The organism is Sulfuriferula thiophila (assembly GCF_003864975.1).
In the GTDB taxonomy this organism is placed as follows: domain Bacteria; phylum Pseudomonadota; class Gammaproteobacteria; order Burkholderiales; family Sulfuriferulaceae; genus Sulfuriferula; species Sulfuriferula thiophila.
On sequence record NZ_BHGL01000028.1, the window covers coordinates 1 to 57,368 of the forward strand.

60 protein-coding genes and 1 other RNA gene (1 of these 61 running past the window's edge) are annotated in these 57,368 nt (G+C 52.3%); 28 read left to right on the forward strand and 33 right to left on the reverse strand.

Annotated features, from left to right (window positions below; translation table 11 throughout):
• Nucleotides 1-147: 147 nt before the first annotated feature.
• Nucleotides 148-465, forward strand: coding sequence for a hypothetical protein (locus tag EJE49_RS08850; RefSeq protein WP_124950089.1), 318 nt, complete (start codon nt 148-150; stop codon nt 463-465).
• Nucleotides 466-539: 74 nt separating this feature from the next.
• Here EJE49_RS08850 and EJE49_RS08855 read toward each other — a convergent pair whose 3' ends face one another.
• From EJE49_RS08855 to EJE49_RS08875, 5 genes are all read right to left on the reverse strand, one after another.
• Entirely contained in the window at nt 540-965 is a 426-nt protein-coding gene (locus EJE49_RS08855; RefSeq protein ID WP_370685823.1) for a protein YgfX, read from the reverse strand.
• Nucleotides 962-1,354, reverse strand: coding sequence for a hypothetical protein (locus EJE49_RS08860; RefSeq protein ID WP_124950091.1), 393 nt, complete (start codon nt 1,352-1,354; stop codon nt 962-964). The genes EJE49_RS08855 and EJE49_RS08860 overlap by 4 nt, the downstream gene beginning before the upstream one ends.
• A 16-nt stretch (nt 1,355-1,370) precedes the next feature.
• Nucleotides 1,371-2,288, reverse strand: coding sequence for a lipoate--protein ligase family protein (locus EJE49_RS08865; RefSeq protein ID WP_189941793.1), 918 nt, complete (start codon nt 2,286-2,288; stop codon nt 1,371-1,373).
• 74 nt (nt 2,289-2,362) lie between these two features.
• Complete coding sequence (locus tag EJE49_RS08870) at nt 2,363-2,779, reverse strand: hypothetical protein (RefSeq protein ID WP_124950093.1); 417 nt, start codon at nt 2,777-2,779, stop codon at nt 2,363-2,365.
• Nucleotides 2,780-2,794: 15 nt separating this feature from the next.
• Nucleotides 2,795-3,610 (reverse strand): cytochrome C assembly family protein, encoded by an 816-nt coding sequence (locus EJE49_RS08875; RefSeq protein WP_124950094.1) that lies wholly within the window; start codon nt 3,608-3,610, stop codon nt 2,795-2,797.
• A gap of 82 nt (nt 3,611-3,692) precedes the next feature.
• Here EJE49_RS08875 and ffh point away from each other — a divergent pair, with 82 nt between their 5' ends.
• Entirely contained in the window at nt 3,693-5,036 is a 1,344-nt protein-coding gene (gene ffh, locus EJE49_RS08880) for a signal recognition particle protein (RefSeq protein WP_124950095.1), read from the forward strand.
• 5 nt (nt 5,037-5,041) lie between these two features.
• Entirely contained in the window at nt 5,042-5,344 is a 303-nt protein-coding gene (locus tag EJE49_RS08885; RefSeq protein WP_124950096.1) for a DUF4936 family protein, read from the forward strand.
• On the opposite strand, the gene queF is transcribed toward EJE49_RS08885, so the two are convergent.
• The 3 genes from queF to EJE49_RS08900 form a co-directional block, all read right to left on the reverse strand.
• Complete coding sequence (gene queF / locus EJE49_RS08890; RefSeq protein ID WP_124950097.1) at nt 5,329-6,165, reverse strand: NADPH-dependent 7-cyano-7-deazaguanine reductase QueF; 837 nt, start codon at nt 6,163-6,165, stop codon at nt 5,329-5,331. The two genes, EJE49_RS08885 and queF, sit on opposite strands and share 16 nt — an antisense overlap.
• A 2-nt stretch (nt 6,166-6,167) precedes the next feature.
• Nucleotides 6,168-7,118, reverse strand: a complete 951-nt coding sequence (gene ygfZ, locus EJE49_RS08895) for a CAF17-like 4Fe-4S cluster assembly/insertion protein YgfZ (RefSeq protein WP_124950098.1) — start codon at nt 7,116-7,118, stop codon at nt 6,168-6,170.
• Nucleotides 7,119-7,211: 93 nt separating this feature from the next.
• Nucleotides 7,212-7,451 carry a hypothetical protein gene (locus EJE49_RS08900; protein ID WP_189941795.1) on the reverse strand — a complete coding sequence of 80 codons (240 nt, stop codon included), beginning with the start codon at nt 7,449-7,451 and terminating at the stop codon, nt 7,212-7,214.
• 301 nt (nt 7,452-7,752) lie between these two features.
• On the opposite strand from EJE49_RS08900, the gene glyA reads away from it, so the two are divergent.
• The 4 genes from glyA to EJE49_RS08920 are packed head-to-tail and all read left to right on the forward strand — an operon-like array spanning nt 7,753 to nt 11,578.
• A complete protein-coding gene (gene glyA / locus EJE49_RS08905) occupies nt 7,753-9,000 on the forward strand; it encodes a serine hydroxymethyltransferase (RefSeq protein WP_124950100.1) in 1,248 nt (415 codons plus the stop codon).
• Nucleotides 9,001-9,006: 6 nt separating this feature from the next.
• Nucleotides 9,007-9,456: a transcriptional regulator NrdR gene (gene nrdR, locus EJE49_RS08910; protein ID WP_124950101.1), complete on the forward strand. Its 450-nt coding sequence runs from the start codon at nt 9,007-9,009 to the stop codon at nt 9,454-9,456.
• Nucleotides 9,457-9,458: 2 nt separating this feature from the next.
• Nucleotides 9,459-10,568 (forward strand): bifunctional diaminohydroxyphosphoribosylaminopyrimidine deaminase/5-amino-6-(5-phosphoribosylamino)uracil reductase RibD, encoded by a 1,110-nt coding sequence (gene ribD / locus EJE49_RS08915; protein WP_124950102.1) that lies wholly within the window; start codon nt 9,459-9,461, stop codon nt 10,566-10,568.
• A gap of 8 nt (nt 10,569-10,576) precedes the next feature.
• Nucleotides 10,577-11,578, forward strand: coding sequence for a sodium:calcium antiporter (locus EJE49_RS08920; RefSeq protein ID WP_124950103.1), 1,002 nt, complete (start codon nt 10,577-10,579; stop codon nt 11,576-11,578).
• A gap of 52 nt (nt 11,579-11,630) precedes the next feature.
• Here EJE49_RS08920 and EJE49_RS08925 read toward each other — a convergent pair whose 3' ends face one another.
• The 4 genes from EJE49_RS08925 to ispB all read right to left on the reverse strand — a co-directional run bounded on the left by EJE49_RS08925 (nt 11,631) and on the right by ispB (nt 15,886).
• Nucleotides 11,631-12,980, reverse strand: coding sequence for a sigma-54-dependent transcriptional regulator (locus tag EJE49_RS08925; protein ID WP_223246887.1), 1,350 nt, complete (start codon nt 12,978-12,980; stop codon nt 11,631-11,633).
• Nucleotides 12,974-14,593, reverse strand: a complete 1,620-nt coding sequence (locus EJE49_RS08930; protein WP_124950104.1) for a sensor histidine kinase — start codon at nt 14,591-14,593, stop codon at nt 12,974-12,976. Before EJE49_RS08930 ends, EJE49_RS08925 begins: the two co-directional genes overlap by 7 nt.
• A 2-nt stretch (nt 14,594-14,595) precedes the next feature.
• On the reverse strand, nt 14,596-14,811 hold the full coding sequence (locus EJE49_RS08935) for a PP0621 family protein (protein ID WP_124950105.1): 216 nt from the start codon (nt 14,809-14,811) through the stop codon (nt 14,596-14,598).
• Nucleotides 14,812-14,923: 112 nt separating this feature from the next.
• Entirely contained in the window at nt 14,924-15,886 is a 963-nt protein-coding gene (gene ispB, locus EJE49_RS08940) for an octaprenyl diphosphate synthase (protein ID WP_223246888.1), read from the reverse strand.
• 200 nt (nt 15,887-16,086) lie between these two features.
• On the opposite strand from ispB, the gene rplU reads away from it, so the two are divergent.
• The 4 genes from rplU (at nt 16,087) to proB (ending at nt 18,981) form a co-directional block, all read left to right on the forward strand.
• Entirely contained in the window at nt 16,087-16,398 is a 312-nt protein-coding gene (gene rplU / locus EJE49_RS08945; protein ID WP_124950106.1) for a 50S ribosomal protein L21, read from the forward strand.
• Nucleotides 16,399-16,409: 11 nt separating this feature from the next.
• Nucleotides 16,410-16,670: a 50S ribosomal protein L27 gene (rpmA, locus tag EJE49_RS08950; RefSeq protein ID WP_124950107.1), complete on the forward strand. Its 261-nt coding sequence runs from the start codon at nt 16,410-16,412 to the stop codon at nt 16,668-16,670.
• 74 nt (nt 16,671-16,744) lie between these two features.
• On the forward strand, nt 16,745-17,851 hold the full coding sequence (gene cgtA, locus EJE49_RS08955; RefSeq protein WP_124950108.1) for an Obg family GTPase CgtA: 1,107 nt from the start codon (nt 16,745-16,747) through the stop codon (nt 17,849-17,851).
• Nucleotides 17,852-17,856: 5 nt separating this feature from the next.
• Nucleotides 17,857-18,981, forward strand: a complete 1,125-nt coding sequence (proB, locus tag EJE49_RS08960) for a glutamate 5-kinase (protein WP_124950109.1) — start codon at nt 17,857-17,859, stop codon at nt 18,979-18,981.
• 17 nt (nt 18,982-18,998) lie between these two features.
• On the opposite strand, the gene EJE49_RS08965 is transcribed toward proB, so the two are convergent.
• Both EJE49_RS08965 and EJE49_RS08970 read right to left on the reverse strand, forming a co-directional pair.
• Nucleotides 18,999-19,613, reverse strand: a complete 615-nt coding sequence (locus EJE49_RS08965; protein WP_124950110.1) for a lytic transglycosylase domain-containing protein — start codon at nt 19,611-19,613, stop codon at nt 18,999-19,001.
• 32 nt (nt 19,614-19,645) lie between these two features.
• Nucleotides 19,646-21,346 (reverse strand): proline--tRNA ligase, encoded by a 1,701-nt coding sequence (locus EJE49_RS08970; protein ID WP_124950111.1) that lies wholly within the window; start codon nt 21,344-21,346, stop codon nt 19,646-19,648.
• Between the two features lie 89 nt (nt 21,347-21,435).
• Between EJE49_RS08970 and EJE49_RS08975 the strand changes: the two genes are divergently transcribed.
• The 7 genes from EJE49_RS08975 (at nt 21,436) to EJE49_RS09005 (ending at nt 27,695) form a co-directional block, all read left to right on the forward strand.
• Nucleotides 21,436-22,212 (forward strand): polyamine aminopropyltransferase, encoded by a 777-nt coding sequence (locus tag EJE49_RS08975; RefSeq protein WP_124950112.1) that lies wholly within the window; start codon nt 21,436-21,438, stop codon nt 22,210-22,212.
• A gap of 78 nt (nt 22,213-22,290) precedes the next feature.
• The gene (locus EJE49_RS08980) at nt 22,291-22,686 is read left to right on the forward strand and encodes an SCP-2 sterol transfer family protein (RefSeq protein ID WP_124950113.1); all 396 of its coding nucleotides are present in this window, start codon (nt 22,291-22,293) and stop codon (nt 22,684-22,686) included.
• A 603-nt stretch (nt 22,687-23,289) separates the two neighbouring features.
• A complete protein-coding gene (phnC, locus tag EJE49_RS08985) occupies nt 23,290-24,078 on the forward strand; it encodes a phosphonate ABC transporter ATP-binding protein (protein WP_124950114.1) in 789 nt (262 codons plus the stop codon).
• Nucleotides 24,079-24,103: 25 nt separating this feature from the next.
• Nucleotides 24,104-24,964 carry a phosphate/phosphite/phosphonate ABC transporter substrate-binding protein gene (gene phnD, locus EJE49_RS08990; RefSeq protein ID WP_124950115.1) on the forward strand — a complete coding sequence of 287 codons (861 nt, stop codon included), beginning with the start codon at nt 24,104-24,106 and terminating at the stop codon, nt 24,962-24,964.
• Between the two features lie 18 nt (nt 24,965-24,982).
• Nucleotides 24,983-25,780: a phosphonate ABC transporter, permease protein PhnE gene (gene phnE / locus EJE49_RS08995; RefSeq protein ID WP_124950116.1), complete on the forward strand. Its 798-nt coding sequence runs from the start codon at nt 24,983-24,985 to the stop codon at nt 25,778-25,780.
• Nucleotides 25,781-25,812: 32 nt separating this feature from the next.
• Nucleotides 25,813-26,817 (forward strand): phosphonate dehydrogenase, encoded by a 1,005-nt coding sequence (locus tag EJE49_RS09000; RefSeq protein ID WP_124950117.1) that lies wholly within the window; start codon nt 25,813-25,815, stop codon nt 26,815-26,817.
• 5 nt (nt 26,818-26,822) lie between these two features.
• Nucleotides 26,823-27,695 carry a LysR family transcriptional regulator gene (locus EJE49_RS09005; protein ID WP_124950118.1) on the forward strand — a complete coding sequence of 291 codons (873 nt, stop codon included), beginning with the start codon at nt 26,823-26,825 and terminating at the stop codon, nt 27,693-27,695.
• A 274-nt stretch (nt 27,696-27,969) separates the two neighbouring features.
• Here the strand turns inward: EJE49_RS09005 and EJE49_RS09010 are convergent, their stop codons facing one another.
• Nucleotides 27,970-28,860, reverse strand: a complete 891-nt coding sequence (locus tag EJE49_RS09010) for a phosphoribulokinase (RefSeq protein ID WP_124950119.1) — start codon at nt 28,858-28,860, stop codon at nt 27,970-27,972.
• Between the two features lie 133 nt (nt 28,861-28,993).
• Here EJE49_RS09010 and leuS point away from each other — a divergent pair, with 133 nt between their 5' ends.
• The 3 genes from leuS to holA are packed head-to-tail and all read left to right on the forward strand — an operon-like array spanning nt 28,994 to nt 33,146.
• The gene (gene leuS, locus EJE49_RS09015) at nt 28,994-31,600 is read left to right on the forward strand and encodes a leucine--tRNA ligase (protein WP_124950120.1); all 2,607 of its coding nucleotides are present in this window, start codon (nt 28,994-28,996) and stop codon (nt 31,598-31,600) included.
• 43 nt (nt 31,601-31,643) lie between these two features.
• Complete coding sequence (locus tag EJE49_RS09020) at nt 31,644-32,129, forward strand: LPS-assembly lipoprotein LptE (protein WP_189941799.1); 486 nt, start codon at nt 31,644-31,646, stop codon at nt 32,127-32,129.
• A gap of 6 nt (nt 32,130-32,135) precedes the next feature.
• Nucleotides 32,136-33,146 carry a DNA polymerase III subunit delta gene (holA, locus tag EJE49_RS09025; RefSeq protein WP_124950122.1) on the forward strand — a complete coding sequence of 337 codons (1,011 nt, stop codon included), beginning with the start codon at nt 32,136-32,138 and terminating at the stop codon, nt 33,144-33,146.
• Between the two features lie 86 nt (nt 33,147-33,232).
• Here the strand turns inward: holA and rplS are convergent, their stop codons facing one another.
• The 4 genes from rplS to rpsP all read right to left on the reverse strand — a co-directional run bounded on the left by rplS (nt 33,233) and on the right by rpsP (nt 35,219).
• On the reverse strand, nt 33,233-33,613 hold the full coding sequence (gene rplS / locus EJE49_RS09030; RefSeq protein ID WP_124950123.1) for a 50S ribosomal protein L19: 381 nt from the start codon (nt 33,611-33,613) through the stop codon (nt 33,233-33,235).
• Between the two features lie 100 nt (nt 33,614-33,713).
• Entirely contained in the window at nt 33,714-34,475 is a 762-nt protein-coding gene (gene trmD, locus EJE49_RS09035; protein WP_370685822.1) for a tRNA (guanosine(37)-N1)-methyltransferase TrmD, read from the reverse strand.
• Complete coding sequence (rimM, locus tag EJE49_RS09040; protein ID WP_223246889.1) at nt 34,475-34,984, reverse strand: ribosome maturation factor RimM; 510 nt, start codon at nt 34,982-34,984, stop codon at nt 34,475-34,477. The genes trmD and rimM overlap by 1 nt, the downstream gene beginning before the upstream one ends.
• Nucleotides 34,965-35,219, reverse strand: a complete 255-nt coding sequence (rpsP, locus tag EJE49_RS09045) for a 30S ribosomal protein S16 (protein ID WP_124950124.1) — start codon at nt 35,217-35,219, stop codon at nt 34,965-34,967. The genes rimM and rpsP overlap by 20 nt, the downstream gene beginning before the upstream one ends.
• 159 nt (nt 35,220-35,378) lie before the next feature.
• Here rpsP and map point away from each other — a divergent pair, with 159 nt between their 5' ends.
• The gene (gene map, locus EJE49_RS09050; RefSeq protein ID WP_124950125.1) at nt 35,379-36,185 is read left to right on the forward strand and encodes a type I methionyl aminopeptidase; all 807 of its coding nucleotides are present in this window, start codon (nt 35,379-35,381) and stop codon (nt 36,183-36,185) included.
• Nucleotides 36,185-38,755: a [protein-PII] uridylyltransferase gene (locus tag EJE49_RS09055; RefSeq protein WP_124950126.1), complete on the forward strand. Its 2,571-nt coding sequence runs from the start codon at nt 36,185-36,187 to the stop codon at nt 38,753-38,755. Before map ends, EJE49_RS09055 begins: the two co-directional genes overlap by 1 nt.
• Here EJE49_RS09055 and galU read toward each other — a convergent pair.
• From galU to EJE49_RS09095, 8 genes are all read right to left on the reverse strand, one after another.
• Nucleotides 38,752-39,621, reverse strand: coding sequence for a UTP--glucose-1-phosphate uridylyltransferase GalU (gene galU / locus EJE49_RS09060; protein ID WP_124950127.1), 870 nt, complete (start codon nt 39,619-39,621; stop codon nt 38,752-38,754). The genes EJE49_RS09055 and galU overlap by 4 nt on opposite strands.
• Complete coding sequence (gene ligA, locus EJE49_RS09065) at nt 39,605-41,647, reverse strand: NAD-dependent DNA ligase LigA (RefSeq protein WP_124950128.1); 2,043 nt, start codon at nt 41,645-41,647, stop codon at nt 39,605-39,607. The genes galU and ligA overlap by 17 nt, the downstream gene beginning before the upstream one ends.
• A 3-nt stretch (nt 41,648-41,650) precedes the next feature.
• On the reverse strand, nt 41,651-42,778 hold the full coding sequence (locus EJE49_RS09070; protein ID WP_124950129.1) for a cell division protein ZipA: 1,128 nt from the start codon (nt 42,776-42,778) through the stop codon (nt 41,651-41,653).
• Nucleotides 42,775-43,119 (reverse strand): cell division protein FtsB, encoded by a 345-nt coding sequence (gene ftsB, locus EJE49_RS09075; protein WP_124950130.1) that lies wholly within the window; start codon nt 43,117-43,119, stop codon nt 42,775-42,777. Before ftsB ends, EJE49_RS09070 begins: the two co-directional genes overlap by 4 nt.
• Before the next feature lie 26 nt (nt 43,120-43,145).
• A complete protein-coding gene (gene eno / locus EJE49_RS09080) occupies nt 43,146-44,429 on the reverse strand; it encodes a phosphopyruvate hydratase (RefSeq protein ID WP_124950131.1) in 1,284 nt (427 codons plus the stop codon).
• A 42-nt stretch (nt 44,430-44,471) separates the two neighbouring features.
• Entirely contained in the window at nt 44,472-45,311 is an 840-nt protein-coding gene (gene kdsA / locus EJE49_RS09085; protein ID WP_124950132.1) for a 3-deoxy-8-phosphooctulonate synthase, read from the reverse strand.
• Complete coding sequence (gene pyrG / locus EJE49_RS09090) at nt 45,308-46,939, reverse strand: CTP synthase (protein ID WP_124950133.1); 1,632 nt, start codon at nt 46,937-46,939, stop codon at nt 45,308-45,310. Before pyrG ends, kdsA begins: the two co-directional genes overlap by 4 nt.
• A gap of 86 nt (nt 46,940-47,025) precedes the next feature.
• Complete coding sequence (locus EJE49_RS09095; protein ID WP_124950134.1) at nt 47,026-47,559, reverse strand: CNP1-like family protein; 534 nt, start codon at nt 47,557-47,559, stop codon at nt 47,026-47,028.
• A gap of 73 nt (nt 47,560-47,632) precedes the next feature.
• On the opposite strand from EJE49_RS09095, the gene ffs reads away from it, so the two are divergent.
• The 5 genes from ffs to EJE49_RS09120 all read left to right on the forward strand — a co-directional run bounded on the left by ffs (nt 47,633) and on the right by EJE49_RS09120 (nt 51,798).
• An RNA gene (gene ffs / locus EJE49_RS09100) (signal recognition particle sRNA small type) lies at nt 47,633-47,731 on the forward strand.
• A gap of 83 nt (nt 47,732-47,814) precedes the next feature.
• Entirely contained in the window at nt 47,815-48,549 is a 735-nt protein-coding gene (gene ubiE, locus EJE49_RS09105) for a bifunctional demethylmenaquinone methyltransferase/2-methoxy-6-polyprenyl-1,4-benzoquinol methylase UbiE (protein WP_124950135.1), read from the forward strand.
• On the forward strand, nt 48,549-49,145 hold the full coding sequence (locus EJE49_RS09110) for a ubiquinone biosynthesis accessory factor UbiJ (RefSeq protein WP_124950136.1): 597 nt from the start codon (nt 48,549-48,551) through the stop codon (nt 49,143-49,145). The genes ubiE and EJE49_RS09110 overlap by 1 nt, the downstream gene beginning before the upstream one ends.
• Nucleotides 49,146-50,672: a ubiquinone biosynthesis regulatory protein kinase UbiB gene (gene ubiB / locus EJE49_RS09115; protein WP_124950137.1), complete on the forward strand. Its 1,527-nt coding sequence runs from the start codon at nt 49,146-49,148 to the stop codon at nt 50,670-50,672.
• Nucleotides 50,673-50,892: 220 nt separating this feature from the next.
• The gene (locus EJE49_RS09120; RefSeq protein WP_124950138.1) at nt 50,893-51,798 is read left to right on the forward strand and encodes a DMT family transporter; all 906 of its coding nucleotides are present in this window, start codon (nt 50,893-50,895) and stop codon (nt 51,796-51,798) included.
• 54 nt (nt 51,799-51,852) lie between these two features.
• On the opposite strand, the gene EJE49_RS09125 is transcribed toward EJE49_RS09120, so the two are convergent.
• The 6 genes in view from EJE49_RS09125 to EJE49_RS09150 are tightly spaced (at most 52 nt apart) and all read right to left on the reverse strand, a layout consistent with a single transcriptional unit that may run on beyond the window.
• Nucleotides 51,853-52,134 (reverse strand): type II toxin-antitoxin system RelE family toxin, encoded by a 282-nt coding sequence (locus tag EJE49_RS09125; RefSeq protein WP_124950139.1) that lies wholly within the window; start codon nt 52,132-52,134, stop codon nt 51,853-51,855.
• Nucleotides 52,124-52,372, reverse strand: coding sequence for a type II toxin-antitoxin system Phd/YefM family antitoxin (locus tag EJE49_RS09130; protein WP_124950140.1), 249 nt, complete (start codon nt 52,370-52,372; stop codon nt 52,124-52,126). The genes EJE49_RS09125 and EJE49_RS09130 overlap by 11 nt, the downstream gene beginning before the upstream one ends.
• Before the next feature lie 52 nt (nt 52,373-52,424).
• Nucleotides 52,425-53,597 (reverse strand): MalY/PatB family protein, encoded by a 1,173-nt coding sequence (locus EJE49_RS09135; protein ID WP_124950265.1) that lies wholly within the window; start codon nt 53,595-53,597, stop codon nt 52,425-52,427.
• Nucleotides 53,594-55,714: a 5-histidylcysteine sulfoxide synthase gene (gene ovoA / locus EJE49_RS09140; protein ID WP_223246890.1), complete on the reverse strand. Its 2,121-nt coding sequence runs from the start codon at nt 55,712-55,714 to the stop codon at nt 53,594-53,596. Before ovoA ends, EJE49_RS09135 begins: the two co-directional genes overlap by 4 nt.
• Before the next feature lie 24 nt (nt 55,715-55,738).
• Nucleotides 55,739-56,950 carry a DegT/DnrJ/EryC1/StrS family aminotransferase gene (locus EJE49_RS09145; RefSeq protein ID WP_124950141.1) on the reverse strand — a complete coding sequence of 404 codons (1,212 nt, stop codon included), beginning with the start codon at nt 56,948-56,950 and terminating at the stop codon, nt 55,739-55,741.
• A 28-nt stretch (nt 56,951-56,978) separates the two neighbouring features.
• Nucleotides 56,979-57,368, reverse strand: the 3' portion of a protein-coding gene (locus EJE49_RS09150; protein ID WP_124950142.1) for an acetyltransferase. The gene runs 252 nt beyond the window's last position; the window shows 390 of its 642 coding nt (coding positions 253-642); the start codon falls outside the window, past its right edge; it ends in the stop codon at nt 56,979-56,981.

The following is a 57,368-nucleotide window of genomic DNA, read 5'->3' on the forward strand; positions in this document are numbered from 1 at the left end:
CATGTAAAAAATCCTTAAATCCTAATTAAGAAAATTCTACTTTTAAATGCAATTATTTGCTGGGGGGATTACCCTAAACTTAGTGCAAAAATTGATTCGAGGTGGAAATATACTGTACAACCAAACGCTGATGGACAAGAAATATATATGTTCTCTGAGCAAGCAAATCAAGCTACAGTCATTCTTGCAGTGGAAACAGTATCTGGCTATTCATTGGATGACTACGTAAGTGCATTTCAGAAAAGCACTGTAGCCAATATGCGATTTTCAGATGGCGGGAATTTCTTTGAGAATAACTGGCATGGCTCTGGTAGCGTGGTCAACAACAGCAATCGTCTTAATGTTGATGTCTTGCAGCTTGGTTCTGTGTTTTGGCGAATTGTAACCATTCAAACTATGCCATACGATTCCTCTGATCTATTAGTGAACCAACTCCAAGATGAGCTTTGGAGCACAGTAAAGTAGCGGAGGGAAGAGCTAATGGAGGCTGTAAACAACTCTGTGTAAACGATTTTTTGTTATTGCTGCGGCATCCGGTGCTAATCCACCCCGCCATACCTTACCCACCGTAACCACACCCGCAAATGCCGATAATCATCCACACCCATACTATCCACCAACAGCGGGACAGCAACACGCACACCAGAGGTCAGCTTGAATTGAATAACGGTCAATGGAGCGGTGACAAAAGCTTGCAGCAAATCGGCATCTACCCATAACCCTTGGTGCAACAGGCGGTAACCGGTTTCATCGGCTTCAATGGCTGAAATTGGCGACTGGCGTAATTGCTGAAAATAATAGATGGCGCTAGTGGTCAGCAGGAGGGTGCCGCCGATTTGCCAGGGGGGTGCGACGGCGGCCAGCCATGTTGCCAGTAATGCCAGTGCATGTGCGCTCATAACCGCTAGCAGTAAATAACGCGATGGCCGGATAACGACCTTGAGTGGTGGTCGGGTGTTAATTATTCACCCCAGCGGTACTGGTGGCAGAACTGGAGCAGGCGCTCTGAGGCTTCTTCGCGTTCGAAGAAACGATCAGCGCGGTTGAGCCGGGCCTGGTCACGTTCATCCTGACTGCCACCAAAGCAGAAGATGGCTACATTGAGCATGAGTTCCATGCGCACTTTGCGGATGGCGTCTTGCGGGTCAAAGTCGTCGGTCAGCGTATCCAGATCAAGGAAGATAAACCGGTACAGCAGTATCTGATCAAAGGTGCCCAGGCTGTCGAGGTCGAGTGTCGCGACCATTTCCCAGCCTTCAGGCAATGCCGCTTGCAGCGCTTCGTGCAGCGCGGGGTCGTTGCTCATCAGGATAAATTTGCGCTGCAGTCTTGCGGCGATGGTGGGTTCTGTCATGTGAATGTCTCTACTATCAGGGTTTATCGGCGAAATGCGCTGTCGTCAATATGCACTGCGCCCAGAACGGCACTACGGCAGCAGGCAAGTAATCTTGCAACACTGCGCCCAATCCCGCTTCAGTTAGTGCAATGTCGGTCAGGCTGTGTTCGGGCAGTTGCGGCAGGTGTGACATTGCGACGCGAGCGATAGTCTGGCCCTGCGTAAGTACCCGCACCCAGCGGCCATCAAAATGCTGTTCGGTAAGAAAACTCTGTGCGTTGATTTTAATGCCATGCGGCACCAGCCGGTTCGGCGTATCGTTCTCAGGCACCAATTCAGCGCGATATTCGTCGCGCGCAGCTCGCTCATCATCACGCAGCATCGCTTGCTCCCAGCGCCAACCAAATATACCCGTTGCCGCGCGCCGATAGACCAATGACAGCCATGCCAGTTCCGGCACCGGCGCATGCTCTGACCAGCTGGTGATGGCTTCCTGCAAGGCGGCGCTTAACCATGAGCGAAACCCTGCCGATGGAACTGCAATCAACTGGGTAAATTCATCCGCCGGAAATTTCAACAAAAAACTGGTACCGACGACACCGGCCGAACCTATGGTTGCAGCACCACTGCCCGCCAGTTTCTTGCCATTGAGCCAGACATCCTGCTGCACCAGTGACGCCGCCCAGCCCATCTCGCTATATACCTGCAACATGGGCGCCAGGGCATGGGCATACCAGCCTTCGGTACGGTTAGGAAAAAAATCGCGCGGCGCGATCAGTACCATGCAGGCTTGATGCCGATCCAGCCAAACCCCGCCCCCGCCTAAAGGACGGCGGATGACAGGTACGTGAGGGTCGGTGATGAGTTCCGCTGCGGCGGACTGATGTTGCCCCAGACAGAAATGGGCAGCAGGCGTACCCCACACGACCACCGGGTCATCACCTGCCTGCATTGCTTCGGCCACTCCCGCATAAGTGGCATGGTAGTCTTCCGGGTCACACTCGCCTAGATCTATCCAGCGGGCTTTTAACTGCTGGATGATGCCTCTCCTGATGCGGGTGCATCGGCGTCGGTTTTGAAGAATTTACCGAAATAGAAATCACGCCGATTCAGGTTTTCCAGCTCCTCGGCACGTGCGGACAAACCGGCGCGCATGATTTCAGCCAGATACTGGCCCTGTTCAGCATCGAGTACGTGAATTTCGTTGATCAGGTCTTCATCTACGTCAATAAAATGTGCGGTAAAACCCTCTGGCGGTTGCACGTGCAGCAACCAGGACTGGCAGGTTTCATCTTCTGCATCCAGTGGGCTCATGGTGATCTTGCCTAACCAGGCCAGACGCGCTGCCTGATTGAAATAACGAATGTCGAGTTTCTTGCCTTTTTTATACTTGTTCAGCTCGTTTTTAAGCGTGCCGACATCGGTGATTTTAATTGATTTCATGCCAGTTCCTTCAAATTATCCGGGGTAACGATGTAACAGGGTTTCCAATACAAAACGGCTGCCGATGTAAGCCAGTAGCAACATGGCAAAACCTACCCATGTCCAGCGTACTGCGACCTTACCGCGCCAGCCACGTAATCTGCGCCCACCGAGCAGCACTGCGTAAATCAGCCATGACAACACGGCAAATACGGTTTTATGATTAAATTCGGCGGGTTTATGAAAAATTTCTTCGGAAAACAGCACACCTGTCACCAGCGTCAACGTCAGCAGGGTGAAACCCAGACCGATCAGACGGAATAACAGGCTCTCCAATGTCAGCAACGGCGGCAAATTTACCGTCATATCGCTATTGCTGACGTGATGCAGACGTTTTTCCACTATGGACATCAGGGTGGCATGCAGCGCTGCAATAGTAAATAAACTGTAGGCCAACAGTGCAATCAGCAAATGCAACCGAAACGCCAGCAGTTCGGTATTGGCCAGCAAATGGGCTTCGGGCAGCACCAGTGGCGCCAGCACAGCAACCGCAGCAATCGCTGCAAGGGGCGCATTCAACGCCTCCATGCGTGAGTGGAAGCTGCTCAGCCAGTAAATCAGTATAGCCAGCCCGGCGATCATCGACAGCACATTGCCTATGCCAAGCTGCACACCTAAATCGGTGACCGTAGTTACCCCCAGCAAGCCGAAATGCAGCGACATCGGCACCAGCAAGGCGAACGGCTCCCAAGCTGCCGTTTCTGCAACACCATGCCAGCGCGTGCGCCAGAAATGCCAACCGACCAGGGCATACAGTAAACTAACAAGAGGATAAAGCCAGGGGATGCTCATCTGATGTAAAATAGGTGAAATGCTATAAACTCAAAGTTTACATCATATCTTCATCGTTTTGGCGACCAATGGAACATTACAAATGCTAGAAAACCTAACCACGCGCCTTTCCTCCGTTATTAAAAACTTGCGCGGACAAGCGCGACTGACGGAAGACAATATTCAGGATGCCCTGCGTGAAGTGCGTATGGCGCTGCTCGAAGCCGACGTCGCACTCCCTGTCGTTAAAGATTTCATCAATGATGTGAAACAAAAAGCGCTCGGCGTAGAAGTGCTGCAAAGCCTGACGCCCGGCCAGGCATTAATCGGCGTAGTGCACGACGAACTCACGAAGTTGATGGGCACAGCGCATGTCGGCCTCAATCTGGCGACCACCCCACCGGCCATCATCCTTATGGCCGGTTTGCAGGGTTCCGGTAAAACCACCAGTAGCGGCAAGCTCGCCAAACTGCTCAAGGAGCAGATGAAGAAAAAAGTGCTGCTGGTCAGTTGCGACGTGTACCGTCCCGCCGCTATCGAGCAGCTTAAAACTCTGGCCAGCCAGCTGGAAGTCGACTTCTTCCCCTCCAGCGGCGAGCAGAAACCGCTGGATATTGCACTGGCGGCACAGGATTACGCCAAGAAACATTTTCACGATGTGCTCATCGTCGATACCGCCGGCCGTCTGGGTATCGATCAGGTGATGATGGATGAGATCCGTGAACTGCATACCTCGCTCAAACCGGTTGAAACACTGTTTGTTGTTGATGCAATGCAGGGTCAGGATGCTATCAACACCGCGCGCGCCTTTAACGAGACCTTACCGCTGACCGGCGTCATCCTCACCAAACTTGACGGCGACTCGCGCGGCGGTGCAGCATTATCTGTACGCCATATCACCGGCAAGCCGATCAAATTCGTCGGCGTCGGCGAGAAACTCACCGGACTGGAACCGTTCCACCCGGAACGCATGGCCTCCCGCGTGCTCGGCATGGGTGACGTGCTGTCGCTGATTGAAGATGCTCAGCGCAATGTCGATCATGCAGAAGCCGCCCGCTTTGCAGACAAGATCAAAAAGGGCAAAGGCTTTGATCTGGAAGATTTCAAGGCGCAGATCCAGCAAATGCGCAAGATGGGTGGCATTTCCGCGCTGATGGACAAGTTGCCTGGCGCAGCGGGTGCAGCGATACCCGCCGGTGCCGATGAAAAAGCGGTCAACCGCATCGAAGGCATTATCAATTCAATGACCCCGCAGGAGCGCAGCAAGCCGGAACTCCTCAAGGCGTCGCGCAAGCGCCGCATTGCAGCAGGTGCTGGCGTTTCGGTTCAGGAAGTAAACCGCTTGCTGAAACAATTCGAGCAAGCCCAGAAAATGATGAAGATGATGTCCAAGGGCGGGCTGGCCAAAATGATGCGCGGCATGAAGGGCATGATGCCGGGGATGTAAATGCGATGTCGCTGCACTATTACATTTACTATCGGGTGCTGACGGACGACCCGGAAACCGAACAGCAAATCCGCGGCATGCAAGCACGGCTAGGTTGTCGCAGCGGTCATTATGGCAAGCTGCTGAAGCGCCATAATGACCCGCTGACGTGGATGGAGATTTATGAAGACATCAGCAATAGCGCTGACTTTGAGCAACAGCTGACGCGCGCTTTGGCTGAGTTCGACATCGCCATGTTCATCAACGGTAACAGAGTTACCGAACGCTTCAGCGGCGAGCTCGCGACCCCGGCTCACTGCCGGGCGTGACGCAGATTTGGCGGCAGGCCACCGGTACTGAAATTGGTGCGCCACGGATTAATATCCAGCCCGCCACGACGGGTATAACGGGCATACACCGATAATTTGATCGGTTTGCACTGACGCAGGACATCAACAAAAATACGTTCTACGCATTGCTCATGAAACTCATTGTGCGTACGAAAACCAATCAGATACTGCAATAACCCGGCCTGCTCAATTGGCGCCCCGACATAATGTATCTGCACGCTGGCCCAATCCGGCTGTCCGGTCACCAGACAATTAGATTTGAGCAAATGCGACACCAGCTTCTGTTCTACCGGCTCCGCATCCGCTTGCACTGATAACAATGCAGGATTCGGCGTGTAGCTGTCGATCTCGATATCCAGCCGATCCAGCAACTCCCCTTCCAGCTCACCCATAGCCAAACTGGAGAAAGCTTCCGGCAAAGTCAGGCGCACCTGCACTGACGCGCCAGCAGCCTGGCTCAAATCAGCACGCAATCTGTTCAACAGCTCTTCATTGCTATCCAGCCGCGTCTGATTGAATGAATTCAGATACAGCTTGAACGATTTCGATTCGATAATGTTCGGCGAGTCCGCCGGTACGATGAAGGTAGCGATGGCGATTTGCGGCTTACCGCGCGGATTAAGCCATGACAGCTCATAGCCATTCCAGATATCCGCACCCATAAACGGCAAGGTGCCAGTCAGGCCGATTTCATCACGCTTGATCTGCCGCGGGATGGCAAATAGCAAGCCCGGGCTGTACTCGGTCTGATAACAGGTCGGTTTGCCTAAAACCGTATCGGTTAATGAGGTATCCGTCATGTTCAGGCGAGTGCGTAAGGCAAATCCTGCAAAGTCAGCAGCGCGCCATCCAGCGATTTCACATGCAAGGGTTGCGTTGCTACACTGCTGATTTGCATCACTGCCAGTGCATCCCAGCCGCCATCAGGGGCAGGTTGGGCATTCACTACCATACCCATGGCCTGACCTTCCATATCCGGGCTGTAAATCTCGTCGCCGGCAGCCATTGCCACCTCAGCGTGCACCAGATACATGCGCCGTTTCAATTTACCCAGATATTGGGTACGCGCAACAATTTCCTGCCCGGTGTAACAGCCCTTCTGGAAATTTACGCTATTGGTCAAATCGAAATTTACCATTTGCGGTACAAACTGTTCCTGTGTCGCAGCCACGATAGTTGGTACACCGGCACGTATTTCCAGCCATTGCCACTGATCCATGTCGATAGCAGTGGCTTGTTGTGCGATCTGCGCTAATACACCGTCTCTGTCTGCAGCCGGCACCGTAAGCTGGTAACGCTCGCTCGCCAGACGAATCACACTGACAGCACCCGCCTCGGCCGTTTTCATATCCGCATCGATTTCACAGCCAGTCAGCGCTTTAACCACCGCGGCGGCGCCATGACCGGCGATACCCAGGCGCAGCCATTCCTCACGCGCATCACGTGCTTTCACTTTGGACCGCAAAATATACATGGACAGTCGTTTTTGCAATGCGGGCTGCAACTCGGCTGCCAGTTGCAGATACGTACTCTCTCCCTGTTGCCACAACAGGAAGCTGCCAAGCAAACGCCCCTTGGGTGAACAGAATCCGCTGTATTGAGCCTGATGCTGGGCCAGTTGACGCGCATCATTTGTCAGCTGCCCCTGCAAAAATGTCGTGGTATCGTCACCCTCAAAGGCAATTAAACCAGACTGGGAAAGATCAGCATAAACCGCCTGCGTCGCGAGTATTTCGGTTAAAGAGTGTGCCATTTGGATTATTCACAGAATAGGATAGATAGGAAGTGGTTTTATTCTACCTAAAAATCACTTCATAAAAAATGCAGGCAACAAAAAAGCCGACCATCAGGTCGGCTTTTTCATAAACAAGAATAAATTCTTATTTAGCGGCAGCGTCAGCAGCAGCAGCTGGAGCAGCGGCTTCAGCAGCGGCTGGAGCAGCAGCAGCAGCAGCGTCAGCAGCAGCGGCTGGAGCAGCAGCAGCAGCAGCGGCTGGAGCAGCAGCAGCAGCGTCAGCAGCAGCAGCAGGAGCAGCGGCTTCAGCAGCAGCAGGAGCAGCGTCAGCAGCAGGAGCTGCAGCTTCATCTTTTTTACCACAAGCGGTCAGGGTTAAAGCCATCAGAGCAGCGATCAGCAAGGAACGGGTCATTATATAAATCTCCAAAATTTTAAAATTACAAAAAATCCAACTTGCACACGCTATGAACGGAAGCGCAAGCGTGGACAAACGAAACATCTTTTCGTTCGTAGGAAAATTATACGCAATATTTTTTATTTGTGTGCGCCTGTTATTAATTTTTTTCGCATATTAGCAACACCACAGCGTGATAAAATATGAAATTCACCTTATTTAACACTTTGACACATCACCCTGAGGATATTTGCCATGTTTAATCTCCAAGACACCATCGCCATTACCGATCCGGACTTATGGAAAGCAATGGAAGATGAGCGCGGTCGCCAGGAAGACCACATAGAGCTGATTGCTTCCGAAAATTACACCAGCCCGGCGGTAATGGAAGCACAAGGCTCCGTGTTGACCAACAAATATGCCGAAGGCTACCCAGGCAAGCGTTACTACGGCGGCTGTGAGTTTGTCGACGTCGCAGAACAATTAGCTATTGATCGCGTTAAACAGTTATTTGGTGCCGAATACGCCAACGTGCAGCCGCATTCCGGTTCACAAGCCAACGCGGCGGTTTACTTATCTGTGCTCAAACCCGGTGACACTATACTTGGCATGTCACTGGCTCATGGCGGTCACTTGACCCACGGCGCTTCAGTGAACTTCTCCGGCAAGTTATTTAATGCAGTGACCTATGGCCTGCATCCTGAAACCGAAGAGATTGACTATGCCGAAGTCGAGCGCCTGGCGCTGGAGCACAAGCCTAAAATGATCGTTGCCGGTGCATCTGCCTATTCCCTGGTTATCGACTGGCAACGTTTTCGCAAAATTGCAGACAGCGTAGGGGCTTACCTGTTCGTCGACATGGCGCATTATGCCGGTCTGGTCGCGGCAGGTATCTATCCTAACCCGGTCGGTATTGCTGATTTCGTCACCTCCACGACCCACAAGACATTACGCGGCCCACGTGGCGGCCTGATTATGGCTCGCGCCGAGTTTGAAAAGCAGCTGAACTCCAGCATTTTCCCGGGCACCCAGGGCGGCCCGTTGATGCACGTTATCGCGGCCAAAGCGATTGCCTTCAAGGAGGCCATGAGCGACGACTTCAAAACCTACCAGACACAAGTGATTGCCAATGCCCGCATCATGGCAACCACACTACAAGCCCGTGGCTTGCGTATTGTGTCCGGCCGCACTGATTCACATTTATTCCTGCTGGACCTGTGTGCTAAAAACATTACCGGAAAAGATGCTGAAGCAGCACTGGGACGCGCGCACATTACCGTTAACAAAAATGCGATTCCTAATGACCCGCAAAAGCCTTTTGTCACTTCAGGCATCCGTATCGGCACCCCGGCCATGACCACCCGCGGCTTTGGCGCTAAAGAAGCTGAGCAGCTTGCCCACCTGATTGCAGACGTATTGGACGCACCAGCAGACGATGCCGTCATTGCCCGCGTAGCCACAGCCGCACAGGCTTTGTGCAAGCAATACCCTGTCTACGGCTAAACGCAGATGAAATGTCCATTCTGCGGTTCTTTCGACACACACGTTGCGGATTCGCGGGTGTCGGAAGCCGGCGACTCGGTACGACGCCGGCGGCGTTGCGGTGCCTGTGATAAACGTTTCACCACCTACGAAACAGTGGAGTTACGCTTGCCACAAGTCGTTAAAACCAACGGTAGCCGCGAGGAGTTCTCGCCCGCCAAGCTGCGCGAAGGGTTTCGCCGCGCGCTGCATAAGCGGCCAGTCCCTACCGAATATGTCGACCAGGAAATTGAATTGATCGTTAAACACGTGCTGTCACTGGGCGAACGTGAAATACCGGCACGCCAGATCGGAGAAATGGTCATGCAGGCGCTGAAACGACTCGATAAGATTGCCTACATCCGTTTTGCCTCCGTATATAAGAGCTTTCAGGATGTCGATGATTTCCGCGACGTATTAAAAGATCTGGACAAGTAGGCATGTGGACAGCCGATGATTACTCCTACATGGCGCAGGCGTTACGCCTGGCTGAACGCGGTTTGTATACCACTTCTCCCAATCCGCGGGTAGGTTGCGTCATCGTCAAGGATCATGTCATCGTTGGTGAAGGCTGGCATCAGCGGGCAGGTGAGCCTCATGCCGAAGTGCTGGCATTACGTCAGGCCGGCACATCCGCCCGTGGCGCTACGGCTTATGTCACATTGGAGCCATGCAGCCACTTTGGCCGCACCCCGCCGTGCGCCGATGCGCTGGTAGCTGCAGGCGTTGCCCGGGTGGTTGCCGCCATGCAGGACCCCAATCCGCAAGTTGCGGGCAGCGGACTGGCCCGCCTTGCTGCAGCAGGCATAACCACCAGCAGCGGCTTACTGGCAGCACAAGCGCAACAACTTAATATCGGCTTCATCCAGCGCATGACCCGCGCACGCCCCTGGCTGCGCATCAAAACCGCCTCATCACTGGATGGTAAAACCGCGCTCGCCAACGGCGACAGCAAATGGATTACTGCTGCCGCCGCGCGCCTCGATGTGCATCGTCTGCGTGCACGCTCCTGCGCTATTCTGACCGGGATCGGCACTGTATTGGCAGACAACCCGCAGCTCAACGTACGCGACATCGAGACGACGCGCCAACCCCTGCGAATTATCGTCGACTCGCACTTGCGTACGCCGACAGATGCCAGAATACTGCAGGACAAAGGCGCAATAATTGCTTATACTCAAGCCGACGCTTCTGCGCGGGAGGGCCTGATCCAAGCAGGTGCAGAGCTGATACAAGTGGATGATTTACAGGGCAAGGTTGATTTATCGGCACTGATGGCTATATTGGCACAGCGTGGCATTAACGAGATCATGACCGAGGCAGGCGCGCATTTGAATGCTGGCTTGATCATGGCGGGTCTGGTCGACGAGTGGGTGATGTACCTCGCCCCGACTTTACTCGGCGATACGGCGCGCGGCTTATTCACGCTACCCGAACCCGCCGGGATGAGCAGTCGTCGCGAATTAAGCATTCACGATGTACGCCAGATCGGCTTGGATTTACGCATTACGGCACACTTTGAACACACGACACAACAATCAATCCACTAGGGGAAATCATGCTTTGGTTAGAATTATTCGGCTTTTTAATTGTTATTCTGGTCGCAGCGGAAGTATTCGTTAACGCGCTGGAACATCTGGGCGAAAAGCTCAAAATTTCAGAAGGCGTAACAGGCTCATTATTCGCGGCTGTTGGCACTGCGCTACCGGAAACCATGGTGCCGTTACTGGCGATTTTTGCCGGTACTACGGATGCCGCTGTTAACCAGGAAATCGGCGTCGGTGCGATCCTGGGAGCCCCATTGATGTTGTCCACGCTGTCACTGTCACTACTGAGCTTTGCTGTGCTGAAAAAACGCGGTGTACAAGGCCATTACAACCCCGAGCGCACCGGCCTGACCCGTGACATGAATTTCTTTCTGGTTGCCTTCGGCCTGGCCTGCACTGCCATGTTCATACCGCACGACAATACCACCATGCGTGCCGTTTTTTCTTTTGGCATGGTGTTCATTTACTTCATCTATGTGCTGATGACCATACGCGCCTCTGCCAACCTAGTGAATGATGGCCACGCCACCGAGGCTGAAGGCGCGATGTTCCTGAATAAAGTAGGCATCCCTACCAACATGGCCACCATAATTCTGCAGCTTGTGTTAGGTCTAGGGTTATTGGTGGCCGGCGCAGAGGGTTTCATCCATGGCATCCAGCAGGCAGCGCCGATACTCGGCATTTCCGCACTGCTGTTATCACTGATGATCGTCCCGATCGCCACCGAACTACCGGAAAAAGTGAACAGCATACTGTGGATACGCCGCCATAAGGACACGCTGGCATTTGGCAACATCACTGGCGCCATGGTATTTCAGGGCACGCTGCTGCCAGCAATCGGTATCAGCCTGACCCCGTGGACACCGCAGCCAGCGGTGTTCATGGGGATCGTCGTCACGCTCATTGCCGCTGCCTGGTTACGCCTGATGCTCGCACGTGGGCAATTACGTGTGTGGCATTTATGGGTAAATGGCGCGTTATATGTCGCATATCTGGCAGCCATGCTGTTATAAAAACCTAAGGATGCCAAGCGTACTTCGCTTGGCATCCTGACTCAGCAAATCCCTAATCCATCCCCAGACGTTCCAAACGATAACGCAACGCACGAAAAGTAACACCCAGCAATTTGGCGGCTGCCGTTTTGTTGTAACGCGTTTTCTCCAATGCGGCCTGTATCGCCTCCCGCTCCAGCCTGTCCAGATAATCCTGTAGCGGCCATTGCATGCCCGGCTGGGCAATCTCACCTGCGTTTTCCTCTACCGCAGGCGTCAGGTGCAGGTCATCCACGTCGATTTGTACGCTGCTTGCCAAGGCTAATGCGCGCTCCAGAATATTCTCCAACTCACGCACATTACCGGGGAAATCATATTGCGACAACGCCGTCGCAGCAGCCTTGGTCAGACTAGGGGAACCCATGCCGGCCTCACTCGCCAATCTTGCCAGCAACGTTTGTGCAATCAACGGAATATCTTCACGCATCTCCCGCAATGCAGGCATTTTCAGGGTAATGACATTCAACCGATAAAACAGATCCTGGCGAAAACGCCCTTCCTCGACACATCGCGCCAAATGCTGATGGGTTGCGCTGATGATGCGCACATCAACGGGTTCTTCAACATTACTGCCCAGACGGCGCACTTTCTTTTCCTGTATCACCCGCAACAGCTTCACCTGCATGGCCAACGGCAGGTCAGCCACTTCATCCAGAAACAGCATGCCACCATTCGCAGCCTGAAAAAAACCATCACGCTCATTATCTGCGCCGGTAAAAGCGCCTTTTTTATAACCAAAAAATTCCGATTCCATCAGGTTCTCGGGAATAGCGCCACAGTTAACCGGCACAAAAGCCATCGCCGCACGATTACTCTGCTGATGTATCAGCCGTGCCGCCAGCTCTTTGCCGCTACCCGATTCACCAGTGATATAGACCGGTGCCTGGGTACGGGAAAGTTTGGCAATCAATTCGCGTGCCTGCTGCATTGCGGCCGAATCACCCACCAAATTACGCCCGCCGGAATTTACCCGCTCAGGTAATTTCAATGCAGACTTAACCAAAGCCCGCAATTGCTCCAGAGTCACCGGTTTATTAATATAATCAAACGCTCCCGCCTTGAGCGCGGTCACTGCATTATCGGTATTGCCATGAGCCGTAATTACCGCAACAGGGATAGTCGGTCGCTCTGCCTGTATGTAACGTACTATTTCCAGCCCATCGCCGTCCGGCAAACGCATATCGGTCAGGCACAGATTAAATTCGCTCTGTTTCAAGCTCGCTATGGCGTCGGCCACACACGTCGCCTTCACCACATCCAGTCCCATACGCAACAGCGTGATCTCCAGCAATTCCAGAATATCCGCTTCGTCATCAACAATAAGTACGGTTGGGATCATTTCGCTAGCCTGACGCTTCAACATCCACCCTCCTGGCAAGTAATTCTGAAATGCCCGCCTTTACCCGTAGACACACAATCCAGATAGGCCGCATTGGCATGACACAATTCTTTTGAAATATACAAACCTAACCCGGTACCACTCGACTCTGTGGTAAAAAATGGCTCAAACAATCGCGCCATATCTTTTTCGGCAACACCGGCCCCATCATCCATAATATGAATTTCCATCATGGCATTATCATGCTGAATTGCAACTTTCACGCTCCCCACCCGCTGCTGGCTATGCCGTAATGCATTCAAGCATAAATTCGTCATGACCTGATGCAAATGCCCGCGGTCGAAACAAATAAAGGCATCCGCGAATAAATCCAGACGAAACACGGCCCGATCCAGCGTCTGCGCATAACAGAACTCATCAATAAACTCTGATAAAAAAACATCCAGAACGATACGCTCAGTCACGGTGCGATCACGCCGGTTCAAGGACATAACGTCCGTTACCAGACGGTTAATACGTTGCGTATTCTGCGCAATAATTTCCAGCAAACGCTGATGACCGCGATCTCCGTCGTTATCTTCCTGCAATATCTCAGCAGCATGGCTGATTGCAGCCAGCGGATTGCGAATTTCATGGGCAATATTGGCTGTTAAGCGCCCTAATGCTGCCAACTTAATTTGTTGCGCCTGCTCATTAATACGCGTCATGTCTTCCAGCACCAGCACCGCCCCCATGACACGTTTATCGGTAACCGCAATAAAACGCGGCAAAAATTGCTCACCGTGCAAACCTAAGGAAATCGGTGGAAATTCAGCCTGTGGGTTCTTGCGCCACAAATCAAGATAATCAGAGAGTAACGGCACAGCACGCTGCAATTTGGTGCCGGCACCGGCATAAGCCAAACCAACACGACTCAGCAAACGCTTCGCCTGCTGATTTGCCTGGCGAATTTTGCCATCCCCATCCAGCACAACTACACCATCCTGCATATCATCAATCACCAGCTGATTGATCTGCGCCATATTTTCCAGATCTACGGCGCGTGCAGCAGCTAAAGCCTCGCTGAGACGATTGCGCTTGGCGAGAATATGCGCAACACCGGCTGTAGCAAAAAAGACTATTCCCAACAACCCGGCCTGGCCATAATCACTGACAGCATGGTGATGATCCAGTACCCCCAGCGTCTGCACGATCAGCACCCCGGAAGCCGCCAGAGCAGCATGGAACATCACCATACGCCCCTGCGCCACCAGACCACTGGAGGCCAGCGATACAATCAGCAGCAAGCCCAAGCCACTGCTTACCCCGCCGCTGGCTGCCATCATCAGCACGACAATGACAATATCGCCTATCACCTGCACACCGAGTTGCACTTCAAATCGCGGTTGGCGCAAGCTGATAGTAACCACCGCAACCGCTGCAAAGCCCATATAAATAAGGCTATACAGATAGAAAATGACGGGGCTTTCCTGTCCGAATATCTGCTGTTCGGGTATAGACAGGCTCAGCAGCAGAAACAGGCTGGCAACAACCAGCCGATACAAATTCAGATAATGCAGTGATTTCCAGCTACGCTCTGCACGGCCGCTCGCCAGTCGCGCTGCAGCCTTTACCCCCGCATCCGTCGCTATTGCCACTATCAGCCCCGATGCTCGCTTTGGTGTGCGTTGCTACAGAACCATGCCGCCTCGGAGCCAATAGCCTCACTGCGCGGCAAATGCACGCCACAGTGTGCACAACGCACCATATCTTCAGCGGATTTAGGCTTGGCGGAGGAAGGCGACGATGGCCGCTTAGAGCGCAACCACAAGTAAACGCCGCCGCCAATTAACAGAAAAAACAGGATTTTAGACATGAGAAATCAGCGCCAAAATGAACAAGTATGCGCTAATTATAGCCTGAAAGCAGGACTGGAATCGTGAGCAAAGCACGACTGGCTATAGTCCGGGACTGGCGACAAACTGCACCTAGTAACTTCTTGATACCGCAAATTCCGCCAGGGCAATCAGACTTAGTTTGTATTGAGATTCAGGTAGAACAGCAATCGCAGCAATTGCCAAATCAACTTCACGCTGCGCCTGCGAACGTGTGTAATCAAGCGCACCACTAACCTGAATGGCCGCCAGGATAGGCTCGAACACTTCCAGACCGCCATTTTCAATCGCGTGACGCACCATCTTTGCCTGCTCCGCCGTACCATGCTTGAGCAAATACAACAAAGGCAGGGTGGGCTTGCCTTCAGCCAGATCATCGCCGACATTCTTGCCAATCTCGGTATGATCACCCGAATAATCGAGCACGTCATCGATCAATTGAAAGGCTGTGCCCAAGTGCATGCCGTAATGCGCCATAGCCTCCTCGGTAGCCGCATCCGCCCCACCCAGTATCGCACCTAAACGTACTGCAGCCTCAAACAGCTTGGCAGTCTTATAACGTATTACCTGCAAATAATCGTCTTCGCTGATATCGGCATCATTACAGTTCATCAACTGCAACACCTCACCCTCAGCAATAATATTGGTCGCATCGGACAACACGTCCATGACGCGCATTTGTCCCACCCCGACCATCATCTGGAATGCACGGGAATACAAAAAATCCCCCACCAGAACACTAGCGGCATTGCCAAACAACGCATTGGCGGTTTCACGCCCACGCCGCAGACTGGATTCATCAACCACATCGTCATGCAATAAAGTAGCGGTATGAATAAACTCCACAACGGCAGCCAGTTCATAGTGATGTATGCCCTGGTAATCCAGTGCACCCGCAGATAACAACACCAGAGCCGGACGTAAGCGCTTGCCACCACTGGCGATGATATACTCCGAAACTTGGCTCACCAAAGCCACTTCCGAATGAAGCCGCGCACGGATTACTTCATCAACCCGCTGCATATCTGCCGCCAAAAACGCTTGAATTGCCTGCATTATCACTAACCGCTTGTCAAAATTGCTCAATAGTAGGTAGGCAGGATACTTTAGTCAAGGGCATACAAGAAAGCACTGATTTAATCAAACATGGATTGCATTTGATTAAATCAGTGCTTTCCTAAACTAAGGTTTGACGTTTGCTATTGATTTCTTTATAATTCCGCGCTTCCCTCTAGTTTAGAAGTTTGGAGCTCACCATGTATGCGGTCATAAAAACCGGCGGCAAGCAGTATCGCGTTATCGCTGGCGAAAAAATTAAAGTAGAACAGATCACCGCGGACGTTGGCAGCGAAATTGTGTTGGACCAAGTGTTTATGGTTGCCGATGGCGACGATATCAAGGTCGGCGCACCGCTTGTTAACGGCGCAAAGGTCACAGCCACCGTCCTGTCTCACGGTCGTCACGACAAAGTTAAGATCTTTAAAATGCGTCGTCGCAAGCACTACCAAAAGCATCAAGGGCATCGTCAAAATTACACTGAAATCCAGATCAGCGGCATTTCAGCTTAAGGAGATAAACCATGGCACACAAAAAAGCAGGCGGTAGTTCACGTAACGGCCGCGACTCGCATTCGAAACGACTTGGTGTTAAACGCTACGGCGGCCAGGAAGTTTTGGCAGGTAACATTATTGTTCGTCAACGCGGCACCCAATTCCACGCTGGCGATAACGTCGGCATGGGCAAAGATCACACCTTGTTCGCAACCGTACACGGTACCGTTCAATTCGTGATCAAAGGCGCACAAAAACGCAAAATGATTAACATCATCCCTGCGGCTTAAGCACCTTAGCAACACACTCAAGCCCTATCCTGTGGATAGGGCTTTTACTTTTTAGCACCCCACCTGTATACACCATGAAATTCATTGACGAAGCAAAAATCGCAGTATTCGCTGGTAAAGGCGGCAACGGCTCTGCTTCGTTCCGTCGTGAAAAATTCGTACCACGCGGCGGTCCCGATGGTGGTGATGGTGGGCGTGGCGGTAGCGTCATTGTTGTCGCCGACCGCAATATCAACACCCTGATCGATTTTCGCTATACCCGCGCCTACCGGGCGCGCCCTGGCGAAGGCGGTCGTGGTGCAGACTGCAACGGCAAAGGTGCGGACGATATCGTCCTGCGCATGCCGGTGGGCACAGTCATTACCGATTTGCTCTCCGATGAAATTCTTGCGGATCTGGCCGTTGACGGCCAACGCGTGGTCATCGCCAAAGGCGGTAAGGGCGGCCTCGGCAACCTGCATTTCAAATCCAGCACCAACCGCGCCCCACGCCAGACCACCCAAGGTGAAGAAGGCGAAGAACGCGAACTGAAGCTGGAACTCAAAGTCCTGGCTGACGTCGGCTTGCTCGGCATGCCCAATGCCGGCAAATCGACCTTTATTCGCGCAGTTTCTGCCGCGCGTCCCAAAGTGGCCGATTACCCGTTTACCACGCTGGCACCTAATCTTGGCGTAGTCCGCGTCGATATCGACAAGAGCTTCGTCATTGCCGACATACCCGGCATTATTGAAGGCGCAGCGGACGGCGCTGGTTTGGGCCACCGCTTCCTGCGCCATCTGGCACGTACGCGGTTGCTGCTGCACATTGTCGACATCGCCCCGTTTGACGAAAACAGCGACCCGGTACATGAAGCGCATGCTATCGTTGAAGAATTGCGCAAATACGACGAAACGCTGTATGACAAACCGCGCTGGCTGGTACTCAACAAAATCGACCGCCTGGATGAAGCCACTCGCGCCGACACCATTGCCAAATTTATCAGCGACTATGGCTGGACGGGTCCGGTATATACCATTTCAGCGCTCACCGGCACAGGCTGTAAAGAACTGACTTTTGCCATCATGGCGCACGTTGATGCCACACGCGCACTGGAACATCAAGCCGAGGATGCTGCTGGCACTACAACCGCCGTAGACACCACACCTGCCTCCATACCAGAATACCGACCAGAAACAGAATAATCCCCATGAAACCGGCCCTGCTCTCAGCGCAACGCATCGTCATCAAAGTAGGCAGCGCGATTGTCACCAATGACGGTCGTGGCCTTGATCATACTGCACTGGCAAACTGGTCATCCCAGATAGCCCAGCTGATGGCACTGGGCAAGGAAGTCATTCTGGTCTCCAGCGGTGCTGTAGCCGAAGGCATGCAACGACTGGGCTGGACGCAACGCCCAAGCAGTATCCATGAGCTGCAAGCCGCCGCCGCAGTTGGCCAGATGGGTCTGGTACAGGCCTATGAAACCAGCTTCCGCCAGCATCAAATCCATACCGCACAAGTCCTGCTCACCCACGAAGATCTGGCTGACCGCACCCGTTACCTGAATGCGTTATCAACACTGCGCACATTATTGAAGCTGAAAGTCGTACCCATCATCAACGAGAACGACACCGTGGTGACTGACGAGATCCGTTTTGGTGATAACGACACGCTGGGTGCGCTGGTCGCCAACCTGATTGAAGCAGATGCGCTGGTCATACTCACTGATCAGGCCGGTTTATATACTGCTGACCCACGCCAGCATCCAGAAGCAACACTGGTAAGCCAGGCGCAAGCGGGCGATCTCACACTGGAAAAAATGGCAGGTGGAGCGGGTAGCGGCATCAGTCGTGGCGGCATGCTCACCAAGATACTCGCTGCCAAGCGCGCTGCACGCAGCGGTGCACACACCATTATCGCCTCAGGACGCGAAGCCAATGTGCTGGTGCGACTGGCCCAAGGCGAAGCCATAGGCACGCAGCTCATCGCCGCCAACACACCATTATCCGCACGCAAAACCTGGCTGGCAGACCATCTGCAAGTGCGCGGCAAGCTGATCGTTGATGCGGGTGCCGCTAAAGCGCTCAGCATTGACGGCAAAAGCCTGTTACCAATAGGGGTGATTGCAGTTGAGGGGGATTTTGCCCGGGGTGAGGTTGTCGCCTGCGTCACCGCTGATGGCGCACTCATTGCCCGCGGCCTGGTGAATTATGCCGCCAATGAAGCACGGCGTATCACAGGTTTGCCTACTGGTCAGATTGAAGCTGCATTGGGTTATATTGATGAAGCGGAATTAATCCATCGGGATAATCTGGTGGCTTTATCTTCCTGATTCAGCCGGTATAACGCTCAGTTCCCTGCAATTTTCACACTGCCCGTTTGTTGTACTGTCTGCACACCCGGAGTATATGACCAGTGGCGTTTCCACGCCCCCACTACCATGGTAGGGTATTCCGGCTTGCCCAGGCTGCCGTTATAACGGCCTAATGCACGATACAGATCGCCCTTTTCTATATCCAGATACAAGCGCAGAATATTGCAGCCATAACGCAGATTAGTACGCAGGTGGAATAAATCCTGATCCGGTGTACCAATAGTCTTGGTCCAGAACGGCATTACCTGCATATAGCCGCGCGCAGCCACACTGGAAACCGCATACTTCTTGAAACCCGACTCGACCTCAATCAGACCCAACACCAATTCCGGATCAAGACCAGCACGTGTCGCCTCATAATGCACTGTATTGAGAAAATCAATACGCTGCTCCGGGTCGGGCATGCGTTTGGCAAGACGTCTGGACATCTCTGACAACCATGCCTGACCTTCTGCATTGTTCATGTAGCTGACATTCGTCACCGGCGCATCTGAAACCGCTTTGCTCAACGCCGCGCGCACACTCGCCGCCATCGGCTCATAGAGCTGATGGCCTGCATGCGCGCTGGTGGCCACAGCGCATAACGCCATTAGCAGCCACCCTGATCTGAGAAAGTGTAGAGTCATTTACCTAATATCTTGCTTAAAAAAACGTTAATTTCAGCAACAGGCACATTCGTCGCTGCAGCGTCAGTGCGACCCTGATATTCGACTATAGCATCTTTTAAACCGCGTTCGCCAATCACCACCCGATGCGGTATACCGATCAACTCCATATCGGCGAACATCACCCCAGGGCGTTCATTCCGGTCATCCAGCAACACATCCACCCCTGCGGCTAACAGTTCATTGTATAGGTTATCGGCAGCTTCGCGCACAACTTCACTCTTCTGGTAGCCAACAGGCACAATAGCCACCGCAAAAGGCGCCAGCGCCGCAGGCAAGGTCATGCCGCGCGCATCAAAATTCTGTTCAATCGCAGCCGCGACAATGCGTGACACACCGATACCATAACAACCCATCTCTGCGACCTGAGATTTGCCATTTTCGTCCAGATACTGACACGCCATCGCTTCCGAGTACTTGGTACGCAACTGGAAGATATGGCCAACTTCGATACCACGGCAGATCGCCAGCACACCCTTGCCATCCGGGCTCGGATCACCCGCTACCGCATTACGGATATCCGCCACTTCAGGCTCTGGCAAATCACGACCGAAATTCACTCCGGTCAAATGATAACCATCGGCATTCGCACCGCAGACAAAATCATTCATCAAGGCCACACTGCGGTCTGCAATCACCCGTATTTTCAGCCCCACCGGACCAATCGACCCTGGCGCGCAACCCGCCACCTCACGCACGATGATGTCACTGGCAAAACGCACTTCCTGACCTATCAATTTAGCCGCTTTGACCTCATTCAGCTGATGATCACCGCGCACCAGCAATGCAACCGCACCATGCTCACCTTCCACAATCAAGGTTTTGACCATGCGATCGGGAGAAATATTCAACATAGCCACCACTTCATCGATACTGTGTTTGCCCGGTGTAGGCACCTGAGTCATCACCGCACTCGCCGCCGCTCGTGGCGTATCCGCCATCACCGCTTCAGCCAGCTCCACGTTGGCGGCATATTCGGAATCAGGGCAATACGCAATCGCGTCTTCACCGGAATCCGCCAGCACATGGAACTCATGCGATCCTGAACCGCCAATCGCACCGGTGTCTGCTGCCACGGCACGGAACTGCAAGCCCAGTCGAGTAAACACACGACTGTAAGCCGCATACATGGTCTGATACGTCTGCTCCAGACTGGCGAAATCAGCGTGGAAGGAATATGCATCCTTCATCATGAATTCACGGGCACGCATTACGCCGAAACGCGGACGGATCTCGTCGCGGAATTTGGTCTGTATCTGATAGAAATTCAGCGGCAGCTGGCGGTAACTCTTGATTTCGCGGCGTGCGATATCGGTGATTACTTCTTCATGGGTAGGCCCAAAGCAGAAACTACGCTCATGACGATCAGTGATTTTCAACATTTGCGGGCCGAATACATCCCAGCGCCCGGTTTCCTGCCACAACTCGGCTGGCTGCACGGCAGGCATCAGCAATTCCATTGCTCCGGCACGATTCATCTCATCACGCACGATCGCTTCCACCTTGCGCAATACCCGCAAGCCTAAAGGCATCCAGGTATATAAGCCAGAGCCAAGACGCTTAATAAAACCAGCCCGCAACATGAGACGATGACTGATTAATTCGGCCTCTGCAGGCGCCTCTTTAAGGGTAGAAAGAAAAAATTGTGATACGCGCATGGTATAAACTATCCAGTTATTCGTAAAATAGCTAATTTTAACCCAGAAACCGCGATTAAACTTGGCGGATTCAACATGAAAGCACCCTGATGCGATTTTTCAACCGCCGCATACATAAAGCCGTTTCTGATCTGGACACCGTAGAAGTCAGTGAACAAAAAGGCGTCCGCTACCTGCACCTTGGCAACGATACCGTCCAGTCAGCCATGCGCATTTCCGCACCCAATGCGCTGGAGCTTACTTATACCCAGGCCATGCTGGGATTCCTGTTGCTGACCGACACACCCGCCAATGCCCTGCTGATCGGGCTGGGTGGCGGCTCGCTGACCAAATTTCTGTATCACCAGTATCCAGACATGCAACTCACCGCTGTCGAGATCAATCCTAAGGTTATCCAGACCGCACGCCAGTTTTTTTCCGTCCCGGAAAATGACGAACGCTTATCCGTAGTGCAAGCCGATGCCGCCGAATTCATGGTCGATCAGGCAGGCTGGGATTGCATTTTGCTCGATGGTTTTGATGCCGCATTTCAGGTTGAGGCGCTCGCCAGCGAGAGTTTCTATAGCCGCTGCGCGCAGGCACTTTCCCCCACTGGGATCCTGTCTGTCAATTTATGGGGCAGCGATCCTAAATTCGATATCTACCTGCAACGCCTCACCGAAACGTTTGAGCAGCGCATCATGTGCTTACCGGCCGAAAAACGCGGCAACGTCATTGTCTTCGCTTTTGCCGCGCAACCAAGCATTCCATCCAGGGCCATCCTGCAACAGCGTGCCAAACAGCTCAAAGCCCAGTTAGGTTTGCCTTTTGTGGACTTTCTTGAACGCCTGCGGACCACTTCCGGCAATACTGACTTCTTCGACTAGACACTTATGCAGCAAAACTCCAACAATACTGCGCCAAATTCTGCTATATTCGCGCGATAATAAATTACAGGAGGTAACATGGAAGATTTATTCTCTGAAGCTTGGGCTAAGCGTTTCACAAACAAATGGAACAACAATACCGAGATAGTGGAACAATTAGCCGCAGCGAATTTCGACTCAGTCGTGGCCTTTGGGTACCTGGATCACCCAACACCCGAAGTACTGATAGAAATCACTCAGGGCCGTATTACCAATACCCGACGTTGTGAATCTGACAACAGTCAGACACCCGATTGGGACTTGCGTGCGAAACCAGAGCAATGGGAAAAGTGGCGTGGCAATGGTCCTGGCATTACCGGCCTGGGTGTAGCCGTAACCAGTCGCCAACTGCAATTTGTTGCCGGAGATTATCGCCGGATGATACGCCAGCCCTTGCTGGCAGGGCCTTTTCTCAAGTTTTTTACTTTCCTGTAATTCTGCACATTAAATACAGGAATTTGGTTAAACAAAGCTACTCATGTTCAATATTTGAAGAATGTGCATTCCGACTTGTGACCATTTTCAAAATTATTTTCTTTGAAATTTGATAAATAGCGTTTTCTTGGAACTATAGTGCCTCTCCATAGCTGTTTATCTTGGAAAAATGAAAATGGCAACAACTCAGACACAAAAAATCAACCATTGACGATCTTTACTGTGACATTTTGCACCTAAACAAAATACATTGTCCTCCGACTCGCCGCCCCGTTCTGCAAATTTGCATTACGTCAGACTGAATTCGACCCCATTTCCCCATCGACATCATATTTGTGGACAGTTTTCGCAAAGCATTCAGATTGCCGAGCAATGCTAACGCTTAATTCACCTTTCACCACTTAAAAACACAAGACAGTTAACTAGAAATTTGCTGTGATGGTCATTCCTATACGAATTATCAATTACGCACCTCAATATACACGGCATTCATCAAATATCTGTTGTTGTCATTTCCGTGTAATAAACCTCAGTTACTATAACCCATCAATTTAATTTTGTAATCGAAGAGCAACCTTGATCACAAACAGTAAGGATGAGGCCATGATTAAACTTAATAATGTTTCAGTGCAGTTCGGCAATGTTGTTGCGCTACAACCTACGTCCATCGAATTGCATCAAGGACAATTTACCGTCTTACTGGGGGCATCCGGTGCAGGTAAATCAACTTTGCTACGCTGCCTTAATTTGATGTGTAAACCCCATGCTGGCAACGTTAATGTCGCAGGTCTTGGCAATCTTGATGACCGAAAGACCTTGCAGACCCACCGTCGTCAAACTGGCATGATATTCCAGCAACACCAATTGATCGGTCGTCACACAGCGCTCCAAAACGTGCTGATGGGACGCTTAGGTTATCACTCAACGTTCCGTAGCCTGTTTCCGTTGTCTCATAAAGAGCAAACCATTGGGCTACAAAGTTTGGAACGGGTTGGTTTGCTGCATAAAGCGCAATCACGCATTGATCAACTGAGCGGTGGTCAACAGCAGCGTGTCGGCATTGCACGAGCCCTGGCGCAACAGCCACTTTTGATCTTAGCCGATGAACCTGTTGCAAGTCTCGATCCTGCAACCGCTGATAAAGTTTTGGCGTTGTTACATCAGATTTGTAAGGAAGACGGCATATCTGCCGTCATCAGTCTGCATCAGGTTGATCTTGCTAAACGCTATGCAGATCGAATTATTGGCTTAGCTCACGGCAGTATCGTGTTTGATGCGGCACCGCATGAATTGACCACGACTCATGCGGCTGAACTGTACGAACAAAAAAAATCAATTGTTACGTCACATGCTGTACCAACCAGACTCAACGTTCAACTTACTTCCGCTTAATCTTTAACCCATAGAAGGAATTGTTATGAAAAAATTATTGGCAATATTGAGCTTGATAACATTAGCACTCTTGGGCAGCATCGTCCACGCCGCACCAAACCCTGACCCTGAAACATTGAAAGTCGCGTTATTGCCGGATGAGAACGCATCCACTGTCATCAAAAATAATCGTCCACTTGAGCTTTATCTGGAAAAAGCACTGGGGAAAAAAATCGAGTTAATCGTCACTACCGATTACTCATCCATGATTGAAGCAATGCGTCATGGTCGTATCGATTTAGCTTATTTTGGCCCCCTCTCCTATGTACTGGCCAAACAGAAAAGCGAGATTGAACCATTCGCAGCACTCAAACAAAAAGGCAGCATGACATACCAGTCTGTATTGATCGTCAATACCGCAGCAGGCATTAACAGTATTGCCGACATCGCCAACAAAGATGTTGCATATGGAGATAAAGCTTCCACCTCAAGTCACTTGATTCCAAAATCAATGCTTGCCGAGAAGGGATTAATGGCCGGTGAACAATACCGCGAACACTTTGTGGGGTCGCATGATGCGGTAGCACTCGCTGTACAAAACGGCCATGCGCAGGCTGGTGGTTTGAGCAAACCAATCTTCGAAACCTTGGTTCAACGCGGCATGATTGATGGTAAAAAAGTTAAGGTTTTAGCAGAATCGAAACCATTTCCGCAATACCCATGGACCATGCGCTCCAATCTAAAACCGGAACTAAAAGAGAAAATCCGTGCTGCTTTCCTCAATATGAAAGATCCCGAAGTATTGAAGCCATTTAAAGCTGAAGGTTTCGGTGCGATTTCAGATCAGGAATATGATGTGGTGCGCAATCTAGGCAGCTTGCTGAAGCTTGATTTTTCCAAGTTCTAACTATTGGGGTACATATCCATGCAAGCTGATTTTGATTTGATATTAACACAGCAACAACGCACTTGGAACCGATCAACAATACAGATTGCGTGGGTATTAGCGATTATCATTGGCTCTTGGTACTACGTGGGCTTATTTGATACAGAGCGTTTGAGCGAGGGTGTACCGAGTTTGTTCAGTCTGATTGGAGAAATGATGCCACCAGATTTTACTCAGGTCAGCACCTGGGTAAAACCACTGATCGACACTTTGGCCATGAGTATTGCAGGGACAGCTATTGCGGTGTTGTTTTCGATTCCTTTAGGTATTTTAGCAGCCCGTAATACTAGCCCACATCCAGTTATTTATCATATGGCGCGTTCGTTGTTGAATGGCTTACGCTCGATTCCCGAACTTATCATGGGGATTATATTTGTGGCAGCAGTTGGTTTTGGAGCTCTGCCTGGTGTATTGGCATTGGGTTTACATTCCATCGGCATGGTTGCCAAATTTTTTTCCGAAGCGATTGAACACGCCGATCAAGCGCCAGTAGAAGCTGCGCGAGCAGCTGGTTGCAGCCCGTTGCAAGTAATTTTTCACGGCATTTTCCCGCAGGTGTTGCCGCAAATGGCAGATACGGCTATTTATCGTTGGGAATATAACTTTCGCGCATCAACAGTGATGGGTATGGTCGGTGCAGGCGGTATCGGATTTGAATTGATGGGTTCTTTGCGCATCATGCAATATCAAGAAGTATCGGCGATTTTAATCGTTATATTAGCCATGGTTACGCTGGTTGATGCATTCAGCTCCTTTTTAAGACGAAAATTCAAGTAATCGACATAATAACCAATAGCATTGGAAAATATATGAAACCAAAAATTGTACTTACTCATTGGGTCCACCCCGAAATCATCGACTATCTGCAAACCACCGCAACTGTTATACCAAATACTACGCGCGAGACACTTCCGCGCGAAGAATTACTGTTGCGCTCCAAGGATGCTGACGCGCTGATGGTGTTCATGCCTGACAGAATTGATGCCGATTTTCTTGATGCTTGCCCACAACTAAAAATTATTGGTGCTGCGCTCAAGGGTTATGATAATTTAGACGTCGAAGCATGTACCCAACGTGGAATATGGCTCAGCATCGTACCTGATTTACTTACTATCCCAACTGCGGAATTGACGATTGGCTTGTTGTTGGGTTTGACAAGACATATGCTGGAGGGTGATCGTCACATCCGTAGTGGCAGTTTCCATGGTTGGCGTCCAGAATTGTACGGCATCGGGCTGACAGGTCGTACAATTGGCATTATCGGTATGGGTGCAGTGGGGCAAGCGATTGCAAAACGGCTGTCGGGTTTTGATATGAAAATAGTTTACAGTGACAACATCGCATTGCCTGTTAATCAGGAACAAGCATGGAATGCTCGTCACGTAAGTCTGGAAGAGCTGTTGGCTATTAGCAACTTTGTAGTACCGATGGTACCAATGACACCACAAACGCTACACTTAATTAACGCCGATGCCATCGATAAAATGCAGCCTGGCAGCTATCTCATTAATGCCTGCCGTGGTTCGGTGGTTGATGAGCAAGCTGTCATAAATGCATTGCACACAGGGCAACTAAACGGTTATGCAGCCGATGTATTCGAGATGGAGGAATGGTCTCGATCTGGCAGACCAGGCAGTATTCCGAGTGCCTTACTTGACAATACCAAGCAGACTTTTTTCACGCCTCACATAGGCTCGGCGGTCAACGAGGTACGAATAGAGATCGAGCGGCAAGCGGCGGAAAATATCATCCAGGCACTGGCAGGAGAAAAACCCGTTGGTGCAATCAACAGCCCTGCATTTTCGAGGGTATAAGCCTCATGATTAATTTGGAACGCGTTGCAACTTTTCTTGAGGTAGCGGCATGCGGCAGCTTTCGTGGTGCGGCCAAAAATACAGGCTTATCTCAACCAGCAGTAACACAGCATGTGAAATGGCTTGAACAGTCGTTAAATGTTAATTTAATAGCACGTAACAATGCGGGAAGCACATTAACACCAGAAGGCCGAGCATTCCTGCCGTATGCCGAAAATCTAGTAAAAATAAGCAATCGTGCAAGCTCTTTATTTAAAAAAAACTCAGTTGTTATTGGAGCAAGTTCAAATACCGGAATTTATCTGTTACAGCCGTATTTGAAAGCTTATAAGGATGCATCGCCACATAATCTGAAAGTGACTATTGGGATCAATACTGTCATCGCCGATAAGCTTCAAAACTTTGAAATCGATGTCGCTATCATGGAATGGTGGGATAATAGACCAGGATTTATCGCTACAGACTGGCGCCATGAAGAAATGGTTGTGATCGTGCCCCCACACCATCCCTGGGCTAATATGAGCAGCATTCCGCGTGACTGGTTAAAGGGTCAGGATTTACTGGGAGGGGAAACTGGTAGCGGAACGGGACACTTGCTACAACACTATTTTGGCAATGATGCGAGTACGATAAGTGTATCGATGCAGCTGGGTAGTACTGAAGCAGTAAAACATGCCGTTCAAGCCGGGCTCGGCATTTCCCTAGTTATGGCAGCAGCTGTAATCAATGAGGTTCGCAGCGGGTTATTGTATGCAATACCGATTGCAGGAGATCCACTACAAAAAACTCTTCATATCATTCGTAGAGATAGTGGCATACTTGATTCGCCAGCCTTGCAATTCACTGATTTTCTGCTCAAACAGTCCTCATTGAAATAGCGATAACAAGGCAGATTTAAAGACAAGATTTGCTAGTAGCGCATCGTCCAGGTTAGCTATTCACAGAGTTTTTTGGCGACAACAGCGTACAACTGTAAACGAAATTAACGGGTAACTCTTGGATGGGTAACAAACATACGGGCTGACCTTTAGTGGTTATACCTGGCACAGGATATAGCCACTAGGCCAGCCCATTTCTTTTTAATTCAGTGTTATCGCTTAAACAACAAGTGCTATTCAACTCTATCGCGATAGTTTTGCACTGAACTCGAAATCACGCTTTCTTTTTAGCAGCAATCATCTGCTCAATCATAGGTCCCAGAATCAATTCCATTGCATAGCCCATTTTCGCACCTGGCACAACCAGCGTGTTCGAACGTGACATGAATGAATTAGGGATCATATTGATCAAGTATGGGAAATCGACACCCTTGCGATCGCTAAAGCGCACAATGACCAAGCTCTCATCCGGCGTAGGAATATCACGCGAAATAAATGGATTTGAGGTATCCACGGTCGGCACGCGCTGGAAGTTCACGTGGGTACGTGAAAATTGCGGGGTGATGTAATTTACATAATCAGGCATGCGGCGCATGATGGTATCAACAATGACATCGGCAGAATAACCACGCTCTGCTGCATCACGATGTATCTTCTGGATCCATTCCAGGTTCACTACCGGCACCACGCCAACACCCAGATCAACGTGCTTGGCAACATCAACTTTGCCGTCCACAACCAAACCATGCAAACCTTCATAGAACAGCAAATCGGTATCCGCTGGCACGTCTTCCCAAGGCGTAAACTCGCCTGCGCTCAGCTTGGTATTTAACCGCTTGTTATGAAACGCCGCTTCTTCATCGCTATGGATGTAATAACGCTTCTTACCCTTACCATCCTTGCCGTAGCTTTTGAACAACGCTTCCAGCTTGTCAAAATGGTTGGCATTAGGACCAAAATGGCTGAAATGGTTATTGCCCTCAGCAGTCGCTTTGGCCATTTCCGATTTGAATTCGGTACGCGACAAGCTATGAAAGCTATCGCCTTCGATCACGGCCGCGCTGATGTTTTCACGACGGAAAATGTGCTCAAAAGCACGTTTAACGGTCGTTGTGCCTGCGCCGGAAGAACCGGTTACAGCAATCACAGGATGTTTTTTGGACATAAGGACTCCAGTTGAAATATAAAAAAATATCAGTTATTTTCACAGTATAACTTTTAAGCCGTCCCGCTGTCCACGCGCAAGCATGTTCGCGGGGTATAATATGCCACTTTAGAATCAATACATACGCAAAAAGATGGAAGCTCTCTACCAACCCCAAATTATTGAAACCAATGCCCAACGCGACTGGGAAGCCACTGCCGCCTTCAAAGCGACAGAACAGGATGACAAGCCCAAGTATTACTGCTTATCCATGTTCCCCTATCCTTCCGGCAAATTACATATGGGGCACGTGCGCAATTACACCATCGGCGACGTGCTGGCACGCTTCCATCGCCTTAAAGGCTATAACGTCATGCAACCCATGGGCTGGGATGCATTCGGCCTGCCTGCGGAAAACGCAGCAATTAAAAACAACGTACCACCGGCAGCCTGGACCTACGCCAATATCGATCACATGCGCACACAGCTTAAAAGTCTGGGACTTGCGATCGACTGGGACAGGGAAATCACCACCTGCACCCCGGAATATTACCGCTGGGAACAATGGCTGTTCACCGCACTGTTTAAAAAAGACCTGATCTACAAAAAAACCGCCTCAGTTAACTGGGACCCGGTCGACTGCACCGTCCTCGCTAACGAACAGGTGATTGACGGCCGCGGCTGGCGCAGCGGCGCACTGGTAGAAAAGCGCGACATCCCCATGTACTACATGCGTATCACCGCCTATGCCGACGAACTGTTAAGCGGGCTGGATCAGCTACCGCACTGGCCGGAGCAGGTCAAAACCATGCAGCGCAACTGGATAGGCAAAAGTTTCGGCTGTGAAATACACTTTCCTTATGACGTGAACAGCATCGGCACTGAGGGCGTACTCAAGGTCTACACCACCCGCCCCGACACGCTGATGGGCGCCACCTATGTTGCCGTGGCTGCCGAACACCCGCTGGCCACACTGGCTGCTGCCAGCAACCCGGCACTGGCTGAATTTATCGCCGAATGCAAACGCGGCAGCGTCGCCGAAGCCGATGTCGCCACCCAGGCCAAAAAAGGCATGGACACCGGCCTCGTCGTCACCCATCCACTCACCGGTGAGAAGCTGCCGGTGTGGGTCGCCAACTACGTGCTGATGGGTTATGGCGAAGGCGCAGTGATGGCCGTGCCAGCACATGATGCTCGCGATTTTGAATTTGCCCAGCACTATGACTTACCGATGAAAACTGTCATCGCCTCAGCAAACGCGGCATACAGCGAAGTTAGCGCACCGTGGCAGGACAGTTACGGCGAACATGGCCTGTGCATCAACTCCGGCAAATATGATGGATTAGACTTCAACGCAGCGTTGCAAGCCATTGCTGACGACTTGCAAGCCAAAGGACTGGGCAGCAAGCGTACCCAGTTCCGCCTGCGCGACTGGGGTATTTCCCGCCAGCGCTACTGGGGTTGCCCTATTCCTATCATCCATTGCGCGCAGTGTGGCGATGTGCCGGTACCTGCAGAGCAGTTGCCGGTAGTATTGCCCGAGGATGTCGTGGTCACCGGCGCCGGATCGCCGCTGGCCAAGATGCCGGAATTCTATGAATGCACCTGCCCGCAATGCGGCCAGCCGGCACGACGCGAAACCGACACCATGGACACCTTCGTCGAGTCATCCTGGTATTACACCCGCTATGCCAGCCATGACTGTACCGATGCCATGCTCGACGAGCGCGCCAATCACTGGCTGCCAGTTGATCAATATATCGGCGGTATCGAACATGCGATTCTGCACCTGCTCTATGCGCGCTTCTTCCACAAACTGATACGCGATCAGGGGCTGGTCGCTTCCGACGAGCCATTTACCCGCCTGCTCACGCAGGGCATGGTGATCGCGCCAACGTTCTATCGCGATCTCGGTGAGGGCAAGAAAGACTGGTTCAATCCTGCTGAAGTCGATGTGCGCAACGATGAACGAGGCCGTCCGCTGGATGCGGTGCTCAAGGCTGACGGGCTGCCTGTTATCATCGGCGGCACCGAGAAAATGGCCAAGTCCAAAAACAATGGTGTTGACCCGCAACTGCTGATTGATAGCTACGGCGCCGACACTGCACGCCTGTTCATGATGTTTGCCGCCCCCCCGGAGCAAAGCCTGGAGTGGTCTGATGCCGGTATCGAAGGCGCACATCGCTTCCTGCGCCGCTTGTGGAAACGCTGCTATGAGCACGTCAGCGCTGGTACAGTAATGGCATATCAAAATGGCGAACTGAGCGCTGAACTCAAGACACTGCGCTTCCAGTTACACAGTGCTGTGCAGAAGATCAGCGACGACTATGCCCGCCGGCAAACCTTCAATACCGCCATAGCGGCTGTCATGGAGTTGCTCAACAGCATGGACAAGCTCACCGCTACCGACCCGGTTGCTCGCAGCGTAGTGCAGGAAATCCTGGAACAGGTCACCATCATGCTCGCACCTATCGTTCCCCATATTTGCGAAACGCTTTGGAGCGAGCTGCGTCCAGGCACCGTACTGGCCGGACAAAGCTGGCCAACAGCTGATGAAACTGCGCTGGTGCAGGATGAAATGACGCTGATGATACAAGTTAACGGCAAACTGCGTGGCGAGATCACTGTCGCCAAATCCACCGGCAAGGATGTTATCGAACAAATCGCCCTCGATCAGGAAGGCGTGCAGAAGTTCATGGCAGGCCAGCCGGCAAAGCGCATCATCATCGTTCCAGGACGTCTGGTCAATATCGTGGTCTAATGGTTTTTAACCCATCCAACAGGTAATCAAGATGAAAATCCCTATGAAATTCTGGCTTGCAGTTACGCTAATCATGAGTGTTTTTACTGCTGGATGCGGTTTTCACCTGCGCGGTCAGGTCGATATCCCCTATACCTCGCTGTATGTTGATGGCAACCCTGGCTCACCGCTGGTGACCAACCTGCAACGCATCATCCGCGCAGGCGGTCACAATGACAGGCTGGCGAAAACCAGCGACACAGCCGAGCGCACCATACAGATCATGTCTGAAGTCAGCAGCAAAATCATCCTGTCGCTGTCCGGTGCCGGTCGCGTACGTGAATACCAGCTGCAATACCGCGTCAAATATCGCCTGCTCGCCCCCAAAGGCAAAGAGATACTGATGCCAGCCGAAATCGTATTAAGCCGCGACATGAGCTATAACGACACGCTGGTGCTGGCAAAAGGGGATGAAGAACAATTACTCTACCGCGATATGCAGACCGATGCTGCGCAACAGATACTGCGCCGTATTGCCCTGCTGCATTAATAAAGCATGCGTATCAAGCCGGAACAGCTCGCGTCACAGCTAGCCAAAGAGTTAAAGCCGCTCTACTGTGTATATGGCGACGAACCGCTGCTGGTGCTGGAAGCAGCCGATCAAATTCGACGAGCGGTTCGCACGCAAGGCTACACCGAGCGTGAAATTTACCAGGTAGAGGGCCGCTTCAACTGGCAAACCCTGCTCAATGCCGGCGATAATTTATCCTTATTCAGCGACCGCCGCCTGGTGGACATTCGCATCCCTTCCGGCAAGCCGGGCATAGACGGTGGCAAGGCGCTGCAAAGTTACTGCGCTGCGCTCCCAGCCGACACGATTACCCTGATTACCCTGCCCAAGCTCGACCGGCAGGCAACGTCAGGAAAATGGTTCACCGCACTGGATAATGCCGGCACCACCATTGCAGTTTATTCGGTAACTAACGAGCAATTACCGCGCTGGATCGGCGAACGTCTGGCACAACAGCAGCAGCAAGCCGATACTGACACCCTGCGTTTTCTTGCTCAGAAAGTAGAAGGCAACCTGCTGGCCGCCCAGCAGGAGATACGCAAACTGGGACTGCTGTTCCCCGCCGGACGCCTGGATTTTGCCAGCGTCCGTGAAGCCGTACTGGATGTGGCGCGTTATGACGTCTTCAAGCTCGCCGATGCCTTGTTGCTCAGCGACGTGCCACGGTTGATACGCATGCTGGATGGATTGCGCAACGAGGGTGAAGCACCCACGCTAATATTGTGGACAATCACGCGCGAATTACGCATTCTGACCCGCCTGAAAACAGCACAGAACAGTGGCATAGCGCCTGCCCGACTGATGCGCGAAGTCGGTGTCTGGGAAAGCCGTCAGAGCATGGTCGAAAAAGCACTGCAACGCGTCAAACTCGACACCCTGACCCACAGCCTCAGACAGGCTGCCGCTATCGATCGCATGATCAAAGGCCTTGCAAATGAAGACCCGTGGGTTGCACTCAAACAATTGGCACTCAGTATCGCCCTGCCACAGCGTTAACCCCCACGGCTACCAACCAGCCAGTAATGCACAGACAATAAAAAAGGCAGATCCGCAGATCTGCCTTTTTCAGTAACAGCGAGCAATTAAGCAGCGACTGTCTTAACTTTACGCGCTGGCAACTTTTCCTTGATACGTGCGGATTTACCTGAACGATCACGCAAGTAGTACAACTTGGCGCGACGTACATCACCACGACGCTTCACTTCAATGCTGTCAACCAAAGGTGAGTAAGTCTGGAATGTACGTTCCACACCTTCACCAGCTGAAATCTTACGCACGATAAATGCAGAATTCAAACCACGGTTACGCTTGGCAATCACTACGCCTTCGTAAGCCTGTAAACGCTCACGCGTACCTTCTTTAACCTTCACGCTAACGATTACGGTATCGCCAGGTGCAAAAGCAGGAATGGTTTTACCCAAACGTGCAATTTCTTCTTCTTCCAACTGTTGAATCAAATTCATCGCGTTCTCCTGAACTAAAAATGAGGTCTTGGACCTTACCGCACGGAGCAAGCCGCCGCTTGACGTACGGGGTTTGTTGTTAACCGACTAATTCATTGAATCAGTCTGGTTTATTTTCCTGCTCGCTTAAAGCCAGCAAGTCAATTTCTGCCGCGCTCATACCGCGCTTGGCTAATAAATCCGGGCGATTGCGTTGCGTCGCCAATAACGATTGCTGCAACCGCCAGCGCTGGATTTTGGCATGATTACCGCCCATCAGCACTGCCGGTACTGGTACGCCCTGATACAACTCGGGACGGGTATAGTGCGGATAATCAAGCAAGCCATTTACAAATGAATCCTGCACTGCTGAATCCGCATCACCCAGCACACCAGGCAATTGCCGCACAACGGCATCAATCACCACCATCGCTGCCAGCTCCCCACCGGATAAAACATAATCCCCGATAGAGATGTATTCATCTATGCGCCTGTCCAGCAAACGCTGGTCGACGCCCTCATAACGCCCGGCCAGGAATACCAGACCGGGACGCGCTGCCAATTCCATTACCAAAGCATGATCCAGCGTACGCCCCTGCGGGGAGAGGTACACCACATGCGGCTTGGCAACACCAGATTCACGTTGCCGCGCTTCTGCTGCATCCAGCGCTGCATCGAGCGGCTCAGCCAGCATGACCATGCCCGGGCCGCCACCATAAGGACGATCATCGACAGTACGGTGGTTATCCATCGTGTAATCACGTGGATTCCACAAATGCAATGTGGCACATTGACGCGTGAATGCCCGACCACTGATACCGCACTCACTGATTGCTGCAAACATTTGCGGGAACAACGTCACCACATCAATTTGCAATGGCATCAGTAATCCAGTTCCCAGTCTACCTGCACAGTGCGCGCCGCCAAATCAACATGACGCACAATCTGCCCAACGAAAGGAATTAAGTGCTTGCGGTCACCGCGCACCTCAAGCACATCATGCGCACCGGCTTCCAGTATCTGCTCGATCACACCAAATGCGTCGCCACGCAAATTCACTACATTCAGGCCGATTAAATCCGACCAGTAGTATTCACCTTCCGGTGCTGCCGGCAATGATTCACGTTTAACCGCTATTTCACACCCTTTCAGCGCCAGTGCCTGATCGCGATCATGGATCCCGACCAATGCAGCAACCAATACCTTGGTATGCACTTTGGCTTCTTCGACAGTGTAAACTTGCCAATCATTACCGCGCTTGATATACCACTCTGCATAATCAGCAAGCGTATCTAACGACTCACTGAAAGTCTGGATCTTCATCCAGCCTTTAACGCCGTAAGGGACAGCAACCCGCCCCATCACCACTAAATTATCCAGCGACTTTTGCACTTTCAGTTTTGACCAGTTTTGCTACAGCATCGCTTAATTGCGCGCCTTGGGAAACCCAATGATTGACGCGATCCAGACTCAGACGCAAGCCTTCGATGCCTTCTTTAGCCAGTGGATTGTAAAAACCAACGCGCTCAATGAAGCGACCATCGCGACGGTTGCGTGAATCCGCAACTACGACGTTGTAGAATGGGCGGTTTTTTGCGCCGCCACGAGCAAGACGAATTATAACCATCGTGAGTGCCTAACCAATTGAATTAAAAAGAGCGCGATTATAGGACGAAACCACTCAAATGACAAGTTACCTTTGCTTTTACACAGCAAAACGAACAAAATTGACCATTCGCCTGTCATACACTATCCTTAGCCATCTAATTTTTAATATATATCCGTCATGTCAGTCAGTATCAAATCCCCAGCAGATATAGAAAAAATGCGCATAGCCGGCCGGCTCGCTTCCGAAGTGCTTGATTACATCACGCCATTTGTTAAACCCGGCGTTACCACCGGCGAGCTGGACAAGCTGTGCCATGATTACATGGTCGATGTGCAGCACACTATTCCGGCGCCGCTCAACTACGCCCCACCAGGTCACGAACCTTACCCGCGCTCGATTTGCACTTCCATTAATCAGCAAATATGCCATGGCGTGCCTGGCGACAAACAGCTCAAGAATGGTGACATCGTCAATATCGACGTCACCGTGATTAAAGATGGCTGGCATGGAGATACCAGCCGCATGTTTTATGTCGGCGAAGTTGCACCTCACGCCAAACGCCTGTGCGAAATCACCTATCAGGCCATGTGGCACGGTATTAAAATGGTGCGCCCCGGCGTGCTGCTCGGCGATATCGGTCACGCCATACAGAAATTTTCCGAAGCTCAAGGCTACAGTGTAGTACGGGAGTTTTGTGGCCACGGCATTGGACAGAACTTCCATGAAGAGCCGCAAGTGCTGCATTATGGCCGTGCCGGCACGGGTCTGAAACTGGCCGCAGGCATGACTTTTACCATAGAACCCATGATCAACGCTGGACGTCGCGACATTCGCCAGCTTAGCGATGGTTGGACCATAGTCACCAAGGATCGCAGTCTGTCAGCGCAGTGGGAACACACTATACTGGTCACCGATACCGGATTTGAAGTCATGACCGTTTCTGCCGGCACCCCGCCAGTACCGGACTTCGTAGCAAGCAAATAATGGTTGCCGTCGCGTCCGCCACACGTGCCGAACAATGGCGCATGCAGCTACGCGATGGGCGCAGCACCATCAAGCAGGCTTTCCTGTCTGGCACTTCAATTCGCACCATCCTTACCCGCAATCGGCAATTAGTTGATGGCGTGCTTAGCGAAGTATGGCAATCTCTTGATCTGCCCATTAGCGCTGCACTGGTTGCAGTGGGTGGCTACGGCCGCAACGAACTGTTCCCCCACTCGGATGTGGATCTGCTGATTTTACTGGATCATCCGGCGCTCCCTGAGGAACAGGTTGCCATTGAACAAATAGTCAGCTTATTCTGGGACATTGGCCTGGAAGTCGGCCCCAGCGTACGCACCCTGGATGAATGCCTGGAAGAATCCGAACGTGACCTCACCATACTCACCAACCTGCTGGAATCGCGTTTTCTGTGCGGCAATCAATCTCTCTACCAGCTATTCCAGCAACGCTTTACCCAGCAACTGGACACCCGCGCTTTCTTTGAAGGCAAACTGCTGGAACAGGATCAGCGCCATGCGCGCTTTAACGATAGCGCCTACCAGTTGGAACCCAATATCAAGGAAAGCCCCGGCGGACTGCGCGACCTGCATAATCTGCGCTGGCTGACCCAGGCTGCGGGTATCGGCGCTAACTGGCACGACCTGGTACTGGCCGGTTTACTCAGCAGCAGCGAATTACGCCAGATCCAGACCCTGGAACGATTTCTATTCGACCTCCGGGCACGCCTGCATTACCTTGCCGGACGGCGTGAAGACCGCCTGTTATTTGATTACCAGCAAAGCCTGGCCGAGCAATATCAAATTCGCGCCACCACAACGCGTCGCGCCAGCGAAATACTGATGCAGCGCTATTACCGTAGCGTCAAGATCGTCGCACAAATGCGGGATATTTTGCTTCCCAGCTTGCGCGCGCGCATCTTCGGCAATAACCAGCTACCGGTTATTGCGCTCAACCCGCGCTTTCAGATACGCGATAATTTACTCAAAGTCATCGACGACAACCTGTTCGAACGCCAGCCAGACGCCATATTCGAAAGCTTTATCCTGCTGCAGCAGCATCCTGAATTAACCGGCATGAGCGCATCCACGCTACGCGCACTATGGCGCGCACGGCACCGCATCAATGCCGAATTCCGCCGCGACCCGGTGAATCAGACCCAGTTCATGCAAATCCTGCGTGCGCCGCAAACCATCACCCGCACCCTGCGCAACATGAACCACTACGGCATACTGGGGCGTTACATCCCGGCATTTGGCCGTATCGTCGGGCAGATGCAACACGATCTGTATCACATCTACACTGTAGATGAGCATATCCTTACTGTACTGCGCAATTTGCGCCGCCTCACCATCCCTGAGCTGGCCCATGAACACCCGCTGGCCAGCCGCCTTATCAGTGGTTTTGCGCACCCGGAATTACTTTATCTGGCCGCATTATTTCACGACATTGCCAAAGGGCGTGGTGGTGATCACTCTACGCTGGGCATGGTCGATGCCCGCCGCTTTTGCCGGCAGCACGGACTGTCTAAATCGGATACCGAACTGGTCGTGTGGCTGGTAGGCGAACACCTGAGCTTTTCTGCAACTGCGCAAAAACAGGATTTATCCGACCCGGATGTGATCACCCGCTTTACCCAGCGCATCCCGGATGAGCGCCATCTCATTGCGCTCTATCTGCTTACTACCTGCGACATACGTGGCACCAGTCCCAGCGTGTGGAATGCCTGGAAAGCTAAATTACTGGAAGATTTATTTTACGCCAGTCGTCGCCGACTGAGTGGCGAGACCAATCTGCATAGCGGTATCGACAAAACCAAAACAGAAGCTTCGCGTTTATTGCGGTTATACGGGCTGTCTCCACACACGGAAGATGCGCTGTGGGTCAACCTGGCTGATAGTTATTTTCTGCGCCATGAACCACAGGAAATCGCCTGGCACAGCCGTCACCTCTGGCATCGCGTCAGCTCGCCTTTGGCAGTAGTGCGTGCCCGTCTGAGCCCTATTGGTGAAGGTGTGCAAGTGTTGATTTATGCGCCGGACGAACCTACTTTATTCGCGCAGATATGCGCCTTCTTCGAAGCTATAAACTACACCATTGTCGATGCGCGCATACACACTACGCGTAACAATTATGCACTCGACAGTTTTCTCATTCTCGACAAGCATCAACGTGAGATTGCCTATCGGGATTTCCTGAGTTACATCGAGCACGAACTGGCGCTGTTGCTCAATACCCATGCCCAGCTTAAAACAGCTACCCGCGGCAGGGTCAGTCGCCACCTGAAACATTTTCCGATTAATGCAGAAGTCAGCCTACGCCCGGATGAAAATGGCAAACTCTACACGCTGAACCTGGTCGCCGGCGACAGACCCGGACTGCTATTCGCTATCGCCCAGATTCTGTACCAGCATAACATCAGCCTGTACGCTGCCAAAATCAGCACCCTGGGTGAGCGCGCAGAAGACACCTTCATGATCCAAGGCGAGGCGCTTAACCAGCCTCACGCCCGCTTGCAACTCGAAACGGATTTATTAAAAGTGCTAAACCTTTAATCGCAGCGCGCATCCAGATAAGCACGGAATTCATCCGCCACTTCCGGATGTTTCAGCGCATGCTCGACAGTCGCTTTGAGGTAGCCAATCTTGCTGCCACAGTCATAACGTACACCATCGAATGCATAGGCCAGCACTTGCTGCTCTTTCAGCAGCTCGGCGATACCGTCAGTCAACTGCAATTCGCCTCCCGCGCCAAACGGGATGGTTTCGAGGTGATGAAAAATACGCGGCGTCAATATATAGCGCCCCACCACACCCAGCGTTGACGGTGCAACTTCCGGCTTTGGCTTCTCTACGATTGCATCCACTTTACTCAATTTTTCAGAGATCGGTTGCGCCGCAACGATACCGTAAGAACCGGTTTCTTCACGCGCCACTTCCTGCACCCCTAAAATCGAGCACTGGTAGTAGCTATACAATTCGGTCATTTGCTTCATCGCCGGGGTAGTCGCATCAATCAGGTCATCGGCGAGGATCACGGCAAATGGCTCATTATTCACTACCGGTTTGGCTTTCAACACTGCATGCCCCAGACCCAGCGCCTCGGCCTGGCGAATATAGACACAGGTCACGTGGGGAGGAATGATGCCACGTACCAGATCCAGCAACTTCTGTTTACCACGCTCTTCCAGCTCGGCTTCCAGTTCGTAAGCTTTATCAAAATGGTCAGGAATGGCACGCTTGCTGCGGCCTGTGATGAAAATCAGATCGGTAATGCCTGCCGCAATCGCTTCTTCAACCGCGTACTGTATCAATGGTTTATCGACGATAGGCAACATTTCTTTTGGCATGGCTTTGGTCGCTGGCAAAAACCGCGTCCCCATACCCGCAACCGGAAAAACCGCTTTAGTAACCTTGACCATCTTCTTCTCCCTGATTTTCATTGATTAAACTGAGAAATTCCGCCTCATCCAATATGGTAATACCCAATTCTTGCGCCTTGATGAATTTACTGCCAGGCTCTGCCCCAGCCAGCACAAAATCCGTTTTTTTCGAAACGCTACCCGAAGCTTTGCCGCCCATCGCCTCTATCTTCGCCTTCGCTTCATCGCGGCTCATCGTTGGCAATGTGCCTGTAATCACAAACACCTTACCAGAAATTGCGCTATTTTGTATGACAGGTGGCGCACTTTCATCCCAGCACACCCCTGCTGCCCGCAACATCTCGATGACAGTCAGATTATGTGGCTCGGCAAAAAACTGAACAATAGATTTTGCCACCACCTCACCCACTTCCGGCACTTGCTGCAACTGCAGCTCATCTGCTGCCATCATTGCTTCCAGCGTGCCGTAGTAACGCGCCAGATCCTTTGCAGTCTGTTCACCAACATGGCGGATACCCAGCGCATAAATAAATCGCGCCAGTGTCGTGCGTTTGCTGTGCTCTATGGCTGCCAGCAGGTTGCGGGCAGATTTCTCCGCCATCCGTTCCAGATTAACCAGACTGAGCAAGCCCAGCCGGTATAAATCCGCCGGGCTATGCACCAGATTTTCATCCACCAGTTGCTCAACCAGTTTCTCACCCAAGCCATCGATATCCATCGCGCGACGGCTGGCAAAATGCCATAACGCCTGTTTACGCTGTGCAGGGCAAAACAGCCCGCCCGTACAACGCGCAATGGCCTCATCCGGCAAACGCACTATGTGCGAGCCACATACCGGACAGGTAGTGGGCATGACAAATTCACGTGCATCCGATGGGCGCCGTGACATTACCACCGACACGATTTCCGGAATTACATCGCCCGCACGTCGCACATTGACCCAATCGCCGATCAGCACCCCTTTGCGACGGATTTCATCTTCATTGTGCAAGGTGGCATTGGTCACGGTTACACCACCCACGGAGACTGGAGCTAACCGCGCCACAGGTGTAATTGCACCGGTACGCCCTACCTGCACGTCGATATCCAGTAACTGGGTCGTTGCTTCCTGAGCAGGAAATTTGTGGGCGATGGCGAAACGGGGTGCGCGTGCGACATAACCAATCTGCTGCTGCATTGCCAGATCATTAACTTTGTAAACCACGCCATCAATATCAAACGCCAGGCTATCGCGCTGTGCGCCAATACGCTGATAGTAGGCCAACAAACCTTCCACCCCTTGCACCACAGCTCGTTCATGCGCCACCGGTATCCGCCACGCCATCAGCAGATCCATCACCTCACCATGCGTGGACGGCAATACTACACCCTCACATTGACCAACACCGTAGGCAAAAAAATGCAATCCGCGCGTTGCAGTAATACGTGGGTCCAACTGCCGTAACGAACCTGCTGCCGCATTACGCGGATTAGCAAACTCTTTCAGTCCTTGTTCACGCTGATATGCATTCAATGCGGCAAAGTCGGCTTTCAGCATCAACACCTCACCGCGAATCTCTATGCGTTGAGGTGGATTTGGCGTTGCCAGCAGCAACGGTATTGCCCGAATCGTGCGCAGGTTAGCTGTCACATCCTCGCCAACATAGCCATCACCGCGGGTTGCCCCCATGACAAACTGACCGCGCTCGTACACCAAGCTGATCGCCAGGCCATCAAATTTCGGCTCTACCGCATAGTCGACCTGCGACAGCTCGCTGGCTTCGCGCACACGGCGGTCGAACGCCACCACTTCATCCTCACTGAACGCATTGTTGAGAGACAGCATCGGGGTGGTATGGGTGATCTGGGTAAATTCAGTAAGTGCTGCACCGCCAACGCGTTGACTGGGTGAGCTGGGGATGATTAATTCGGGATATTGCTGTTCCAGCGACTGCAATTCCCGGAACAGGCGATCATATTCCGCATCGCTTATTTCCGGTGCATCAAGTACATAATAGCGATAATTATGATACTCCAGCTGTTCGCGCAAAGCGCTGATACGATTTTTTATCTCGGCCGACACCATTGCTTAATTAAACAATCGTAAGGCGCGCCGACCACCCGCGGGTATATCGTGGGCTTCCATGGCCTGATAGATATGCACTAATTGTGTTTGAATTTTCTCCACACCGGCAGGGGATAATGGGCGAATATTATCATCCACCAACTTGCCACCCAGCGCATTCGCCAGTTGCTGGCCAAATTGCGCCAGTTCCGCAAACGCTGCCAAGCCATTATCCACACGCGGCACTTCGAACAACAGCGTTACCCCATGCGTTTGCACACTGTTCATCTGATCAGCAGAGAATGGCGTATCTTCATGGTTGCACAATGCATAAACAATCTCGCCACGTTCACTCCGCCGCTGGTACACACCGGCATTATCCAGCGTCATGCCAGCAGCCTCAGCCAATTCAGCAATTTGCGCGCCATTAAAGGTGGCGCCATCCAGACTGACCACATTCAAACCGATCAATACGTCCACATCCACACAGAACTGATCGAGCTTTGCCGCCTTGACCAGTATGGGCGCAATATCATGCCAGCTGGCGATACCATTAAAACGGCTCGCCAGCTGCTGGGCTTCATGGGTGAGATTAAACAGCTGATTTTCTGTAACCGGACCGGCTCGATCAGCCAGTTGCACCACAATTGCGACATCTGTGAATGCCTGCTCACGCCATGGACTAATTTCGACCCAGCTCCCCTGCTTGTCCACATAACCCCACCATCGCACCGGTTTTCCGGTATCACGCTGGCTATCTATCAGGGTAGCGAATGCAGCACTAGGAATAGCATCAACCACTTGTATAGTAATCGCGTATTCGAGCAGAGGATCTACAGGTGGCGCTGGTAACTCGGCTTCTTCCTCAGTTTTCACGGCAACTCGCGGTTCCTCCTGAGCAACAATGGGTACTTCAACCGGAGCCACCACAGGCGCAACTGGCTCATGTTCAATTTCCACTTCCATTGAACTGACTACGGGATCAACTCGCTCAGCGACAGGAGGATTGGGTTGCAGTAACACATCATCCTGCTGGCCAAACAGCGCTATCGACTGTTTGCGATATTTGCGTTCCTGGAACCAGTTGTAAAAAAATATCGCGCCAATTACCACAACGGCAAGGACGATCAGGCTGATTTGCAATGAATTCATCTTGGCATTCCGTGACTGGCAGGAGGTTCAGCGGTAGGTATTGCAGGCGGCATAACGGCTGTTGGCGGCGGGGCATCCAGCACCTGAAAAAACACTTCGTTTTTTCGTATCATACCCAGCTCGGTACGGGCGCGTTCTTCGATCGCGCCCAGACCTTGTTTCAAGTCACGCACTTCAGCATCCATTGCAGCATTACGCGTAGTTAACTTGGCATTAACCTGCTGCTGCTGGATGACCTGCTGCTGGGTATCCCAGACTTTGAGCCAGCTACCCTTACCCAGCCAAAGCGGATACTGTAGCAGCAGCAACAAGCCCAGCAATATGCCTGTCAGCCAACGCATCGCGCTCTAGCCTTTAGTAGAGGTCATTAACCTATTGAGTAAAACGCTGCACGACCTGGGTAACGCGCAGAAGCGCCTAACTCTTCTTCGATACGCAGTAATTGATTGTATTTTGCCATGCGATCCGAGCGGGACAACGAACCGGTTTTGATTTGCAGTGCATTGGTAGCAACTGCCAGATCAGCAATGGTGGTGTCTTCGGTTTCACCGGAACGATGTGAAATCACCGAAGTGTAGCCAGCACGCTTGGCGGTCTCAATCGCATCAAATGTCTCAGACAAAGTTCCGATCTGATTAACTTTGATCAGTATCGAATTGCAGATACCACGACTGATACCCTCAGTGAGGATCTTGGAATTGGTAACGAACAAGTCATCGCCAACCAGCTGAATAGACTGCTTCAAGCGCGCAGTCAATACCGCCCAGCCTGCCCAGTCAGCTTCTGCCATACCATCTTCAATACTGATGATAGGGTACTTATCGCACCATGCAGCCAGATAGTCAGTGAACTGTTCCGCAGTTAATGCCAGACCTTCCGACTCAATCTGATATTTACCATCACGATAAAACTCGCTCGCAGCGCAGTCCACGCCAATAGCAATATCCTGTCCAGGCACAAACCCGGCTTTTTCGATCGCTTGCACAACAAGCTTCAATGCCGCTTCGTTGGACTCCAGATTAGGGGCAAAACCGCCTTCATCACCCACCGTAGTCGCCATACCCAGACCATCCAGCAGTTTTTTCAGCGCATGGAATACTTCGGCACCATAACGCAAAGCCTCGCGGAAACTAGGTGCGCCCAGCGGAATAATCATGAATTCCTGCATGTCGATGTTGTTGTTGGCATGCGCGCCGCCGTTGATGATGTTCATCATCGGCACTGGCAGGTTCATCGGACCGGCACCGCCCAGGTAACGGTACAACGGCAGACCGGATTCTTCAGCCGCAGCACGCGCAACCGCCATCGACACGGCCAGAATCGCATTGGCGCCCAGACGTGATTTACTTTCAGTACCGTCCAGCTCGATCATGGTCTGATCGATGAAATGCTGATCTTCGGCATCCAGACCAATAATCGCTTCGCAAATTTCGGTATTAACGAACTCTACCGCTTTTAATACGCCCTTACCCAGATAACGGGAAGCATCACCGTCACGCAACTCAATCGCCTCGCGGCTACCGGTCGAAGCACCGGATGGAACTGCCGCACGCCCGAGTACGCCGGACTCCAGCAACACATCGGCCTCAACGGTAGGGTTACCGCGTGAATCCAGAATTTCACGGGCAATGACATCAACAATAACGCTCATTTGTTTCCTCTCAATTTATCCGCTAACCGGGACAACTCCAGGTTAGATAGTATGTTCAATAAATCCACGCTGTTTTACCAACGCATCAACTTCTTTCAATGTGTACAACAATTCTTTCATGCGTCCCAAAGGCCACGCATTAGGGCCATCCGATAATGCACAGGCCGGATCCGGATGGGTCTCGGCAAATACACCGGCCACACCGGCCGCCACTGCTGCGCGCGCCAGCACAGGCACAAATTCACGTTGCCCGCCGGAAACATTACCCTGACCGCCCGGCAACTGCACTGAGTGGGTTGCATCAAATACGACTGGACAACCCGTATCTCGCATCACCATCAGCGAACGCATATCCGATACCAGATTGTTATAGCCGAACGACACGCCACGTTCGCACACCATGATGTTGTCCTGCCCGCCATTCGCGGTTTTGGCTTTATCCACCACGTTCTTCATATCCCACGGCGCCAGAAACTGACCCTTCTTGATATTCACCGGCTTACCGGCACAGGCAACTGCGTGGATAAAATCCGTTTGCCGGCACAGGAACGCAGGCGTCTGCAGCACATCGACAACGGCAGCCACTTCGGCAATTTCATCGATGCTGTGCACGTCAGTCAGTATCGACACGCCGATAGCCTGTTTAACATCAGCCAGAATCTGCAACCCGGCATCGCGTCCAGGGCCACGGTAAGAAGTACCGGAGCTGCGATTAGCCTTGTCATAGGATGATTTATAAATAAATGGAATACCTAGCTCAGCACAGATTTCCTTGAGCTGGCCCGCAGTATCCATCGCCATCTGCCGCGATTCAACCACGCACGGGCCGGCAATCAGAAACAAAGGCTGATCCAGACCTACTTCAAATCCGCATAATTTCATGCCTGCTCTCCTTGATGCTGCACAGCAGCAGAAACGAATGCCTTGAACAGCGGATGCCCATCACGCGGCGTAGACGTAAACTCAGGATGGAACTGACATGCCATGAACCACGGATGATCAGGCAACTCTATCATCTCGCATAAGCCATCCGTAGCAGAATGCCCGCTCACCTTCAGTCCGGCCTGCTCCAGTTTCGGCAATAACCCGCCATTCACCTCATAGCGGTGACGGTGGCGCTCAACAACCACATCCGCGCCATAAACCTGACGTGCCAGCGAGCCGGCTTCCAGTTCGCACGCCTGACCACCCAGACGCATGGTGCCTCCCAGATTGGATTCCTCGGAACGCGTTTCAACTTGCCCGGCCGCATCTTTCCATTCAGAAATCAATGCGACTATCGGATGCGTAGTCGCTGGCTCAAACTCGGTACTATGCGCATCAGCCATGCCCGCACGATGGCGCGCAAACTCGATCACCGCCAGTTGCATACCCAGGCAGATGCCCAGATATGGCACTTTATTTTCGCGTGCATATTGAATTGCAAGAATTTTCCCTTCCACACCGCGCTTGCCAAAGCCACCCGGCACCAGAATCGCGTGCATACCTGCCAGCGCGCCCACACCGTCCTGCTCCAGCAGTTCGGAGTCGATGTAGTGAATATTAATTTTGGTATGGGTATGAATACCGGCATGGATCAATGCTTCAGACAGGGATTTGTAGGACTCGGTCAGCCCCACATACTTGCCAACCATGGCAATATCCACTTCGTGCTGAGGATGCTCCAGCGATTCGACCAGACCGTTCCACATGCTCAAATCGGCAGGCGGTGGATTGATGCCGAATTTACGGCAGACAATCTCATCCATACCTTGCTCACGCAGCATTTCCGGTATTTTGTAAATACTGTCGACGTCATGCACGGAGACCACGGCATTCGCTTCCAGATTGGTGAACAGCGCGATCTTGCGGCGCTCTTCATCCGGCAGCGGCCGATCGCCACGGCACAGCACTACATCTGGCTGTATACCGATTTCACGCAACTCTTTTACCGAGTGCTGGGTAGGTTTGGTTTTGACCTCACCCGCCTTGCCCAGATATGGCACCAGCGTAAGGTGGATATAGCAGGTATTGTTGCGACCTTCCTGCAATCCCATCTGGCGGATGGCTTCCAGGAACGGCAACGATTCAATATCGCCTACCGTACCGCCAACCTCGACAATGGCAATTTCCGCACCGGCAGCGCCGTCGCGGATATGCTGCTTGATTTCATCGGTAATATGCGGGATAACTTGCACCGTACCGCCCAAATAGTCACCGCGACGCTCTTTCTTGATCACGGATTCATAAATCTGACCGGTAGTGAAGTTGTTGCGCTTGGACATTTTGGCGTGAGTAAACCGCTCATAATGACCAAGATCAAGATCGGTTTCAGCACCGTCTTCAGTAACGAAGACCTCACCATGCTGAAACGGACTCATGGTCCCGGGATCAACGTTAATATACGGATCCAGTTTCATCATGGTGACTTGCATACCGCGAGATTCAAGGATCGCGGCGAGAGATGCGGCGGCGATTCCCTTGCCCAGGGAAGACACCACACCGCCAGTAACAAAGATATAACGAGTCATGTTGAATTTACAGCGCAGGTAATGCTGAATTTTAGCCTAAACCGCGCACAGCCACAATTACCAGCAACAAAATTTCAGCATATCCATCACCAACCCGCTTTAATATTGCGCAAAGCTTCTGCCGGATTCGCCACGATCAAGCCCACTGGACAAAAATAATCATCTGCCAGAGCACGATGATATGACAGCAATGAACGCCCGGAAATGCCTTGCCACTGCGCATCACGCGCACGCATCCACGTACCATCATCACGTCCGAGTGCATAAATCTTGCGTTCGCGGGTCTCACACCGCATGCCTTCAAAACTGACATTCTTCGCGCCACCACGGGTCGTGATCACCAGCGCATAACGCACCACACCGTCTTTACCCACATCCAGCGTAGTTTTATCGATGGCATACTCATTACCCGCAATGCCGCTCACATAAAACGGCACCAGATTTTCATTCTTGGGAAACGCGGGTAAATGCGCCTGAAATTCCTTCCAGCTTTTATCACCATCCTCAACCGCATTGTTTATCTGGCTATCGTTGTCTTCAAACAGGTTGCCAGTCGCCGCATGACTCAATGCGGAAAACCCCAGACACATAATCAATGCAGACTGCAAAAAAATCTTCATTTCGCTCGATCCATTTGTAAATAGTGCACTATACCGCTTTGCCTGTCAGAGTGACTAGCGTAGAATACACAGCGGCGGGTCTCCCCGCATTGCAAGGCGGTGAACCTGGTCAGGTCCGGAAGGAAGCAGCCACAGCTGTTTATTGCAAGTGCCGGGGGTTAGGCTCGCCACTCCCCCCACAATACCAGACCAAAGTTTTTATTTCTGCGCGGTCTCGGTTATGATTCACGATATTCTCTCTTGAACTGCCTGCACATGGATAACAGCACACACTTTGGTTTCAAAACCGTAGCCGAATCGGAAAAAGCCGGTAAGGTCGCCGAGGTATTCCATTCAGTAGCCCAACGTTACGATGTAATGAATGACCTCATGTCGATGGGCCTGCACCGCTTGTGGAAGCGCTTCACCATTGAAACGTCAGGCGTTCGTCCCGGCAATCGCGTACTGGATGTCGCTGGTGGTACCGCTGATTTAACCCGGTTATTCCTGAAAAAAGTCGGCCCGACTGGCCAGGTCTGGCTGACTGACATCAACAGCTCCATGCTCACTGTTGGTCGTGATCGCATGCTGGATGAAGGCCAGGCCATACCTGTCGCGCAGTGCGACGGTGAAAAACTGCCGTTCCCTGATAATTATTTCGATTGCGTCAGCGTCGCATTCGGCCTGCGCAACATGACCCATAAAGACGCTGCGCTGCGCGACATGTATCGCGTGTTGCGTCCGGGCGGTCGCTTGCTGGTACTGGAATTCTCCAAGATATGGAAACCGCTGGCACCGGTTTACGATGCCTACTCGTTCAAACTGCTGCCGATCATGGGCAAACTGATCGCCAAAGACGCCGAGAGTTACCAATATCTTGCCGAATCCATCCGCATGCACCCTGATCAGGAAACGCTCAAGACCATGATGAGCGATGCCGGGTTTGCCAAGGTCACTTACTACAACCTCAGCGGCGGCGTAGTCGCCCTGCACAAAGGCTATAAATACTGATGCTGTCCCAGCTCAATGGCTATGTCATCGTTGCAGCACTCAATCATTTGCTCAATGGTGCACCGTGGGCCCGCCAAAGATTGATGGGCCATACCGGCAAAAGTCTGGCCATTAATCTGTTTCCTCTGCAAGTCGCATTTGCCATCGATAGCGATGGCCGCCTGCAGCAAATTAGCGACGACGAAACCGATGCCCAGATGCAGCTTGGTCCATTGCTCGCCGCCCGCATTGCACTGGGTGACCATGCCGCAACCCATGACATTATCATCACTGGCGATACCCAGCTCGCTGCCGATTTCGGCAATACCTTACTGACCCTGGACTGGGATGCCGAAGCCGACCTGGCCCGCTTCATCGGTGATCGCGCCGCACATCAGTTAGTACAGATAGCCCGCAGCCTGATTACCTGGCAACGCAACAACCTCGCTGACAGTGCTGCCATGCTCACTGAATATGCACACGAAGAAACACCGCTACTCGCCAAACGCAAACAGCTCAATGAGTTCATCGCCGAGGTCGACAAGCTGCGCGATGACAGCGCACGCCTGAGCAAGCGCATTGACCTCCTCACCCAACGACTGAACCCCACACTCTAAATGCGTATTTTCCGGCTGTTAACTATTGTATGGGTATCTGCACGCTTCGGGCTGGATGAATTTTTTCTCGGGCATGAACGGGTACGTGGCTTGCGCCGGCTGGTCCGCTTCACTCTGTTCTGGCGCGACCTGTCCGAACCACGTGCGGTACGTTTGCGCCGCGCTCTGGAAACATTGGGCCCGATTTTCGTCAAATTCGGGCAAATGCTCTCTACCCGACGTGACCTGATGCCGCTGGACATCGCTGACGAACTCGCCCGCCTGCAAGATCGTGTACCGCCGTTTGCAGCTGCAGAAGTACGCGCCACACTGGAATCCATCTACGGCAAATCACTGGAACAGGTGTTTACCCAGTTTGACGCCGAGCCTATCGCCAGCGCCTCGATGGCACAAGTACACTTTGCCATCCTGCGCGACGGTACCGAAGCCGCTGTTAAAGTGCTGCGTCCCGGCATCGCCAAAGTCATCGATCACGACATGGGTTTGCTCGAAGCGGCCGCCATCCTCATTGAAAAGCTGTTCGCTGACGGCAAACGCCTGCACCCGCGCGAAGTCGTCGGCGAATTCAGGAAGACCCTGACCGACGAGCTCGACCTGATGCGCGAAGCCGCCAACTGTTCGCAATTACGCCGCAACTTTGAACACTCCACCCTGCTCATCGTGCCGGAAGTGTATTGGGATTATTGCGAGTCTGGCGTAATGGTGATGGAGCGCATGAAAGGCGTGCCTATCAGCCAGTTCGATCAGCTTGTCGCCATGGGCGTCGACATCCCCAGACTCGCCCAGAACGGCGTTGAAATTTTCTTCACCCAGGTATTCCGGGACGCATTTTTTCATGCGGACATGCATCCGGGTAACATCCAGGTCAACGCGCAAGGCCAATACATTGCGCTGGATTTCGGCATCATGGGCACCCTCACCGAAGTCGACAAAAACTACCTCGCGCAGAACTTCCTCGCCTTCTTCCAGCGCGATTACCGCGCGGTCGCCCAAGCTCACGTCGATGCCGGATGGACACCATCAGACACCCGCGTGGATGAATTTGAAGCTGCCATCCGCGCCGTATGCGAACCCATCTTCGACCGACCGCTGAAAGAAATTTCCTTCGGAAAAGTGTTGTTACGCCTGTTCCAGACCTCACGTCGTTTCAATATGGAAATTCAGCCGCAACTGGTGTTGCTGCAAAAAACCCTGCTGAATATCGAAGGCTTGGGCCGTCAACTCGACCCTGAACTGGATTTGTGGAAAACCGGTAAACCCTTCCTGGAACGCTGGATGAACGAACAGTTCGGCTGGCGCGGGGCACTGCGTAACATCCGCCATGAGGCACCGCGCTGGGCAACCCTGCTGCCGCAAATCCCTCGCTTGGCCCACGCCTATCTGGCACAGGACCAAGCAGCCACGATACGCGCCCAGACTGAGCAGTTATTGCGACATCAGCGCAACACGCAACGCCTGCTCATACTGATAGTCTTGCTATTAACAGGCGGCATTGCATTAGCTGCATACGCACTTTTCAAGCCATAATCCAAAATGATTGCCGCACAAGTTGACAACATCCCCGCATCAACTTACGATTCAGCCATGAACGTCCTGCACACAATTCTAAAGTTTGCCATGCTGTGGCTGTGGTCAAAAATCACCGCGACAGTTATTTCTATTTAATTTACCCAAAAAGAAAGAAGTAGCTGCGGATAAACCGTGCAGCCTGCTTCACGCCATTGTCCCCAGTTACCCCCAAAGGATCATGGCCCATACTCGACACCACTCCCAATTCAGCCTAGGCGTCACCCTTGCCATCTTTGCCGCAGTCGGCTTCTCGGCCAAGGCGATTTTCGTCAAACTCGCCTATCTGGTCGCCCCTATCGACGCCATCACCCTGCTGGCATTACGCATGGCATTTGCCGTCCCGGTGTTCATTGCCGTAGCCATCTGGAGTTCACGCCAGCAGCATGCCAAGCCACTGGACAGACATGACTATTTGTTGATTATCGGATTGGGGTTCATCGGCTATTATGTATCCAGCCTGCTCGATTTCATGGGCTTGCAGTATCTGAGTGCGGGGCTGGAGCGACTGATCCTGTTCCTCTACCCGACCATGACCGTATTACTCTCGGCTGCGCTGTTCAAGCAGCCTATCCTGCGCAAACATGTTATTGCACTGGTTATCAGTTACGCAGGGATCGGTCTGGTGTTTGCACATGATCTGGGCCATCAATCCGCCAATATGCTGCTCGGTGCCAGCCTGGTATTTGCCAGTACGCTGAGCTATTCGGTATATCTGGTGGGTGCAGGTCATGCCATTAACAGGATAGGCACGATACGCTTTACCACACTGGCGATGATCGTTGCCAGCACCATGACCCTCAGCCACTTTGCCGCTACGCATGACTTAGGCGCCTTACAACTGCCCACGCGGGTTTATGTACTGGCTGCAGCCATGGCCATGTTCTCCACGGTATTGCCGGTATTCATGCTGTCTGCAGCCATCCGCCTGATCAATCCCGGACGCACTGCGCTGATAGGCTCGGCAGGCCCTATCGCCACTATTTTTATGGCTTACCTGTTCCTCGGCGAAAACATTGGCGGCTTGCAAATTGCGGGGTCGGTGCTGGTGTTGTGCGGGGTGCTGCTTATTAGCTGGAGAAAATAAAAACAACTCGGTGTTTGCCCGATGGACCAATCACGACCACACCCATCACGGCCATTAACGCTTTGCTGCGACTTTATAAACTGCATTACGCTCGCGTTTACCGATAGCGACTACCAACACGACCAAGTCATTGTCACGCACTTCATACACCAGACGATAACCCGCGGCTCTCAGTTTGATTTTGAAGCGATTTGGATGCCCGGATAACTGAGAGGCAAGTATGCGAGGGGCAGATAAAAGTGCCTGCAGTTTCTTTTTGAATTGCAAGCGTACATTGTTATCCAGCTTTCCCCATTCCCGCCATGCCTCCTCCTTGAATTTGAGCTTATAACTCATCAGGATTAACTTCAATTTCGGCCTGATGAGCGCGTGCATCCGCCAAAGCATTTAACTCCAAATCTTCCAGCTTATCCATTAATGCCTCATAAGCTTTCGCAGGCACGCAATAAAATGCCGGTTCATTATGATTAAGAATTGCGACCGGGAAGCCATCTCCAGCCGCAATCGTACCCATAGGATTTTTCTTCAACTCAGACACGCTCGCAGTTGTATCAGCCAAAATGACATGTGCCATGACATTCTCCAGAACTATTTAAAGTGCTAATTATAGCACTTTAAAAACATCATCAACAATGCTTATCAAGCTTATCTGCCACCCGCGCCAACGCCTCCATTACCACGGCGCGCGGACTGGCGAGGTTAAGCCGCATGAAGCCGCTGCCACCCTGGCCGAAGATGTGGCCGGGATTCATGCCAATCCTGCATTGCTGGACGAAGAAGGCTTGCAACTGCGCGTCACTCATGCGCAGTTCGCGGCAATCCAGCCACAGCAAATAAGTGCCTTCCGGCGCAACGGCACGGATGGCCGGGATGTTTTCCGCGAGATAGCACATCACTGCATCACGGGTATCGCGCAGGTACAGCATCAGCGCATCGCGCCATGCGCCGCCATGCGCATAGGCTGAGGCAAAAGCAGTCAGACTGAACGGATTGGTACTGTGCACATGCAGGCTGGCAAATGCCGCCACCATTGCCTCGCGCACTTTGGCATCCGGAATTATCAATGCAGACAAACCCAGGCCGGGAATATTGAAAGTCTTGCTCGGCGCCACCGCGGTAATGATCGCATCGCCATCCCGCGCCAGCGTCGCCAATGGGGTATGTCGGTATTCCGGATAAACCAGATCGGCATGGATCTCATCGGACAAGATAGTGAGCTGATAACGGCGAGCGAGATCAAGCAATGTCGCAAGTTCATCACGCTGCCAGACACGCCCTACCGGATTATGCGGTGAACAGAGCAACAGCAGCTTCGCGCCCTGTTGTGCACACTGCTCCAACTGCTCGAAATCAATGTAGTAACGGTTATTATCCAGACGTAACGGATTCTGCAGCAAGGGCCGGCCATTGGCCGTCACCGCACTGAAGAACGGCGCATAAACCGGCGGCTGCACAATCACCCCCTGATCGGGTTTTGTCATAGCCTGCACTGCTGCGTAAATGGAAGGCACCACGCCCGGCGTCAGCACTATCCATTCGCGCTCCACCCGCCAGCCGTATTGCTGATTCAGCCAATTGATCAGGCTGTCATACACTGCATCACTGGCAACGGTATAGCCATAAATCGGATGCTGAGCCCGCGCTACCAGCGCCGCGGTTACTTCAGGCGGCGCGGCGAAATCCATATCGGCCACCCACAGCGGCGTCACATCGGCGCGACCAAAATAAGCTGCGCGACCATCCCATTTCTCGCTGGCAGTACCTGCACGGGAAATGATCTGATCAAAATCGAACATTATTTTACACGTTCCCACAGCGTCACTTCGGACAGGGTATGCTGGAACTTGCGTCGCGTTTCACGGATCACAAACGGCACGTCCTGTGGCGCGGCGACCAGGCGGAAATGCTCGCCAAGCATGGCTTTCAAACCATCCAGCGTGGTGAAATTCTCGCCGTCTTTCTTGTAACCACCTACCCAATCCTGACGTGGTGTATGTTCCTCCAGCCAGGTATACGGCGAAGCAATCAGCAATACCCCGCCAAGGTTAAGGCGTTCATGCACAACTGACAGGAACTGCGCCGGATCATATAAACGATCAATCAGGTTGGCCGCCAGTATCAGATCGAATCCCGTCAAAATCGGCTTGAGATTGCACGCATCGCCCTGCATGAACTGCACTTTATTGCGCACCTCAGCCAGCCCCAGCGTTGCCAGATCGCGGGTTTTGTACGACACCAGCTCGCCTTCGTCCACCAGGGTGTAGCGGATACTGCCGGTTTGCGCCAGTTGCACGCCCAGATTGATGAAGCGCGCGGAGAAATCCACACCCACCACTTCATCAAACTGTCGCGCTAGTTCAAATGTGGCCCGGCCGGTCGCACAGCCCAGATCAAGTGCTTTACGCGCCGGCTTGTCCACCATTGCCGCAATCGCAATTTGCGCCAAAGCCTTGGGGAAATTGGCGACACCGTAATACTCGTCGCCATAATGAAATTCAGCGTATTCCGACAGCTGCTTGTCGCTCTCGTAATATACATTTGGCGCCGTCGCGGCTACATCGCTGACCACATAACGAAAGCCGGCATGCTGAAAGAAATGACGGCGGAAAGCATAACGCGCATCGCGCCGCGACTCGTTACCGCAGGCGATGAACGAACCGCCCTTGATCAAATTATGCCGCCCGTCAAAAGTCGGCGTGGTGAAATCGTCGTAGATGGGATGCACTTCAAATCCGGGGAACGGATAAATCGGCGTCTCCGTCCACTGCCACACATTACCCACCACATCGTACAGCTCGCCCTGCGCGAACTGGGTAACCGGACACGCTGAAGCCCAGTGATCCAGATGCAGATTGGCTGATGCAGGCGCATCTGCGGGAACTTCAACCACACCACTGGTATCGTACAAACGGTACCATTCATCCTCAGTCGGCAAGCGCACTGCTTGCCCGCTCTGCGCCGCTTTCCAGTTACAAAACGCTTTGGCTTCGTGATAATTGACCTCGACCGGCCAATCCCACGGCATGGTCACTAACTCTGTCATCAGGCGCAATTGCCAGCCATCACCATCACGCTGCCAGAAAGTCGGCTGTTGCGCGCGGCTGAACTGGCGCCAGCCAAGCCCTTCCTCATCCCACCAGACATCGGTGCGGTAACCATTAGCCTCAACAAACTCCAGAAATTCGCGATTAGTCACCAAATAGCGACTCGTCTGAAACTCGTCAACGTCAGCCACATGTTCGCCGTATTCGTTATCCCAGCCATACACACCATCGGCGCGGTCTTTCCCTAAGCGCACCGTGCCAGCAGCGATGCTTACCAACTCGTTGCGCGGAGGCTCACCGCTCAACTTGCACGCTGCCCACGCCGGATGCGGATGCACCCATTCCAGCCGCTGCTGGCGTATCAATACCGACGACGTCTCCAGATGGATGCGCTCGTGCTCTATCCCCATCACTATCGTCCACCACGGATGCTGCCAGTCTATTGGCAAGGTCAGCGGCGCATTTGCAATCACCGCATCCACCACCGCGCGCACCTGATCCCGGTACGCCTGTACTTCGGCGACAGTCGGCCAGGGATAATGCTTGTCATTAAGATCATCCCAGCTCATTTCGTCCACACCCACTGCGAACATGGATTCGAATTGCGGGTTAATGCGCTCTGTCACCAGCCCGGCCAGCAACAGCTTATTGATAAAAAAGGTCGCAGTATGGCCAAAATAGAAAATCAGCGGATGACGCAGACTGATCGATTTCTCGAAATAAGCCGCATCGCATGCCAGCGTCTCAAACAGTTGCTCATAGCGGGTAAAGGTCGCATGAAAATAATCGCGGATGGCAGAACGGGTAACTTCCACGTCAGCGCCATTGAGCAGCGGCGTACGTGGAAATAAAGAAGTGTGTACTAAGTCCACAGCTGATATCTCACTTAAAATTGGTTAGTCGGCGAGCGTCGCTTGATTCATAACCTTACCCACAGCCTGACAAATGTCGCGCATATCCGCATCAGTAAGCGTGGGGTGCACGAGGAACATCAAACTGGTTTCACCCAGAACTTGTGCAACTGGCAAGCGTTGCGATGGCCCTAAACCCTGATTAACAAACGCCAATTCACGATAGATCTCACTGGAGCTCCCCGTATAACAAGGCACGCCCTCAGTATTAATGGCAGCTACAATGCGTGACTGATCCCACTCTGGTTTCAGTTTTCCCAAACGCAAAAACGCATAATATTTATAGTAAGCATGACCAATCCCGGCAGGCGGCACGGTCAATCGCAACGCCTCATGGTGAGCCAATCCGGCATTCAACAATTGCGCATGCGTCTGGCGCTTTTGCCGCCAGTCATCCAGCTTGGCCAATTGCCGTAAGCCAATTGCCGCTTGCATCTCCGTCATCCGCCAGTTGGTACCGAAGGACTCATGCAACCAGCGAAATCCGGGCGGGTGCTGACGCAAATTGACCGCATCCCAGCTTTTGCCATGATCTTTATAGGCCCAGGCTTTTTTCCATAGCGCCTCGTCATTGAGCAATAGCATACCGCCTTCACCGCCCGTAGTAATAATCTTATCCTGACAAAACGAAAATGCTGCCAAATCCCCCAGGTTGCCTACCGGTTTACCATTGTAGGTGGCACCGTGCGCTTGCGCACAATCTTCGATCACTTTCAGATTGTGTTCACGCGCGAAGGCCATGATCGCATCCATATCGCAGGGCCAGCCAGCCAGATGCACAGCAATAATGGCTCGCGTCCGCGGCGTTACCACAGCACGTATCGTCTCCATGGTTAAGTTCTGCGTTACTGCATCAATATCTGCAATCACCGGAGTGGCACCGCGTGCCACCACACAACTGGCCGAAGCGATAAAAGTGCGACTAGGCACAATCACCTCATCACCGGCACCAATATCAAGCGCATATAGCGCAAGCTCCAGCGCCAACGTACCGTTAGCCAAAGCAATAGCGTATTTGGCACCGGTATATTCAGCGTAAGCTTGTTCAAAACACTTGCACACATCCCCCGTCCAGTAATTTACCCGACCACTGCCTAATACCTGGGTCACAGCGTCAATTTCATCCTGTGCAAAATACGGCCAGGGTGCAAACGGCACATTGCGTATGGCGACACCGCCATTGATTGCTAATTGCATATCATCCAAAACGTACACTCACTCTAAACTAAATAGCGCGGCACGGCGATCCTGCTACGCGCATGCCATCGTCAATATCATTCAACACCGTCGAGCCCGCACCCACTACTACATTACTACCTATGCCCACATTGGGAATAACTACTGAGCCTGCCCCAATAAAACTGGCCTGCCCCACCGATACGTGCCCGCACAAATGGCAGCCTGGCGAAATATGCACCGCATCAGCAATCAGATTATCGTGATCTACTGTTGCGCCGGTGTTAATAATGACCTCATTGCCAATCTGCGTATCGGCATTCACCACGGTTCCTGCCATCAGCACGCTACCGACGCCTATCCGCACCCCTCGCCCAATCTGGGCACCAGGATGAATACAACTCACTCGCGGTACACCATGCGCTATCAGCCATGCTGC

Bases quoted from the DNA above. Each gene is read 5' to 3' on its own strand.
- EJE49_RS08885 (WP_124950096.1), top strand. From the start codon at position 5,042: ATGTCGCTGCACTATTACATTTACTATCGGGTGCTGACGGACGACCCG.
- phnE (WP_124950116.1), top strand. From the start codon at position 24,983: ATGCAAGCTGATTTTGATTTGATATTAACACAGCAACAACGCACTTGG.
- queF (WP_124950097.1), bottom strand. From the start codon at position 6,165: ATGACGGATACCTCATTAACCGATACGGTTTTAGGCAAACCGACCTGT.
- EJE49_RS09010 (WP_124950119.1), bottom strand. From the start codon at position 28,860: ATGTCCAAAAAACATCCTGTGATTGCTGTAACCGGTTCTTCCGGCGCA.
- rpmA (WP_124950107.1), top strand. From the start codon at position 16,410: ATGGCACACAAAAAAGCAGGCGGTAGTTCACGTAACGGCCGCGACTCG.
- EJE49_RS08900 (WP_189941795.1), bottom strand. From the start codon at position 7,451: ATGAAGCTGCAGCTCCTGCTGCTGACGCTGCTCCTGCTGCTGCTGAAG.
- cgtA (WP_124950108.1), top strand. From the start codon at position 16,745: ATGAAATTCATTGACGAAGCAAAAATCGCAGTATTCGCTGGTAAAGGC.
- EJE49_RS09130 (WP_124950140.1), bottom strand. From the start codon at position 52,372: ATGGCACATGTCATTTTGGCTGATACAACTGCGAGCGTGTCTGAGTTG.
- ispB (WP_223246888.1), bottom strand. From the start codon at position 15,886: ATGCAGGCAATTCAAGCGTTTTTGGCGGCAGATATGCAGCGGGTTGAT.
- proB (WP_124950109.1), top strand. From the start codon at position 17,857: ATGAAACCGGCCCTGCTCTCAGCGCAACGCATCGTCATCAAAGTAGGC.
- EJE49_RS09070 (WP_124950129.1), bottom strand. From the start codon at position 42,778: ATGAATTCATTGCAAATCAGCCTGATCGTCCTTGCCGTTGTGGTAATT.
- EJE49_RS09005 (WP_124950118.1), top strand. From the start codon at position 26,823: ATGATTAATTTGGAACGCGTTGCAACTTTTCTTGAGGTAGCGGCATGC.
- EJE49_RS09125 (WP_124950139.1), bottom strand. From the start codon at position 52,134: ATGAGTTATAAGCTCAAATTCAAGGAGGAGGCATGGCGGGAATGGGGA.
- EJE49_RS09000 (WP_124950117.1), top strand. From the start codon at position 25,813: ATGAAACCAAAAATTGTACTTACTCATTGGGTCCACCCCGAAATCATC.
- phnD (WP_124950115.1), top strand. From the start codon at position 24,104: ATGAAAAAATTATTGGCAATATTGAGCTTGATAACATTAGCACTCTTG.
- ffh (WP_124950095.1), top strand. From the start codon at position 3,693: ATGCTAGAAAACCTAACCACGCGCCTTTCCTCCGTTATTAAAAACTTG.
- EJE49_RS08870 (WP_124950093.1), bottom strand. From the start codon at position 2,779: ATGAAATCAATTAAAATCACCGATGTCGGCACGCTTAAAAACGAGCTG.
- trmD (WP_370685822.1), bottom strand. From the start codon at position 34,475: ATGCCATTGCAAATTGATGTGGTGACGTTGTTCCCGCAAATGTTTGCA.
- EJE49_RS08975 (WP_124950112.1), top strand. From the start codon at position 21,436: ATGCGATTTTTCAACCGCCGCATACATAAAGCCGTTTCTGATCTGGAC.
- ftsB (WP_124950130.1), bottom strand. From the start codon at position 43,119: ATGCGTTGGCTGACAGGCATATTGCTGGGCTTGTTGCTGCTGCTACAG.
- ribD (WP_124950102.1), top strand. From the start codon at position 9,459: ATGTGGACAGCCGATGATTACTCCTACATGGCGCAGGCGTTACGCCTG.
- pyrG (WP_124950133.1), bottom strand. From the start codon at position 46,939: ATGACTCGTTATATCTTTGTTACTGGCGGTGTGGTGTCTTCCCTGGGC.
- EJE49_RS08925 (WP_223246887.1), bottom strand. From the start codon at position 12,980: ATGTTGAAGCGTCAGGCTAGCGAAATGATCCCAACCGTACTTATTGTT.
- galU (WP_124950127.1), bottom strand. From the start codon at position 39,621: ATGGTCAAGGTTACTAAAGCGGTTTTTCCGGTTGCGGGTATGGGGACG.
- EJE49_RS08970 (WP_124950111.1), bottom strand. From the start codon at position 21,346: ATGCGCGTATCACAATTTTTTCTTTCTACCCTTAAAGAGGCGCCTGCA.
- rplS (WP_124950123.1), bottom strand. From the start codon at position 33,613: ATGAATTTGATTCAACAGTTGGAAGAAGAAGAAATTGCACGTTTGGGT.
- eno (WP_124950131.1), bottom strand. From the start codon at position 44,429: ATGAGCGTTATTGTTGATGTCATTGCCCGTGAAATTCTGGATTCACGC.
- kdsA (WP_124950132.1), bottom strand. From the start codon at position 45,311: ATGAAATTATGCGGATTTGAAGTAGGTCTGGATCAGCCTTTGTTTCTG.
- ygfZ (WP_124950098.1), bottom strand. From the start codon at position 7,118: ATGGCACACTCTTTAACCGAAATACTCGCGACGCAGGCGGTTTATGCT.
- EJE49_RS09145 (WP_124950141.1), bottom strand. From the start codon at position 56,950: ATGCAATTAGCAATCAATGGCGGTGTCGCCATACGCAATGTGCCGTTT.
- phnC (WP_124950114.1), top strand. From the start codon at position 23,290: ATGATTAAACTTAATAATGTTTCAGTGCAGTTCGGCAATGTTGTTGCG.
- EJE49_RS08875 (WP_124950094.1), bottom strand. From the start codon at position 3,610: ATGAGCATCCCCTGGCTTTATCCTCTTGTTAGTTTACTGTATGCCCTG.
- EJE49_RS08965 (WP_124950110.1), bottom strand. From the start codon at position 19,613: ATGGCGTTATGCGCTGTGGCCACCAGCGCGCATGCAGGCCATCAGCTC.
- EJE49_RS08920 (WP_124950103.1), top strand. From the start codon at position 10,577: ATGCTTTGGTTAGAATTATTCGGCTTTTTAATTGTTATTCTGGTCGCA.
- EJE49_RS09095 (WP_124950134.1), bottom strand. From the start codon at position 47,559: ATGAAGATTTTTTTGCAGTCTGCATTGATTATGTGTCTGGGGTTTTCC.
- EJE49_RS08850 (WP_124950089.1), top strand. From the start codon at position 148: ATGTTCTCTGAGCAAGCAAATCAAGCTACAGTCATTCTTGCAGTGGAA.
- EJE49_RS08865 (WP_189941793.1), bottom strand. From the start codon at position 2,288: ATGCAGGCAGGTGATGACCCGGTGGTCGTGTGGGGTACGCCTGCTGCC.
- EJE49_RS08860 (WP_124950091.1), bottom strand. From the start codon at position 1,354: ATGACAGAACCCACCATCGCCGCAAGACTGCAGCGCAAATTTATCCTG.
- ubiE (WP_124950135.1), top strand. From the start codon at position 47,815: ATGGATAACAGCACACACTTTGGTTTCAAAACCGTAGCCGAATCGGAA.
- EJE49_RS09120 (WP_124950138.1), top strand. From the start codon at position 50,893: ATGGCCCATACTCGACACCACTCCCAATTCAGCCTAGGCGTCACCCTT.
- EJE49_RS09110 (WP_124950136.1), top strand. From the start codon at position 48,549: ATGCTGTCCCAGCTCAATGGCTATGTCATCGTTGCAGCACTCAATCAT.
- map (WP_124950125.1), top strand. From the start codon at position 35,379: ATGTCAGTCAGTATCAAATCCCCAGCAGATATAGAAAAAATGCGCATA.
- ubiB (WP_124950137.1), top strand. From the start codon at position 49,146: ATGCGTATTTTCCGGCTGTTAACTATTGTATGGGTATCTGCACGCTTC.
- rplU (WP_124950106.1), top strand. From the start codon at position 16,087: ATGTATGCGGTCATAAAAACCGGCGGCAAGCAGTATCGCGTTATCGCT.
- holA (WP_124950122.1), top strand. From the start codon at position 32,136: ATGCGTATCAAGCCGGAACAGCTCGCGTCACAGCTAGCCAAAGAGTTA.
- nrdR (WP_124950101.1), top strand. From the start codon at position 9,007: ATGAAATGTCCATTCTGCGGTTCTTTCGACACACACGTTGCGGATTCG.
- EJE49_RS08980 (WP_124950113.1), top strand. From the start codon at position 22,291: ATGGAAGATTTATTCTCTGAAGCTTGGGCTAAGCGTTTCACAAACAAA.
- EJE49_RS09020 (WP_189941799.1), top strand. From the start codon at position 31,644: ATGAAATTCTGGCTTGCAGTTACGCTAATCATGAGTGTTTTTACTGCT.
- ligA (WP_124950128.1), bottom strand. From the start codon at position 41,647: ATGGTGTCGGCCGAGATAAAAAATCGTATCAGCGCTTTGCGCGAACAG.
- glyA (WP_124950100.1), top strand. From the start codon at position 7,753: ATGTTTAATCTCCAAGACACCATCGCCATTACCGATCCGGACTTATGG.
- EJE49_RS08935 (WP_124950105.1), bottom strand. From the start codon at position 14,811: ATGTCTAAAATCCTGTTTTTTCTGTTAATTGGCGGCGGCGTTTACTTG.
- rpsP (WP_124950124.1), bottom strand. From the start codon at position 35,219: ATGGTTATAATTCGTCTTGCTCGTGGCGGCGCAAAAAACCGCCCATTC.
- leuS (WP_124950120.1), top strand. From the start codon at position 28,994: ATGGAAGCTCTCTACCAACCCCAAATTATTGAAACCAATGCCCAACGC.
- EJE49_RS09055 (WP_124950126.1), top strand. From the start codon at position 36,185: ATGGTTGCCGTCGCGTCCGCCACACGTGCCGAACAATGGCGCATGCAG.